This is a genomic window from Salinicola sp. MIT1003, assembly GCF_001858555.1.
GTDB classification, from domain to species: Bacteria; Pseudomonadota; Gammaproteobacteria; order Pseudomonadales; family Halomonadaceae; genus Salinicola; species Salinicola salarius.
Map to the genome: position 1 here is coordinate 115,343 of NZ_MCAP01000059.1, position 56,603 is coordinate 171,945.

A 56,603-nucleotide genomic window follows, 5' to 3' on the forward strand; every position below is an offset into this window, starting at 1 on the left:
GCCACAGCGCTTTCTCCACGCCGCTGGAGCTGATGACCTTCATCGGCCGCCTGCGCGAGCTGTCCGGCGGCAAGCCCATCGGCTTCAAGCTGGCCATCGGCCATCCCTGGGAGTGGTTCGCCATGGTCAAGGCCATGCGCGAGACCGGCCAGCGCCCCGACTTCATCGTCGTCGACGGTGGAGAAGGCGGAACGGGAGCCGCACCGCTGGAGTTCATCAACCGTCTGGGCGTGCCGCTGACCGAAGCGCTGATGCTGGTGCACAACACCCTGGTCGGCGCTGGATTGCGCGAAGAGATCAAGATCGGCGCCGCCGGCAAGATCACTTCCGGATTCAACATTGCCCGGACCCTGGCGCTGGGTGCCGATTGGTGCAACGCCGCACGCGGCTTCATGTTCTCGCTGGGCTGCATCCAGGCACTCAACTGCCACTCCGACAAGTGCCCCAGCGGCGTGGCGACCCAGGATCCCAAGCGCAGCCGCCACCTGGATGTCGCCGACAAATCCGAGCGGGTCTACAACTTTCACCACAACACACTCAAGGGCTTGGCCGAGATGCTCGCCGCCGCGGGCCTGCAACATCCCGCGGAACTGGGGCCTGAGCATATCATTCGGCGCGTGTCCGCCGACGAGATCCAGTCCTACGACAAGCTGTTCACTTTCCTGAAACCGGACGAACTGCTCGAAGGCAACAGCGAGCACACCGTCTTCCGGAACTACTGGGAAGAGGCGCGCTCGGACTCCTTCCTGCCGCCCGCTCAACTGGCCGAATTGCGGCTGACCAAGCTGCGCTGATCGCCGACGTCAGCTCTCGGCTTCGCCAAGGCCGGCGCTGGGTGCCGCCCAGCACCGGTCACTGGTCACTGGCAAGTGAAGGCTCGCCACCGGCCCGCCTTACGCCAGGGTTCGTCAACAGACCTGACACGAGCAAACCCTTGCAAGCGTTATCATCGTGCGCCGCGTGAATCCCGTAGACTTGCAAGCGCCGCAGCGGCCCTCGCGATCTGTATAATGCGCCGTCGACGAATCCCATAATCTCGATGCAGGAGCCAGCCGCTCTATGGCCAATTACGCCTGGACAATTTCGATGCTCGCGATGACCATCGCTTTCATCACCTTCTTCACTTTCAGCGCCACCCGGCGTCGCGTGCTGTTGGTGACCGCACTGACATCGGCCGTCATCGCCGTGATCATGGCACTGGTAGCGGGCCTGATGCAGTAAGGGACACGGCGGTCCACGTCGGTCAGCACCCCCGGTCGCGGCAGGATCGCGTCACCGTCTCACGGACCAGAGGGCGCAGAGCCGGCTAGTGAACGGTCGCCGGCGCTTCTTCGGCGGCATCTTCTTCATCACCTTCCCACAGATGGGTTCGAGTGATCGCATGGTCGAGCATCTCGCGGGCCACGTCGAAGCGACTGCGCCGCAACAGCTCGACGGCCTCTTCGGAGAAGCGGATCGAGACGAGCGGCTCACCCGTTGCCTCTGCCGGTCGCAGCACCACTTCTCCGTTGGCAAGTTCGACGATTTCCAGAATCGCGATATCGGACACGGCTCACCTCTCTTGTCACTCTCTTTCATGGAGTGACGACTCGAATAAAAGAACGGGACCAATAAAAAACGACCAGAGCCTGGGCCCCGGTCGTTGATGTCTGGATTCAGGCTAACACGTCTACCCCGAGCCAGTCACCACTCGCTGCTACCTTCACGCAGTGCCGGCAGCAGCGTCTTGAATTCACGGTGGCACCAGCGCAGCGTATCGCCCAGCGATGGGGCGCCGGCACTGGCAATCAGCCCTGCCCGTGCATCGCGGCGGGCCACGCCGTCGGCGCCGTGCAGCGCCTGCAATCGCGCCAGCAGCGTCCCCAGCCAGCTTTCAGGATCACGGGACAAGGCCCGTAGCCGTTCGAGCTCGGCCACATTGACATTCGTCGCCCGCAGCCACGCCCGCCAACCGTCGTGGGGCAGATCGGTATGCTCGGTGACTTCTCGCAGCACGGAATCCAGCGCCAGTTCCAACTGGCCCAGCGCGGCCTCCTCCAGCGCCATGCGGCGCGCCGTCGCGTGCTCGTCGTTGCCCGGCTCGACCGCCAGCAACAATTCAGCCTGATAGAGCAGCTGATTGGTACGGGCCACCGAAGTCATTTGCGCTTGTCCTCCACCTGCCAGCGGCCATCTTCGTAGACGGCCCGCCAGCCGGTTGCCTTGCCCTCTTCATCGGTCATGACGAACTGGCTCTTGGTCTTGCGCGAGAAGCGGATCTGAGCCGGCCGACCGTCAGGATCCTCGCTCGGCGCTTCAAGCAGAAAATGGTACTTCTCGGGCAGAGCGTCGGCGTGCGCCTTCAGCTCCTTGACCAGCGGCGGACGGGTTTCCCGGTTCTTGGGAAACTGGCTGGCCGCCAGGAACAGACCGCTGGCACCGTCGCGCAGCACGTAGTGATCGTCGACCTTCTGACAGGCCAGCTCCGGCATCGGAATCGGATCCATCTTGGGTGGTGCGACTTCGCCGCTCTTCAACAGCTTGCGGGTGTTGCCGCAGCCCTCGTTGGTACAGGCGAAATACTTGCCGAAGCGGCCGCTCTTGAGCTGCATTTCGGAGCCGCACTTGTCACATTCGATCACGGGACCATCGTAGCCCTTGATCCGGAAACGCCCCTGCTCGATTTCGTAGTAGCCGTCGTCATCGTTGCTGATGTAGAGCTTGCGACCCTCATCGATCAGGTAACTGTCCATCGCCGTGCCGGTGTTCGGGTTACGACGCTTGGCGCGCAACGCTTCCGTCTCGGCGGCCTCGTCGGCATCCGCGGGTACCGCTTCCTCTCCCGGAATCAAATCGATGGTCGTCTTGCAGCGCTCCTTCGGCGGCAGGTTGTAGCCGGAACAGCCCAGGAACACGCCGGTCGACGCGATGCGAATCTGCATCGGGCGGCCACAGGTCGGGCACGCGATGTCGGTCTCGATGGGCTCGTTGGGTCGCATGCCATCCTCGCCTTCGGCACGCTCCAGCTTCTGCTTGAAATCGGCATAGAAGGCATCGAGCAGCTTCTGCCACTGCTCATGGCCCTCGGCGACCTCGTCGAGCCGATCCTCCATGCGGGCAGTGAAGCCATAGTCCAGCAGGTCATTGAACGATTCCACCAGGCGATCGGTCACGATCTCGCCGAGCTTTTCCGCGTAGAAACGCCGGTTGTCCAGCTTGGCGTAGCCGCGATCCTGAATGGTGGAGATGATCGCCGCATAGGTCGATGGGCGCCCGATTCCCCGCTTTTCCAGTTCCTTGACCAGGCTTGCCTCGGTGTAGCGCGCCGGCGGCTTGGTGAAATGCTGCTGCGGGTCGATCTGTTCGACCTGGAGCGTCGCGCCTTCGCCGATATCGGGTAGTTGCGCCTGCTCGTCCTTCTTGGCCAGCGGCTTCATCACACGGGTATAACCGTCGAACTTGAGCACCCGGCCACGGGCCTTGAGCTCGAAACCGGCCGTTTCGATGGTCAGCGTGGTAGCGAGATATTCCGCCGGCACCATCTGGCAGGCGACGAACTGGCGCCAGATCAGCTCGTACAGCCGCTGGGCGTCGCGCTCGACGGGCAGATCGTCGGCCCGCTGCTTGACGTTGGAAGGGCGAATGGCCTCGTGCGCTTCCTGAGCGTTCTGCTTGCTCGAGTAGCGATTTGGCGCTTCCGGCAGGTAGCGGTCACCGAACTCCGACTGAATGTAATCGCGCACGCCTTCGACTGCATCCTGGGACAGGTTGGTGGAGTCGGTACGCATGTAGGTGATGTAACCGCCCTCGTAGAGCCGCTGGGCCAGCGTCATCGTCTTCTTGACGGAGTAACCCAGTCGACCGCTGGCGGCCTGCTGCAGCGTCGAGGTAATGAACGGCGCATTGGGCTTGGAGCTGGTCGGCCTGGTTTCGCGGCTGGTCACGTCCAGCGTGTCCTGCCGCAACGGCGCGATGCGATCGAGGGTCTCTTTCTCGGAAGTCGGGCGGAAAGTCTCGCCATTCTCGCGGACCACCTCGAAGCGGATCGGCTCGCCGTCGGCGGTGACGAGATCGGCGTGGACGTCCCAGAATTCTTCCGGGTTGAATGCCCGGATAGCGCGCTCACGATCGACGATCAGCCGTACGGCCACCGACTGCACACGGCCGGCGGAGAGGCCACGAGCCACCTTGCTCCACAGCAAAGGCGAGACCATGAAGCCGACCACGCGATCCAGAAAGCGGCGGCTCTGCTGCGCCTCGACTCGGGCGATATTGAGCGTGCCGGGCTGCTTGAAGGCTTCCTGGATGGCATTCTTGGTGATTTCGTTGAACACCACGCGCTTGTAGCGCGAGTCGTCGCCGCCGATGGTCTCCTTCAAGTGCCAGGCGATCGCCTCTCCCTCACGGTCCAGATCGGTCGCGAGATAGATGGTATCGCTCTTGTCGGCCAGCCTCTTGAGCTCCTCGACCACCTTCTCCTTGCCCGGCAGGATCTCGTAATGGGCCCGCCAGCCATGTTCGGGGTCGATACCCATGCGCCGAACCAGTTGATCCCACTGCTTCTGCTTCTTGTACTCTGCCTTCTCTTCCGGCGACATCTTGCGGGTGATCGCCGCCTGCTTCGCGCGCTCCTTGGGATCGCTGGCCTGCTTGGAAGAACCGCTGGTCGGCAGATCACGAATATGCCCGACACTCGATTTCACCACGAAATCGTTGCCGAGATACTTGTTGATGGTCTTGGCCTTGGCCGGCGACTCGACGATAACCAGTGACTTGCCCATAGCGCTCCTGCTTCTTTATATATAGCGGCGGTCCCAGCCGATGGCGTGCTCGATGGCAGGGAGTGGGGCCGACCGGAAAATCCGCCTACCCTACCCTAGCCTTTCCCATGGCGCCAGCCGTAGCTTGACTTTGACCAACATTGACGGTGCGATGTCAATGGCCATTCACAATGGGGCTGACAGGATGAATTCCAAGTCGCGCCGTCGCGTCGTCTCGGGTTTGTGGGACTTTTCGTCCATGTCGCGCCCGGCGCTTGCGCGCTACACTCGAATCCGTAACGTCATCGTCGCGAAAGGCCTCTAGGCTGAAACGGCAACAGCCCTCGGACGCTGGTGGCGATCCATTCGCCATCCGACTCCGAGGCAGACGTTCGGTTGAAACGTCAGCCATCCCGGCAGCCGGTGTATGTGGCTCTATCTAGCGGGGATGACAAGCAATGACAGGCAGCAACAGCGCTTCGGACAAGACGGGCTCCTTGTTGTAAAATAACCACATGTCATCGTCGCGACTCGAACCATGACTTTTCAGCGCGGCGGGACGACTCATTCAGTTGCCAGGAGAATTTCCATGCAGCACGCGTTTCACGGTCCGATTCGCCGCACCAAGATCGTCGCCACCCTGGGTCCCGCTACGGATCGCGAGGGAGTATTGGATGCCATTATCGAAGCCGGGGTCGACGTCGTTCGCTTGAACTTCTCCCACGGAAATCCGGAAGACCACCGCCGCCGACTCAAGGCCGTTCGCGAGGCAGCGGATCGTCACGGCCGCGCGGTGGCTGCACTGGGCGACCTCCAGGGTCCCAAGATCCGTATCGCCCGCTTTGCCGCCGAAGGTGGCGTCAAGCTCGAAAAGGGCCAGCCTTTCGTGCTGGACGTATCGCTGGATCGCGATGCCGGCGACAGCGAACGCGTCGGCTGCGATTACAAGGAGCTGGCCGACGACCTCGAGGCCGGCGACACCCTGTTGCTGGACGACGGTCGCCTGGTGCTCGAAGTGGACCGCATCGAAGGCCCGCAGATTTTCACCACGGTCAAGGTCGGCGGCAAGCTGACCAACAACAAGGGCATCAACAAGCAGGGCGGCGGCCTCTCCGCTGCGGCGCTGACCGAGAAGGACAAGGAAGACCTCAAGACCGCGATCGACATCGGTGTCGATTATCTCGCCGTATCGTTCCCGCGCAGTGGGGCCGACATGCAGTATGCGCGCGAGCTGCTGGGCGAAGCGGGCCAGGAGATCGGTCTGGTCGCCAAAATCGAACGCGCCGAAGCCGTTGCCGACCCGGAAACGCTGGACGACATCATCCGTGCCTCGGAAGCGGTGATGGTCGCCCGCGGCGATCTCGGCGTCGAGATCGGCGACGCCCAGTTGATCGGCGTGCAGAAGCGGATCATCGCCCGCGCCCGCACGCTCAACAAGGTCGTCATCACCGCTACTCAGATGATGGAATCGATGATCGAGTCGCCGCTGCCGACCCGCGCGGAAGTCTTCGACGTCGCCAACGCGGTTCTGGATGGCACCGATGCCGTGATGCTCTCGGCGGAAACCGCCGCCGGCGACTTCCCGGTCGAGACCATTCGCGCCATGAACCGGCTGTGTCTGGGCGCGGAGCGCGAGCGGGCGGCTCAGCAGTCCCAGCACCGCATCCACGAAGGCTTCAGCCGGATCGACGAGACGCTGGCGCTGTCTGCCATGTATGCGGCCAACCACCTTTCCGGCGTGGTCGCCATCGCCTGCTTGACCGCGTCGGGCTACACGCCGCTGATCGCCTCGCGCATCCGCTCCGGTCTGCCGATCGTCGCGCTGGCCGAGACACCGCTGGTCCAGCGTCGCATGGCGCTCTATCGCGGCGTCGTCTCGCTGGTCTTCGACAGCTCCCGCTTCCCGCTGACCGAGATCAACAGCGGCGCGATCAAGGAGCTGGTCAGCCTCGGGCTCGCCAGCAAGGGCGACCTCGTCATCCTGACCCGCGGCGATCACATGAATGCTCATGGCGGCACCAACACCATGAAGATCATCCAGGTCGAAGAGTGATCGAGAGCGCTCTTTTCACGGGATAAAAAAACGCGGAGCCATGGCTCCGCGTTTTTGATTGCCTTCATCGGGAAGACAGCCCGGCCCTCACTCGATTTCGATCAGGACCTCGCCCGGTGTCACGCGGTCGCCCTTGGCCACATGGACCGCCTTGACCGTGCCGCTGACCCGCGCCTGCACTTCCGTCTCCATCTTCATGGCTTCGGTAATCAAGACGGCCTGTCCTTCCTTGACGCTGTCACCTTCAGCGACCAGCACATCGACAATGTTGCCCGGCATCGACGTGGTAACGTGCCCAGGCGAGCTGGCCTTGGCGCGCCCCCCGCTATTGCCTTCCTGCACGAACTCGTCCTTGGCCTCGAACACGACCTCTTCGGGCATGCCATCGAGCGTCAGATAGACACGGCGCTTGCTGCCACTGCTACTGCCGACACCGGTGATCTGCACTTCGTAGGACTCACCGTGAACGTCGATGACGAACTCGGTAGGCACCCCTTCGGAAACCGGCCGTCCGGCACCGCCGACGGCTTCCGCTGACGGAATCGATTCGGGCGTCAACGTGCCGTCACGCCGCCCCTGCAGATATTCCCGCCCCAGATCGGGGAACATGGCAAAGGTGAGCACATCCTCTTCGCTGGCGGCGAGATCGCCGATATCCTGCTTCAGCCTGGCCATCTCCGGCTTGAGCTGGTCGGCGGGACGGCCCTCGTCGACCAGTTCGTTGCCGATCGCCTTGCGCCGCACCTCGGGATTCACCTCGGCCGGCGGCTGACCGTAGCCACCCAGCAGGTAGCGCTTCACCTCGTTGGTGATCGACTTGTAACGCTCGCCGGTCAACACGTTCATGGCGGCCTGGGTCCCGACGATCTGCGACGTCGGCGTTACCAGCGGCGGATACCCCAGATCGGCACGAACCTTCGGAATTTCATCGAAGACATCCTGAATCCGGCCCAGCGCATTCTGCTCCTTCATCTGATTGGCCAGGTTGGACATCATGCCCCCCGGCACCTGCCAGATCTGTACGCTCACATCCTCGCGCGTGTATTCGCTTTCGAAAGCCGCGTATTTCTTGCGCACTTCCCGGAAGTAGTCGCCGACCTCCTTCAGCGCGACCAGATCCAGGCCGGTGTCATAGGGCGTCTGCTGGAACGCCGCCACCATCGCTTCGGTGGAGGGATGGCTGGTACCGCCGGCGAAGGCAGAAATACAGGTATCGATATGGCGACAGCCTGCTTCGACGGCCTTCATCTGGCTCAGGGAAGCGAGCCCGGACGTCGCGTGGGCATGGAGATGGATCGGCACGTCGACCGCCTCGGACAGTGCTGCCACCAGCTCGCCGGTGGCGTATGGGGTCAGCAGACCGGCCATGTCCTTGATGGCGATCGAATCGGCGCCCATGTCGACCAGCCGCTTGGCCTGCTCGACATACATGTCCCGAGTGTGAACGGGGCTGACGGTATAACAGATAGTGCCCTGGGCATGCTTGCCGCTGGCCTTGACCGCCTTCATGGCGGTCTCCAGATTGCGCAGGTCGTTCAGCGCATCGAAGACCCGAAAGATGTCGATGCCGTTATCGGCCGAGCGCGCCACGAAACGCTCCACCACGTCATCCGCGTAGTGGCGATACCCAAGCAGGTTCTGCCCCCGCAGCAGCATCTGTAGCGGCGTGTTGGGAAGCGCTTCGCGCAACGACTGCAGGCGTTCCCAGGGATCCTCCTTGAGAAAACGCACGCAGGCGTCGAACGTGGCGCCGCCCCAGACTTCGAGTGAATGGAACCCGGTCGCGTCGAGTTTGGCGCAGATTGGCAGCATGTCTTCGGTTCGCATGCGCGTGGCAATCAATGACTGATGCCCATCACGCAGGACGACGTCGCTGATCTTGACGGATGACGAGTCGGCGTTGTTCATCTTTTTCTCCTGATTCTGATCCATTCGGCGCGTTCAAAGTCCGGCGTGAGCCGCGATGGCCGCCGCAATCGCCAACGCCACCTCTTCAGGGTTGCGCTTGACGGAGTAGTTGAGCAGTTCGGGATGGGCGGGAACGAACCCGGTGTCGAAGTGCCCAGCCCGGAAATCGGGATGGCGCAGAATTTCCTGGTAATAGAATGCGGTGGTCTTCACCCCTTGCAGACGCATGTCGTTCAGCGCCCGAATACCACGATTGAGGGTCTCTTCCCAGGTCATTCCCCAGACGATCAACTTCAGGCACATCGAATCGAAGTACGGCGGAATGGTATAGCCGGTATAGATCGCGGTGTCCGTGCGGACGCCGGGGCCGCCGGGCGCGTAGTAACGGGTGATGCGACCGAAGCTGGGCAGGAAGTCGTTCTTGGGGTCCTCGGCGTTGATCCGGAACTGGATGGCATAGCCCTGGTGGCGGATATCCTCCTGGCGATAGGCCAGCCGGTCGCCTGCGGCAATGCGCAACTGTTCACGGACGATATCGACGCCGGTGATCGCCTCAGTGATGGTGTGCTCGACCTGAACCCGGGTATTCATCTCCATGAAGAAGACTTCGTTGTCCTTGACCAGGAACTCCACGGTACCGGCATTCTGGTAGCCGACTGCCTGGGCGGCGCGCACTGCCATCTTGCCCACGTAGCTGCGCTGTTCCGGCGTCAGTTGGGGGCTGGGCGCGATTTCGATCAGCTTCTGGTTGCGGCGCTGGATCGAGCAGTCGCGCTCGAACAGATGGATGACCCCACCGTGGCTATCCGCCAGTACCTGGACTTCGATGTGCAGCGGATCGACGACGCACTTCTCCATGAACACTTCCGCGCTACCGAAGGCTTTGGTCGCTTCGGAAATCACGCGATCCCAGGCCTGCCGGAGCTGTTCGGCCGTGTCGCAGCGGCGAATGCCACGGCCACCGCCGCCGGATGTCGCCTTGAGCATGATCGGGTAGCCAATCTCTTCGGCAACCGTCAGCGCTTCATCGAGATTGGCGAGATTACCGTCGGAACCCGGCGTCACCGGCACGCCTGCCTCACGCATCGCCGTTCGCGCGGCGGTCTTGTCGCCCATCCTGGCGATCACTTCGGCACTCGGGCCGACGAACGCGATACCCGCCTGGCTGCAGATCCTGGCAAATTCGGCACTTTCGGATAAGAAGCCGTAGCCGGGATGAATGGCATCACAGCCGGTTTCCCGCGCCAGGTTGACGATCCGCCGCGGATCCAGATAGCCCGCCAGCGGTTCGTCACCGACGAAATAGGCTTCGTCCGCTCCTTTGACATGCAGGGAGAAACGGTCGGGTTCGGTATAGATCGCAACCGAACGGATGCCCATCTCGGCGCAGGCTCGTACAATACGCACGGCAATCTCGCCGCGGTTGGCGATAAGCAGCTTTTTAAACACCGTTTGCCCTCCCGGTTTGTGCGTGGCGACGCTTTGTTATCGTCTCCCTACGCTAGCGATCCGGGTACCAATAGAAAAATTGATATTTTTTTGCCAACCTATAAGCTAAACGTTATACCTGACCGTGAGAGCATCCTGAATGTCGCGTCCCAACCTGCTCAATCGTCTGACATTCCGTCAGCTCCAGGTCTTCCAGGCCGTTCATCGTCAGCAATCCTATTCACGCGCTGCCGAACAGCTGGGCCTGACGCAACCTGCCGTCAGCGCTCAGATCCGACAGCTCGAGCAGGCGCTGAGCCAGCCACTGTTCAAGTACGCCGGTAAGACACTTCATATACTGCCCGCCGCCGATGCGCTGGCCGCGTCCGTGCAGTCGATCTTCGGTCAGGTTTCGAGTCTGCAGATGGAGCTGTCGGAGCTGGCCGGCACGATCCGGGGCGAACTCAACCTTGCAGCCGTCTCGACCGCGCAATACGTCGTGCCGCACATTCTGGCGCGCTTCAGAGCCCGCTATCCGGAAGTCCAGATTCGACTACGCGTCTGCAACCGGGCACAGGCCCTCGAGCGGCTGGCGGAGAGACGAGATGACCTGGTCATCATGGGTATGGTGCCGGACGACCCCAACCTGGTATTCATGCCCATTCTGGACAACGAATTGATACCGGTGGTCTGGCCGGGCCACCCGCTGGTCACGGCCGAGCGGGCGACGCTCGAGGATTTCGCGCGGCACTATCTGCTGATGAGGGAGCCGGGCTCCGGCGCGCGGACGGCATTCGAGGATTTTGCGGCAAGGGAGCGCATCTCCCTGCACCACACCATCGAGCTCGGCACCAATGAAGCCATCAAGCAGGGGGTCATGGCGCACTTGGGTGTGGCCGTGCTCCCACGCCTGGCCGTACAGCTGGAGCTGGCTTCCGGACTGCTGGCGAGCCCGCGCATTCCCGGCTTCCCTCTGAAACGCTCATGGTGCACGGTCTATCCCAAGGATCGCTACCCGACGCCAGTCACGGAGCTTTTTCTAAGCTTCGTGCGGGAACTGCTGCCGGAATTGAATGCACACTTCCGGGCCCCGATGACACCGATCGAGACGCCGACGCTGCTGTGTCTTCCTGCTGATGAGGTTTAAAAAGGACGTCAGCGCTCAGGCCCGATCACGCTGATTCGCCTGGACACGCAGGATATGCAGCTGGATCAGCTCCTCGGCCTGAGCGGCGAGAAGCTTCAATCGCTGCATATCGGTTTCCTCGAAAGCCCGGGGAAGCATGCCGATCAGACATAGCGTGCCCACACAGGCTTCCGGTTCCACGAACAGCGGATAGCCAGCATAGAAGCGAATGAAAGGGTCTCCCGTCACCAGCGGGTTGTCCGAAAAACGTGCATCCCGCAAGGCATTATTGACCACCATTGGCTGGCCGTCGGCCACGACGTGACCACAGAAAGAAATCCGCCTTGGCGTCTCGCAGACCTTCAAGCCCTGGTGCGACTTGAACCACTGACGCTCTTCGTCGATCAGCGTGATCATCGACATGGGAACGTCGAAAATCTGGGTCGCCAATTCCGTCAAACGATCGAACCCCTTGTCGGATTCCGAATCGAGCAGTTGTAGATCCCGCAAGACGGTTAGACGCTCGGCTTCGTTATGGGGCATATCCGGTGCAATCATAGAGCGGACTCTTACTCCTCAGGTTCGAGAAATCATCAACGCCGCACAGCCAACGTGGTTCCGGACAGAAAAGCCGCGAGATAATCCTTCAAAGATAGTTCTTCGACGATAATTCTCCGAAGCGTAACGACCGCCTGGCGCGGCGCACGGGAATCCTGCCCGGATGATCCGTGGTACGTACGTGACGAACGGTCATTGAATACGCCTGAAAGACCTCCTTGGATGCATACCTGTTGCCCATGACCCAAACGGTTCGTCATATCGCATTCCGGCATGAAAACAATACCAGCCAGGGGCAGAACGGGACCAGGCAGGGACGGAACGGGATCAGGCTGAGACAGAACGGGCCTGCCGATCTTATCGGCAGGCCCGTTAACGTCTTCCTGACGAGGCACGCTTACTTCACCTCTACCCCGTGTGCCTGCTTGTCGGCATGATAGGACGAACGCACCAGCGGCCCCGAGGCGACATGCTTGAATCCCATCGCCTTGCCCTGCTCGGCAAACCAGTCGAATGTCTGGGGGTGCACCCAGCGATCGACAGGCAAGTGATTGCGCGAAGGCTGCATGTACTGACCCAGGGTCAGCATGTCGACATCATGAGCGCGCAAATCGCGCATGACCTCGATCACCTGCTCGTCGGTTTCACCGACCCCGAGCATCAACCCTGATTTGGTCATGACTTCTGGACGGCGCGCCTTGTACCCTTTAAGCAAGTCCAGCGACCACTGATAATCGGCACCCGGGCGGACCTTGCGATAGAGCGACGGCACCGTCTCCAGGTTGTGGTTGAAGACATCCGGCGCTTCGCCTTCCAGAATGTCCAGCGCCACCTGCATGCGTCCGCGGAAATCCGGAACCAGCACTTCGATCTCGATGTTCGGGCTGTCGCGACGGATCTCGCGAATGCAGTTGGCGAAATGCTGCGCCCCGCCATCACGCAGGTCATCGCGATCCACGGACGTCACCACGACGTAATTGAGCCGCATCTCGGCAATGGCTTCCGCCAGCTCGCGAGGCTCGTTCTCGTTGAGCGCATTGGGTCGTCCATGCGCGACATCGCAGAAGGGGCAACGGCGGGTACAGATATCGCCCATGATCATGAAGGTCGCCGTCCCGCCACTGAAACACTCGCCCAGATTAGGGCAGGAGGCTTCTTCACAGACGGTGTGCAGTCCGTGCTTGCGCAGGGTCTGCTTGATATGGGTGACCTGAGGAGAAACCGGCATTCTGACGCGCAGCCAGTCCGGTTTCTTCGGCAACGTTTCGGTCGGAATGACCTTGACGGGAATCCGAGAGACCTTCTCGGCACCGCGCAGTTTGACACCGCGCTCGGCGCGTGCCGGCTTCTTGGTCTCGGGCGTTGGCATGACGGTCGTCTCGGTCATAGATCCCTTCCTGATAGGTCGTGGAACATCGGCAGCTAAGCAATCGCTGCCGGTTCAAAAACTTGTGGCCACCCGGATCGAGCGTCGAGTGGCGCGGACAGTCGGCGTGCAAAGCAGTCTGCCAATCTTTCGGCTTCGCTGATCGATGACACCGGCTCGGTCACGTGGTCACGCAATTGGGTCATCTTCAATCCCGCATAGCCGCACGGGTTGATTCGGGCGAACGGTGACAGGTCCATGTCGACGTTGAGCGCGACGCCATGGAAACTGCAGCCCCGCCGAATTCGCAGACCCAGCGATGCGATCTTGTCGTCGGCGACATAGACCCCGGGGGCGTCCGGTCGCGCACGTGCATCGACGCCATGGTGCGCCAGCAGATCGATGACGGCGTTCTCGAGCAGCGTCACCAGCTCCCGTACGCCAAGCCCTCGCCGACGCACATCGAGCAAAGGATAGAGCACGACCTGCCCCGGCCCATGGTAGGTCACCTGGCCACCGCGATCGCTCGCGACGACCGGTATGTCTCCCGGCATCAACAGGTGCTCGGGCTTGCCGGCCCGCCCCTGGGTGAAGACGGGGTCATGCTCGACCAGCCACAACTGATCCGGCGCCGAGGCATCGCGCGTATCGGTAAAACGCGACATCGCCTGCCACACCGGCAGATAAGGCTGATGCCCGAGTCGGTAGAGTTGCAACGTGGACATTGGCGTCACAGCACCATGTGTACGCGTCCGGTCGCCTTCAGATCCTGAAACAGCGCATCCAGCTGCGCTTCTCCGGTGGCATGAATGACCACTCGAACCGATTGAAAGCGACCGTTGCGACTGTCGGAAAGCTTGATGGATGCCGGATCGAACCCGGGAGCATGCCGTTCGATCACCTCGCTGATGGCCGCAACGAAATCTTCGGCGGCATCACCGACTACCCGGATCGGGTAGTCGCACGGAAATTCGACCTTGGGCCGAGGCAGGTCAACATCATTGGGTGTCTGGGTCATGGCGCTATGGTTATCTGAGTCATGGCATTAGGCGCTGAAAGTCATTTCCGACCATTCTACTCAACAACAGCCCGAGCACCAACCGATGCCGGCGAAGCGCGGAAACCGCTGACAGGATCCGCTACTTCGTTTCGAACCTTCGTCATCTTTCGGCACTGCCCCTGGCCGGGCATCGAATCTCGCCAGCGCCCGACCGACAGCGAAAGAGCTGCCTTAATCGAACAGCCCGGTCACGAACAGCACGATGGAGTCCCATACACGCTTGAAGATGCTGCCCTCTTCGACCCCTTCCAGTGCCACCAGCGGCTGCTGGCCCAGCACCTCGTCACCCGACTTGATTTCCAGGGTACCGACCTGCTGTCCGGCCTGAATCGGCGCACGCAGCGTCTCCGGCAGATTGAGGCGTGCGGTCAGGTTGTCGGCGCTCCCCCGCGGCACGGTCATGCTGACCTCGTTCTGCACGCCGAGACGAACGGTATCACTGGCGCCGCCCCAGATACGCGCCTCGTTGAGTACGGAGCCAGCGTCATAGAGCTTGCGAGTCTGGAAGAAGCGGAAGCCGTAGTTGAGCAGGCGCTGAGTTTCTGCCGCCCGGGCTTCATCGGAGTTGGTGCCCATCACCACAGCGATCAGACGGGTATCCTGCTTTTTGGCAGAGGCGACCAGGCAGTAGCCGGCAGCTTCGGTATGGCCCGTCTTCAAGCCATCGACGTCCGGATCGCGCCACAACAGACGATTGCGGTTCGGCTGGCGAATGTCATTCCAGGTAAAGTACTTCTCGGAGTAGACCTGATAGTGATCCGGGAAATCCGTGATGATATGGCGCGCGAGGATGGCCAGGTCATGAGCGGACGAGTAGTGGTCGTCGTGAGGCAGCCCTGTCGGATTCATGAAGTGGCTGTTTTGCATTCCCAGGCGCTGAGCCTGCTGATTCATCAGGTCAGCGAACGCCGATTCACTGCCGGCCACGTATTCTGCCAGCGCCACGCTGGCATCGTTGCCGGACTGCACCACCACGCCGCGAAGCAGGTTCTCGACGCTGACCTGCGTGCCCTCCTGGATGAACATGCGTGAACCGCCCGTGCGCCACGCATTTTCACTGACGCTGACCATGTCGGTGTCGGAGATGCTGCCACCGTCGATTTCCTGCTCGACGATGTAGGCCGTCATCATCTTGGTCAGACTGGCGGGCGGCAGCCGCTGATCGCCGTTGTGATTCACCAGCAGCTGGCCGGTGGAAGCATCCATCAGCACCCAGGAAGACGCGGCCAGATCAGGCGGCGAGGGTATCAACTGCTCCGGTTCCGGGTTGGATGTCGACATCTGGCTATCGGGAGTGGGTTGCTGGGCGCCGGCCGGAGACGACAGCAGCCCCAGACACAATGACGCTGAGATGACCAGGCGTGATACAGACGAAGTGAACAACGCTTTCATGACAATCGGGTTCTCACTGGACGAGGGTTACTGAGTGGGCGCTACCAGGAACGTCTGGCCATAGCCGGCGTCCTGCAGAGTAGCCCTGATGGATTCGAGCGATGCCAGGTCATGAATGGGGCCGACCTGGACACGATAGAGAGGAGACGCATTGTCGATGCGAACCGGCCGCGACAGCAAGCCCTGCAGCCGGCTCTTCAACGCTTCCGCACCGGCTCGTGAACCGAGCGCGGCAACCTGCACGAAGCGCTGCCCTGCCGCCGACGATCCCTCGGAAGCGGAGATGGGCGCAGCGCTTGCAGAAGATAGCGTGGACGAAGACGGAGATTCCTCGGCGTTCGCCGCCGCCAGAACGGGATCGATGCTTGCCTGGTAATTCGCGCCAGAGCTCGCACCGTCGGCCTGCGAAGCGACAGGCCGGGGGGATACCCCCGACATCGATGGCTGACGCGATACCGAACGGGACGCGACCGCGCTCTGACCGGCCTGCGAGCGGTCACCCGCCGATTCACCATGCGTACGTGCCCAGACCACGGGGTCTATCGCCTCGACCTTCACCCGCCCCGTCCCGCCTTTCAGAATACCCAGGCGTGCAGCCGCCGCGTAGGAAAGATCGATCAGCCGGTCGCTGTGAAACGGGCCACGATCGTTCACCCGCACGATGACCTTGCGACCGTTATCGAGATTGGTGACACGCGCGTAAGTCGGCAACGGCAAAGAGCGATGCGCCGCCGACATCTGGTACATGTCGTAGGTCTCGCCATTGGCCGTGTCGTACCCCTGAAACTTGACGCCGTACCAGGAAGCGAGCCCTTCGGCCTCGTAACCGGCAGGGTCGTCGAGCACATGGTAGGTCTTGCCCCATACCGTATAGGTCGAGCGGTTACCGCTCCTGGAACGGGGTTCCACGCGCGGCACCGCATCCGGCACGTTGGCGACGTCTTTCGGCGTATCCGGGTAGGCATCCTGATCCATGGCGTAACGACCGCCCCCGCCCTGGAAGCCGCCGCCACCGGCACATCCCGCCAATAGCGCCAGCAGCAACAGTGCCAGGGAGAAGCGCCATCTCACGGCACACCGAATCATGCCCCGTCACCTTGCGCGTCCTCGGACATGGCAGTCTGAATGCGCTGCGCCAGCGTCGCGACCGCCATCGCATAGAGATGGCTGTGGTTGTAGCGGGTGATGACGTAGAAATTGTCGAGACCCAGCACATAGCGAATGTGCCCGTCGGCAAAATCCAGGGCCAACGGCACGACCTCGTCACTTGGCTGCAAGCTCCCCGCCGTCGGCTCGATACCGACCTGCTGCAACGCCGAAATCGATGTATCCGGCGGCTCGGTACGATTGAAGGTGATGGAAGACGGCAACACATCGGGGCCATCGGCCTCGACCAGCACCGCTTGATGCCGCTGCCAACCATGCTCGCTGAAGTAATTGGCGATACTGCCGATGGCGTCCACCGGGTTGTTCCACAGATCCTTCAGCCCATCGAAATCGAAATCGACCGCGTACGCCTGATAGCTGGTCGGAATGAACTGCGGATAGCCCATGGCACCGGCGTAGGAGCCATGAAGCGTGGCGGGATCGACATCCTGACCTAGCGTGATATCGAGAAACGCCTCGAGCTCACCGCGAAAGAAGGCACCTCGGGAAGGATGGTGAAAGGCCAGCGTGGAGAGAGAATCCAGCACACGATGCGTGCCCTTGTGTTGGCCGTACTGGGTCTCGACACCCAGGATCGCCACCACGATCTCCGGCGGCACGCCGTAGACTTTCTCGGCCCGCGCCAACGCTTCATGATACTTCTCGAGAAAGGCAACGCCCTGTCGAATACGTTCAGGCTGGATGAAGATGTCGCGGTACTCGTCCCAGCGCAAGCGTCTTTCCGCCGCGTGATCCATCGCCTCCAGTACCTGCGGACGATACTGCGCCGCCTGCATCGCGGCTTCCAGCTCGTGACTCGGCAAGCCCTTCCGCGATAGGGCTTCCACCATCTCCTGCACTTCGGGATGGGTGGTCGGGTCGAAATTCTCCTCGGCCTGCGCCGCCGCGCTTGCCAAACCCCAGAGTCCCACCAGCAACAGACTGATGCTGAACCGACGATCTCGTCTCCAACGCAGCGGCATGCGCGACTAGCTCCCTGCTTGCGGCTCTTCCGGCGTCAGTGTGTCAACAGGCGCCGGTGCGTGTGAATCGACATGAGAATACCGAACCCGGCCATCAAGGTCACGCTGGAGGTCCCGCCATAGCTGACCAGCGGCAATGGCACGCCGACCACCGGCAGAATGCCCGTGACCATGCCGATATTCACGAAAACGTAGATGAAAAAGGTCAATACGATACTACCGGCCAGCAAGCGGCCGTAGGTGTCCTGCGCATGATTGGCCATGACCAGCCCGCGCGAGACCAGCAACAGATACAGCACCAGAATGGTACACATGCCGATCAGGCCGAACTCCTCTCCCAGCACGGCGACGATGAAGTCGGTATGGCGCTCCGGCAAGAACTCTAGCTGGGACTGCGTACCCAGCCCCCAGCCCTTGCCTTCCAGCCCGCCGCTGCCGATCGCGGTCTTGGACTGGATGATGTTCCACCCGGCACCGAGAGGGTCGCTTTCCGGATTGAGAAAGGTCAACACTCGCTGACGCTGGTAATCGTGCATGTTGATCCACAGCAGCGGCGCCGCCGCCCCCGCCATGGCCACCAGCGTCAGAATGAATTTCCACGACAGCCCCGTCAGCAGAATCACGAACACTGCCGCGCAGGTCACCAGCAATGACGTGCCAAGGTCAGGCTGACGGGCGATCAGCAGCACCGGCACCCCGATGATCACCGCGCAGACGATCAGATCGCGCCAGGTGGGCGGCAGGGGGCGGCGATGAAAATAGGCCGCCAGCATCATCGGCATGGCGATCTTCATCACCTCCGAAGGCTGGAATCGCAACGGACCGATCTCCAGCCAGCGCTGGGCACCCATGCCGATGTCCCCCATGATCTCGACGGCGATCAGCATCAAGAGGCCGCCACCGTAGGCCAGCGGTGTCCATCGGAACAGCGTGCCGGGCGAGAACTGCGCGATGATCACCGCGCCCAGCAAGGCCACACCCATGCGCGACGCCTGCGCCATCGTCGTCGAGGCCGACATGCCGCTGGCGCTGTAGAGCACCACCAGTCCGAACGAGATCAGCAGCAGCAGGATCGACAATAGCCACGGGTCGAGATGCATGCGCAGCCACAACGAGCGCTTGCGCCCGACTCGGGCTTGATGGGCTCTCGGTGCCACGCGTTGGAAATCAATCGCCATCGATACTCTCGATTTCTTCGTTGACGGTGGTACCCGGCGGATCCTCGAGCTTCCCGTCGGGCAACAGCCAGGCATCGGTAAGCTCGCGACCGAGGCCGGATACGCCGCCGCCAGCATTCTCGACGATGACGGCAACCGCGATCTGAGGGTCGTCTACGGGCGCAAAACCGATGAACAGCGCGTGATCACGGAGGCGTTCGGCCAGTTCGTCGGCGTCGTACTTCTCGTTCTGCCCCAACGAAAAGACCTGAGCAGTGCCGGTCTTCGCTGCCATCTCGTACTGCAGGCCAGCGCCAGCCTTGCGGGCGGTCCCTTCGGAGCCGTTCATCACCGCTTCCATGCCTTTGAAGACATCCTGCCACCAGCGCGCCTGATCGATCTGTACATCCGGCTTGGTATCCGCGAATGGCGGCTCGACGATCTCGTCGCCGATGCGCTTGGCCAGATGCGGCCGCACCCAATGTCCCCGATTGGCCAGTGTCGCGGTGGCAGCCGCCAACTGGAGTGGCGTCGCCATGAAATATCCTTGACCGATGCCGGCAGAAAGCGTTTCTCCCGGATACCACACCTGGTTGTACTTCTCGCGCTTCCATTCGCGTGACGGCATCAGGCCCGGCGACGCTCCCTGGACATCCAGCGACGTGACCTCGCCAAAGCCGAACTGGTGCATGAACGCCGAGAGACGGTCGATGCCCAGCCGGTACGCCATGGTATAGAAGTAGGTGTTGTTGGAGACTTCCAGCGCTCGCTCGAGATCGACACGACCGTGCCCCCACCGCAGCCAGTTGTGGTAGCGCCGGCTATCATTGGGCAACTGGAAATAGCCAGGGTCATAGATGACGTCGTTGGGCTTGACCACCCCATCCTGCAAGGCGCCCAGCGCCTCGAACGGCTTGACGGTCGAACCCGGCGGATACTGCCCGCGTACCGCACGGTTATACAGCGGCAGGTCCAGATTTTCCTGCAAGGCGCGATAATCCTTGTAGGAGATCCCGGTCACGAACTTGTTGATGTCGAAGCCCGGTGCCGAAACCATCGCCAGGATGTCGCCCGTCTTGGGCTGAATGGCCACGATGGCACCGCGTCGTCCGCCCAGCAGATCATAGGCCATGTGCTGCAGACGGCTGTCGATGGTCAGCGTGATGTCCTTGCCCGGCTCTGCCGGATTTCGGTCCAGTTCACGCAGGACCCGGCCACGCGCGTTGGTCTCGACCTTGCGCAGGCCGGCCTTGCCATGAAGCTGATCCTCGTAGGTGTACTCGACCCCCGTCTTGCCGATGAAATGAGTACCCGCATAGTTGCCGGGATCCAGATCGGCCAGCTCATCGGCGTTGATCCGCCCGACGTAACCGAGCACGTGAGACATCACGATCGGATCAGGGTAATAGCGCATCAACTGGGCCTCGACCTCGACACCGCTAAGCAGATAGCGGTTCACGGCCAGGCGGGCAATCTGATCCTCGGTGAGATCGCTGATCAACAGCGCAGGCTGATAGGGTCGCTGGCGCTGACGGGAACGCTCCCGAAAGGTCTCGACCTCGTCCTCGGGCAGCCCCAGGATATCCACCAGACGCTGTAACGTGGTATCGAGATCATCGACACGTTCGCGCACGATGGTGAGGTTGTAGGTCGGGCGGTTTTCCGCCAGCAGCTTGCCGTTTCGGTCGTAAATCAGGCCACGACGCGGCGGTAACGGCTCCACTCGCATGCGATTGTTGTCGGAGCGCGTGATGAAGACGTCATGCTCGATGACCTGCAAATAGACCAGACGCGAAACGAGCGCGCCTGCCATCAGCAGAATGATCAGGGCAGCGACCAGCGAGCGATTGCGAAAGACACGAACTTCCTGTTCGTGGTTCTTGACGTTTTCCCGACGTTTACGCATGACAGAAGCAGCGATTCAGGGCAGGGATCGGCTCCGAGCCGTCACGGCGTCCGGCGGCGTCGCTTTCGGTGGCGTCAAATGGAAACAAGCGACTGACTCTCTGACTCAACGGTGATACGGATGTCCTGCGAGCAATGTCCAGGCGCGATAGAGCTGTTCCGCCAGCACCACCCGCACCAGGGGGTGCGGCAGCGTCAGTGCCGACAGCGACCAGGATTGCCGAGCGCGGGCGACGACGCGCGGATCGAGACCGTCGGGACCTCCGACCAACAGCGCGACGTCCTGCCCTTCCAGCCGCCAGGAGTCCAGCTCTGCGGCCAGTTGCTCGGTCGTCCAGGACGCCCCTTCGACCTCGAGCGCCACGATACGTTCCTGATCGCGCAACTTTTCCAGCATCCGATCACCTTCGGCCTGGATCGCCCGCGTCACGTCGGCATTCTTGCCGCGGGCACCGGGCGGGATCTCGACGATCTCGAAGGGCATCTCGCGCGGCAACCGCTTGCGATACTCATCGACCCCGGCCTCGACCCACGCCGGCATGCGCGAGCCGACGGCCAGCAACCGGATCTTCACCCGCGAAGCTCTTGACCGCGAAGCTCTTGACGATCCGCGGCACGCTTCGAATCCGTGGGCAGGTCGGCCCAGAGACGCTCGAGATCATAGAGTTGACGGGTCTCCGGCATCATCACATGAGCGACAACGTCGCCCAGATCCACCAGCACCCATTCACCGCTCTGCTGCCCTTCTACGCCCAGCGGTCGAAGGCCGGCCTCCTTCGCCTTTTCGATCACGTTATCCGCCAGTGCGGAGACATGACGCGACGATGTGCCGCTCGCGACCACCATGACATCAGTGACACTGGTCAATTCGGCTACATCCAGCTCGACGACGTCACGCGCTTTCAACTCTTCGAGCGCATCCACCACCAATGATTTAAGCGTATCTGTCTGCATAGCTCCTCGTCATATAGCCCCTTGAAAAAGGGCAATCGCGTCTCCCGGAAATCCGGAAGACGCGCATTTTACTCGGATAACCCGTCAGCGCCAGTCCCCGACTCGCGATAGAGCCCGTGGGTTTCGATATAGCGCTCGACGGATTCGGGAATCAGATATCGCACGCTGAGCCCTTGCTGCAAGCGCCGACGCACTTCGGTCGCCGCGATCGCCATGCGGCTGGGCAAGCGCAGGCGCAACAAGTGGCCGGCAGGCGCCGTCATCAGCGATTCGACCGTAGCGACCTCACGACCTTCGATCAATGAAGCCAGTGCCGGCTTCAGCGGTTCCTCGTGGTCGGGACGATCGATCACCACGATGTGGGCGAGCGACAGCAAGCGCTCGTACTGATGCCAGTCGGGAAGCCCCAGAAAGGCATCGTGACCGACGGCCATGACAAGCCGCGCCTGTTCTCCCCACGCTTCGCGCAATGACGCCAGGGTGTCGACGGAGTAGGAATGACCTGAACGACGCACCTCACGGTCGTCCGCCACCAGGCCGGGCGTGTCACCGATACCGGCCTTCAGCATGGCCAGCCGGTGCTCGGCGGAAATACCGGGTGCCGTGCGATGAGGCGGAACGTGGACCGGAATCATGTGCACCGCATCTAGCGCCAGCGCCTCTCCCAGCTCCACGGCACTACGCAGATGTCCTATATGGACAGGGTCGAAGGTGCCGCCGAGCATGGCGATACGCGCAATGGACGAATGCCGCGCGTCAGTTTGTCGCACGTCAGTTCCGGACATGACCGTCGCCAAAGACCACGTATTTTCGGGTCGTCAGGCCTTCGAGGCCAACCGGGCCGCGGGCATGCAGCTTGTTGGTCGAAATGCCGATCTCGGCGCCCAGGCCATATTCGAAGCCATCGGCAAAACGTGTCGAGGCATTGACGATGACCGAACTGGAATCCACCTCGGCCAGAAACCGTCTGGCGAGGGTCAGGTTTTCCGTCACGATCGCGTCGGTGTGCTGCGAACCATAGGTGTTGACGTGTTCGACCGCCTGGTCGAAACCGTCGACGATGCGAATCGCCAGAATCGGTGCCAGATACTCCGTCGACCAGTCCGCCTCCGAGGCGGCGACGGCGTCGTCGATCCATTCCCGGGTGCGCGGACAGCCACGCATCTCGACGTGCTTGTCGCGATAGATCGCTGCCAGCTCGGGCAGCACCCGCGCCGCGATATCGGCATGCACCAGCAGGGTTTCCATGGTATTGCAGGGAGAGTAGCGCTGGGTCTTGGCGTTGTCGGCGATCGCCACCGCCTTGTCGACATCCGCAGCCGCATCGATATAGACGTGGCAGATCCCATCGAGATGCTTGATGACAGGCACCGTGGCCTCGTCGGCGACGCGCGTGATCAACGACTTGCCGCCCCGCGGAATGATGACGTCCACGAACTGCGGCATGGTGATCAATGCCCCTACCGCGGCACGATCGGTGGTTGCCACGATCTGCACGGCCGCTGCCGGCAGCCCGGCGTCCTCGAGCCCCAGACGAATGCACTCCGCGATCGCCGCATTGCTGGACGCCGCCTCCGAGCCGCCACGAAGAATGCAGGCGTTCCCGGACTTCAGACAGAGGCTCGCCGCCTCGACGGTCACATTGGGACGCGACTCGTAGATGATACCGATCACGCCCAGGGGAACACGCATCTGGCCGACCTGAATGCCGCTGGGGCGATAGCTCAGGCCATCGATCTGGCCGACGGGATCGGCAAGCGCCGCCACCTGACGAACACCGGCGATCATGGCATCGACTCGCTCGGGGGTCAGCGCCAGGCGATCCAGCAGGGCGTCACTCAGCCCGTTGTCGCGCCCGCGCTGCAAATCCTCCCGGTTGGCCGCCGCCAGGGCCGGCCGCGCCGCTTCCAGCCGAGCCACGATGGCCTCCAGCGCGCGGTTCTTGGAACCGCTGTCGACCCGGCGCAGCGCGGCACTGGCGCTACGCGCCCGCTGCCCCAGATCCTGCATGTACTGAACGATATCCTCGACCCGAGAGGCCGCAGTCTGCTGCATGGTGTACTATTCCATCTCGTTGGTAGCCCGCAACGAGCGCCGTTCGTCGTCGAAATCCGCAACGGCCCGGTAGGCTAGAAAACTTGGCGTCAATGATACGATAGCGCTTTGCCCGTTATCGTCGATCACGCTATACGCTCAGTCCCGGCACATGCGATAGTGAGACACGAATCGAGCACGCCATTCGCAATCGGTCCAATATAAGCCACCATGCAAAGCAAGTACAAAAGCCTCGGCTTCAAAACGCTTCTGGCGCTTATCTTGGTGCTTGCTCTGTTGACGGGCTGGCTGGCCGAAGGCGCGATGAGGGCAACTGCCTGGACCAGCGCCGTCGTCTTCGCTTTCCTGCTGGCTCGTCCTGCACGTCTCACGCCGTGGTTTCCCATCGCGATTCTCCTGCTCGCCGTCGGCCTGCTCCTGGTCGGTCGCGCCCATACGAATATCTGGCTCTGGGTTCTGCCCTTGTGCCTGTTGGGGCTGGCGGGTCGAGCCGGAATCGTGGTGAATGTGGCGGCCTACCTGTCGTGCGTGACCTACATCGGCTGGACGCAGACCCTCCCAACCGCTGTCGTTGCCGCGACTTCCCTGGCTATCGTCTGGCTGCTGTCCCTGGAGCGACAGCAGCGGACGCCGCCGCCGGTGAAGCCCGATTGGCTGCTCCCGCCGGCTCAGCTGGATACCGACATTCAACGCGAACTCAAGCGAGCCAAGCGAGAAGCCTTGCATGGCGAGGTGGTAGTTTTCGGCTGCGCCCGCTCGACGAGTGCCGACATGAAACAGCTCTGCCGATACCTTCAGGAGCAACTGGCACTCTATGAACGTGCCTATCGGCTCAATGACTATGGGGTTGCCGTGATTCTCGTGGCGCCCAGCGCCGAAGCCGCCCATCAGCGCCGACGATATCTGGGCTGTGCTGTCGTGCCTCATCGGGAGGTCTCCTCGACCCCACTGAGGGAAATTGGCGATCGCTTCGCTCGTCATACCGGCAAGCCGGCGAAGCATGCTTCGGAGATGCAACCTTGGCATTGAGTCGATACAAGCTGATCGCTCAGCTACTTACGCTGTTGCTGCTGGTGGGGCTCGCGCTGTGGGAACACCTGATGCGCCACTACGACTTGATATTGCCGCCTACGCTGTTAGCGATCGCGTTGCTGGTCTCTCTGCCGCTGCAATGGCTGGGGCGCTTGCGACCGACGGTGGTCGATCATCTACTTCTGACTGGCGGGCTGATTCTGTGTGCGGTGGAAGCCCCGAGTAGCGACACCCCCATGCTGTGGCTGGGACTGTCGATAATCCTCGGCTTTCTGTTGTTGACGCTCCTCCCGGCGCTCCTGCTGGCGCTCTGTCTCGTCCCGGCGATGCTCACTCTGCTCGGCGACGAACACATCACGGCGCTCAACCTGATACTGGGCTGGTGGCTGGCGCTCGTTGCGGCTACCTTGCTCGTTCTGCTGAATCACCCATCCCGTGCTCAGCGCTTCACATTGAGGCCTTGGCGACGCGACAAGCGACTTCCTATCGCCTGTATTCGAGCAAACCTGAAAATAGAAATCGCCAGGGCGTCTGCGCTCGACCAGCCATTGAGCGTACTGGTCGTGTACATTCCCCAGCTGGATCAAGCCGGAGATCAATTCGGTGGCCACTTGCGCGAGGTGCTTTCGTCCAATTTCAGCCACGCGGTTTCCGACAATAGCCGCCAGAGCGACCTGCTCGGCGAATATAATGCCAACGTTTTCTGGCTCATTCTGCCCAACACGGCTGAACCTGGAGCCATTGCCGCTGCCAAAAGGCTCTCGGACGTAGTGACGATGGTCGCCCATCCAGAAATCGGCCCGCTGGAAACCTACAGCCGGGTATGCACCCTTCAGGCGCAGGAAAGCGTGGAGCAATTCTCGAAACGTCTCGAAGCCGCCGCCAACAAACTGCTGGAACCTCACGCGTGAACTTCACACACTGGCTCTATACGCTTGCGCCTCAGCCGGAACTGCTGTTGGCTATCATTTTCACGGTGGCGCTGATCGAGTCCCTGGCCGTTGTCGGCATCGTGGTTCCTGGCGTCGTGCTGTTGAGTGCAGCCGCCTCGATCGCCGGTCATAACGACACCTCCCTGCCACTGGTGCTGGCAGCCGGCACCCTCGGGGCTTTTGCCGGCGACAACCTCAGCTTCTGGCTGGGCCGCAAGCAACGCAGCCGGATCCCTCACTGGTGGCCACTGAAGCAACATCCCGAGTGGCTGAGCCGAGGCAATGAGTTCTTCCAGCGGTATGGCACCCTATCGGTCATCGTCGGTCGCTTCGTCGGCCCCGTGCGCCCGTTCATCCCCATGGTCGCGGGCATGCTGTCGATGCCATCGAAGCGCTTCGCTGTCGTCAATATCATTTCTGCCCTGGCGTGGGCGCCGGTCTATCTCTTGCCCGGCTTTCTGCTGGGACGCTCGTGGGAAGAGCTGATGGAGTTGCCTGCAGGAGCCGAGCGCTGGCTGCTGACGCTATCCCTGTCGCTACTGGCATTGGCGCTGCTGTTTTCCTGGATCCGCTATCAACTGAGCGGGGACGGCCGCGTGCATCGCTGGCTGGAAAATCGCATGACTCGCAGCCCCGTACTGGCCAAGGGATGGAACCAGCTTTGCTCGCCTGCGCCGGCGAACGAATTCCCCCTGGCGTCATTGTCGTTGCTGCTGACCAGCCTGATTGCCCTGATTGGCTGGACCACATGGGTGCTGATGCATGACGGCCCGTTGCCGATGGATGAGCAGATCCACTCCCTCGCCAACCTGCTTCAGCGGAGCTGGCTGGTGGGAACCAGCCAAACACTCGCCGAGATCGGCGATGCGATGGGCATCAGCGTCCTGATGGCGCCGTGGCTGCTGTGGCTTCTCTATGCAAAGCGCTTCGCGGCGCTACTGCACATCGCCGGCGCCCTGATACTGGTCGCGGTCAGCAACACGGTCTTCAAGGATCTGGCGGGGCGGGCGCGGCCGGACACCCCCGATTACCTGACCGGCTCGATGTCCTATCCCAGCGCCCATACGTCGACGATCGTCGTCGTGGTGGGTTTGACGGCAGCGTTTGCCGCCCAGGTGATGCCCCAGCGCTACCGCGGATACGCCTACTGGATGGGCATCATCGTCTGCATGCCCATGGCGCTGTCCCGGCTGGTGATCGGCGTTCACTGGGCCAGCGACCTGATCGGCGGTGCCCTGCTCGGGCTGGTGGTCTGCGCCGTGACCCGCATCAGCTACCAGCATTTTCAGCGCCCCGACCGAGACATGCCGCCCTGGGTGTGGCTCTGCCTCGCCTCCCTGATACTGGAGACGGCACGCGTCGTCTTCTTCTCGCCCGTATGATGCCGCTGTAGAACGGCTGCAAAAGAACGATACCCAGAACCCGTTCACGATCTCGCGAGCCAGATCAAACCAGGCGAAAACGGCTCAGGAAACGGAATTACATCGGGGTAAATAAGTATTCCGATGTCGTTCGACTCGCTTTGCTCACCCTACGGGCCAGCCTCCGGCTGTTGTCTCCGCCGAGCTCCGACCCAACAACGTGCGGCCGACACGCAGCAGATTGTGAACAGGCGCTCAGTCACCCCAGCGCGGCATCAATGTCTGAGCGATACCCAGCTGGTTGAGTATCCGCGCCACGATGAAATCGATCATCGCTTCGATGCTGTCCGGACGGTGATAGAACCCCGGCGCCGCCGGCAGCATGACGGCGCCCATATGGGTCAGCTTGAGCATGTTGTCGAGATGCACCGCCGAGAGCGGTGTCTCCCGAGGCACGAGAATCAGCTGCCGACGCTCCTTGAGCGCGACATCGGCGGCCCGTTCGATGAGGTTGTTGCTCGCCCCGCAGGCTACCGCCGAGAGCGTGCCGGTCGAGCATGGGCAGATCACCAGCGCCCGCCAGTTGCCGGAGCCGGAAGCGACCGGCGCCATCCAGTCTTCCCGCCCGAAACAGCGAACCTGCCCCTCGCCAGCGCCGAATCGCTCGGTCAACGACTGGGCCAGCCGATCCGGCTGCGCCGGCAGATCGATATCGGTCTCGACCGCGACGACGCGATGCGCCGCTTTCGAAATCATCACGTAAACCTCGTGCCCGGCCCCCACCAGACACTCGATCAGACGCAGCCCATATTGCACGCCGGAAGCGCCGGTCAACGCCACGGCGACTGGCGCTGCGTACGTCGCGGCTTCATCGCGCCTCATGACGAGCCTCCAGTGCCTGAAGCAGCTTGCCGTGAATCCCGCCGAATCCGCCATTGGACATGACCACGATTCGATCGCCCGAGGCTGCCGCCTCCACGACCTCGCCGACGAGCGCGCCGAGGTCGCTGGATACCCGGCTAGCCGCGTGTCCGGCGACAACCTCGTCCAGCGACCAGTCCAGCCCCGGTGGCTGATACCACCAGACCCGGTCGGCTATCGACGTACTGTCGGCCAGGCGCGATTTCATCGTGCCCTGGCGCATGGTGTTGGAGCGCGGCTCGATGATTGCCAGCAACCGGCCACCGTGGCGGTCCTGGTGCAGCCCTTCGAGGGTCAGCGCAATCGCGGTGGGATGATGCGCGAAGTCGTCGAGCACCTGAATCCCGGCCACCTCCCCGCGGACCTCCTGGCGTCGCTTGGGCGCCGCGAAAGTGGATAGCGCTCGGCAACCGTCGGCCAGCGAAACCCCGAGCCGATGAGCGGCCGCCAGCGCGGCCACGCCATTGGCGGCATTGTGGCGGCCACTCATCGCCCAATGAACCACCTGCTGCTCGCCACCGGCCGTCACCGTAAAGACACGGCTATCCTCCGGGTCGAGCGCAAAACGCCAATCGCTGCCGTCACGTTGACCGAAGCGCTGTACCGGCGACCAGCAGCCCTGCGCCAGAACCCGCTCCAGTGCCGGCTCGTCGTCGGCGACCAACAGGCCGCCGTTACCCGGCACGGTTCGAACAAAATGGTGAAACTGGCGCTCGATAGCCGCTAGATCAGCGAAGATATCCGCGTGATCGAATTCCAGGTTGTTGAGAATCGCGACATCCGGGCGGTAGTGGACGAACTTCGAACGTTTGTCGAAGAACGCGGTGTCGTATTCGTCCGCTTCCACCACGAACGGCGCACCGGCCTTGCCAAGACGAGACGAGCATCCGAAATTGCGCAATACACCGCCGATCAGAAACCCGGGTTCGAAACCCGCGGCTTCCAGTATCCAGGCCAGCATGCTCGCCGTGGTGGTCTTGCCGTGCGTCCCCGCTACTGCCAAAACCTGCCGCCCCGGCAATACGTGTTCCGCCAGCCACTGCGGCCCGGAAGTATAGGGGAGCTTGGCGTTCAGCAAGGCTTCGATTTCCGGATTCCCCCGGGAGAGCGCATTGCCGACGATGACCAGATCGGGAGCCGGCTTGAGATTCTCGGGACGATAACCCTCCATCAACTCGATGCCGATCTCCTCGAGCTGAAGGCTCATCGGGGGATAGACGTTGGCATCCGAGCCGGTCACGCGATATCCCAGCATCTTTGCCAGACGCGCGAGACTGCCCATGAACGTGCCACAGACCCCCACTACATGAACGTGCATACCACTCTCCCTTGCATGAGCCGGCGAGCCTAGCATGGCCTCGCGAGCCGGGCCACCGGCCCGCTCGCCGTGGAACCCGCCCCCCCTGCCATTGAGCGAAAAATGGCCTCGAGAGCCGCTTGGAGACGCTCCATGATCCTTGATGTCTTCCGGAAACGTATCGAAACACCGCTGCCAGATACCCCGCTCATCGTGGCAACAGTGACAGGCGTTAGCGGCTAACTCATTCCGCAGTCGCAGAAAAATGACCGAGGCAGCTACGGGCTTCTCGTGTTAACAGGCATTCGCCTTTCGGCTATGCTGGGCCGGCATCCGTGACTCGCGATATCGCAACATCCTCGACAAGAGGCATCACGCCGTTGACCGCCGGGCTTCATCACTTGGTGGCCGAAGACAGGCTGTCTCTACCGCGCAGCGTCAAGGAAGTCAGCACCGGTAGAAGATCCGCGCACGCCGGGCCAACGACGTGAGCCAGCATAACCGAATACCAGGAGATGAGAGCCGACATGGCCAAGCATAATGCCTTTTACGCCCAGTCCGGTGGCGTCACCGCCGTCATCAACGCCAGCGCCTGCGGCGTGATCGAGGCCTGCCGCCGCCACCCGGACCGCATCGGTCACCTTTATGCCGGGCATAACGGCATCATCGGCGCGCTCATGGAAGACTTGATCGATACCAATCAGGAGAGCGACGAATCCGTCTCGGCGCTCCGCCATACACCGGGAGGCGCTTTTGGCTCCTGCCGATACAAGCTCAAGTCGATCGAGACGCACCGCGCCGAATACGAACGCCTGATCGAAGTGTTCAAGGCTCACGACATCCGCTACTTCTTCTACAATGGCGGCGGCGACAGCGCCGATACCTGCCTCAAGGTCTCTCAACTCTCGGAGACGATGGGTTACCCCCTGACGGCCATCCATGTGCCCAAGACCGTCGACAACGATCTGCCCATCACCGATAACTCACCCGGTTTCGGCAGTGTCGCCAAGTACGTCGCCACCTCGACACGAGAAGCGGCGCTCGACATCGAATCGATGTGCTCCACCTCGACCAAGGTGTTCATTCTCGAAGTCATGGGTCGTCATGCCGGCTGGATCGCTGCCGCTGGCGCGCTGGCTGGCGAGTCGCCCGAACAGGCACCGCATGTGATCATCTTTCCCGAGATCGCCTTCGATCGGGCCACGGTCATGGCGCGTATCGACGAGGCCGTCAAACGTCACGGCTTCTGCGTGATCGTGGTCTCCGAAGGCGCGCAATATGCCGACGGCACCTTCCTTGCCGATGCCGGCAGCACCGATGCCTTCGGCCATAAGCAGCTGGGCGGAGTCGCGCCGATGCTGGCCTCCATGGTCAAGGAAGATCTCGGCCATAAATACCACTGGGCAGTGGCCGACTACCTGCAGCGCGCCGCACGCCACATCGCCTCCAGGACCGATGTCGATCAGGCCTATGCCGTGGGCGAAGCCGCCGTCGAACTCGCCCTGGCGGGGCAGAATTCGATGATGCCGGCAATCAAGCGCGTTTCGGACACGCCATACGAATGGAAGATCGAGGCGGCGCCGCTGTCGGAGATCGCCAACCACGAGAAGTTCATGCCGCGCGACTACATCAGCGAAGACGGTCTCTATATCAGCGAAGCCGGGCGACGCTATCTCGCCCCGCTGATTCTGGGCGAGGACTTCCCCCCGTTCGAGAACGGCCTGCCCAAGGTGGCCAAATTGAAGAAGGCCAAGGTCGAGCGCAAGCTGGCGACGTTCGAGCTGTAATACGCCACGACCGATATCGTCGGCACCGTGATCACGGTGCCGACGAATGTACCGCTCCTTCCCTCGTACCAACCCTTCTCGGCCGCTCCCCCGAATATTCGGCTGCCTTTCCTCGGCTTTTCGCCAGACGGCTGTCTGCCGTATCGAGGCCTGTCGCCATTCGACAACACCTCGTTACCAAAATGAAAACAGTGTTCAACAACGCCTGACACAGGCGTTTGGCGAGTGCTTCGAGACTATACTGAGCCCATCTGGAGAACTCGTCCGGACGCGTCGATTCTCAAGGCGGATGCCGACCGGCAATCGACAGGGACACCAAAAGAGAAGTGGCAGCCACCGTCGGATACTCACGCCTCGTCGCGATATCCACGGTGAGTACGAAGAAGGAGCAAGGTCATGAAGAAGCCGATCATCATTGGCAGCATCATAGCGGCACTGGGCATCGCTGGTGGTGTCGCTGTCGGGGCCTATCAATCCTCCGAAAGCGGCCCGAGATATGCCGACATCGTCAGTGTGGACCCGATCGTGCAGACTTCCAGCACACCCCGTGAGGTCTGCGAGAACGTCACGGTCACGCACCAGCGCCCGGTGAAAGACGAAAATCGCATCGCCGGCACGGCCATTGGCGCCATCGTCGGCGGGGTCGTGGGCAATCAGTTCGGCGGCGGTAGCGGCAAGAAGATCATGACGGCAGCAGGTGCCGTCGGCGGCGGACTGGCGGGTAATCAGGTCCAGCAGCAGATGCAGCAGGGCGACACCTACCAGACGACCGAACAGCGCTGCAGCACCGTCAACGACAGCAAACAGGAGACCGTCGGTTACGATGTCCGGTACCGCTATGACGGCGAAGTTCATGAAGCCAAGCTGGACGACAAGCCCGAGGGCGAGCGTGTCCTGATGCGCGACGGCAAGCCGCAGTGGGAGGAAAATCCTCAATCTTCCTGACCTTCACGCCTTTTTCTGCTTTCCTCTACAAGACGGATCGCCCCGGGCGTCGCTCCGGGGCTCGCATTCAAAGTCACTCGATGGCTTCCCCTCTCCCACGGCGTCGGCAACAGCCCGCTGAAGAGAGTGCATGGCTCTGCTGATGACTGCCTTCGTCCCTTATCCCTACATCCCTGCGCTAGCGATGGGTCAGCTTCCTGGGACGTCCCTGAGGCCCGACCGGCTTGCTCAGCGCAATTTCAATGGCACGCTCCCGCTCGATGCCTCTATCCATCAGCTTCTTGACCCGCGTCTTCAAGGTTCCCAAGGGCATCCCGATGGCCTGAGCTCGGTGAGCCAACGTCCCGGTCCTGGGAGCATTCTTCGCTTGATGGTGGACAGCCTGCCAATCTCGCGCAGTCAATTTCATTGTCATTCCATAGAGCACTCCCAAATATCGAACGAGAGATCCAATTGATTCGGCGTCGCTCTAATTAAACTTAATAATAAAGTTAATTGGAATTCAGCTTGCGCCTTTCTCGACCCATTTCAATTAACCTGCGTCAAAAGCTGATGCATGTACTCTTCTCGGATGACAGGGCCGATTGATGCCGCGCGCGATACACGACGAGAGAAACGGAGAGATCGCGAAAAGATTCGGGGGGAAGCTACTATATCGGCCTGCCATCAGAGGGCAGCCTTCGCGTTGCCAATAAAAAGACGCCCGACACACTTCATCACTTTACGCTGAAGTATGCCAGGCCAAAAGATCGCAGGATCGCGACCATGAACTCTTTAGGCCAAAATCAGGCCAAAACGCGCATATCGGGCGCGTTTCCAAACGATTCCTTTCTCGCCGAACTGACACTTTTGCACATAGAAAATCAATATCTAGTAGCAAAGGGCTTCAGCGACCTACAATAGCTACTAGACTATCAGGATATCGAGATCGAGAGGAAGAGGAATTTTCATCTACTTTAGTGTTGTTGAATATAATATCCAGCAGCGCCTTAATTCATTCAGATCTCTGTCGATCAAACTCCCCGCGGTTATAATTTCTCCCCCGGCTGCGAATCCAGCGCAGAACCAACAAGACACCCAATCGCTCGAAGCCGGTGAAGTGAAGCGGCGAGTTGGCCACTCTGCTCTGGCAGGTTTGCAGGCTGGCCTCCAGCGACGACCCATGAAGAAAAGCAGTCGATAGGACCCACTGTGCAACGTTTTCTTGCTCCCCGATATCAACCCTACTTTCAGCAGAACCAAATCGATGATTTCGACGCGCTCTGGTCACTCGATCTCGATCCCGTCGATGCCCCCAACCTGGAAAGAGGTGGCCATTCGGAAGTCAGCCGAGTCACTCTCGAGGCACAGGACTTGCCGCCACGAACCTTTTTCGTCAAACGCCAAACCAACCATCTGGGTCGCAGCCTCCAGCGCCCCCTCGGCGAACCCACCTTCGCGCGTGAGGCACGCAACGTCGCGACGTTTCACCGGCTGAATATTCCCGCTCTGGAAACCGCCTATTTCGAAGAGCGAAAGAACGTCAGACACTGGCAGGCTATCCTGATCACGCCCGAGCTCGAAGGGTATGCCGACATGATCGATATCCACTCAGGGTGGTCCGACACGCCCGAACCAACCCGAGGGCGCATTATCGACAGTTGCGGCGAGCTGCTTCGTACACTGCATAACCGCCGCTGGCGCCATGGCAGCCTTTATGCCAAGCACGTCTTTCTACGTGCCGACGACGCGGCTCCTCATGGCTTCGATGCCAGGTTCATCGACCTGGAGAAATCCCGGCCGTTGCTGATGGCCGGGAAAGAGAAGCGCCGTGACCTGCAAATTTTCGCTCGCCGACTGACGCAATGGCGGTCTGAAGAGTGGCGCAGGCTACTGAGCGTCTATCTGGAACAACCGATGGAGAGCCGCAAGGTGGGTCGGTGGATGCGGGCCTTGAAACTATCCGAGGCCTGACTGTCCCAACCTGCCTATCCGACACCCGACATGAGCACTCGGGTTTATTATCCTGAAGCGGTATCGCTCACCGTCCTGCGCATACCGCACAGGCCGGATCTCTCGGCAACGCGAAGCGACGCCACTCGCCGCTCAAGGCATCGAACGTCGACAGCCCGCGAAGGGGCTGTCCGGCGCCGCTGATCAGCTTCACTGCTTCCAGGGCCTGAAAGCTGCCGATGATCCCGACCAGCGGGGACACCACGCCACTTTCCGCACAGGTTAGCGCCTCGTCGTCACCCTGCTCCCCATAGAGGCAGGCATAGCACGGCGACGACGGCTCGCGCGTATCAAAGACCGCCAGTTGCCCCGAGAAGCGTATGGCCGCACCGCTCACCAGCGGGGTCCGGGTTTCGACACAGGCGCGATTGATCGCGAAGCGGCTGGAAAAGCGGTCGGTACAATCGAGCACCACATCGGCGGCTCCGGTTTCAGCAATCAACTCCTCGTCGACGAGCCGAGCGCTCAAGGCTCGCACATCACAGGTCGCGTTCATTTTTCTTGCCGCGTCGGCCGCCGAGCAGGCCTTGGATCGCCCCAGAGACGCCTCGGTATGAGCGATCTGGCGCTGCAGATTCGATAGTTCCACGACATCGTCATCGGCGATGCTCAGACGCCCGACGCCCGCGCCCGCCAGATACAGCGCAGCGGGAGAGCCGAGGCCGCCAGCGCCGATGATCAGCACGCGGGAACTCAGCAACCGCTCCTGCCCCGCGATATCGATCTCGTCCAGCATGATATGACGGCTATAGCGCAACAGTGCTTCGTCGTTCATGATCTTTGCATGACCTTTCTCCATGATCTGGCCCGAAGCGCAGCGGCTGCCGGTGGCAGCGGATCGCCTCCAGCGCGTTACTTGCCGTCCAGGTCGAGATCGGGAATCGGCAACGCCACCGCCTCCTTCACCTCTTCCATCACGACGTAGCTCTTGGACTCCTTGACCCCGGGGAGCGTCAGCACGACATCGCCCAGCAGTTGCCGATAGGCCGACATCTCGGGAATCCGGCATTTGAGGATGTAATCGAACTGCCCAGAGACCAGATGACACTCCTGAATCTGCGGCAGCTTCGCCACCGCCTTGCGGAACTCGTCGAAGACGGTCGGCGATTGGGTATTCAAACTAATTTCGACGAACACCAGCAGGTTGGCGCGCAGTGCCTGCGGATCGAGTATGGCCTTGTAGCCACGAATGATGCCCGCCCGCTCGAGGCGCTTGACGCGTTCGAGGCAGGGCGTCGTCGACAGACCGACCTGCGATGCCAGATCGACGTAGGAAATTCGTGCATTTTCCTGCAGGCAACGCAGGATATTGAGATCGATTCGATCGAGTGATCGAGATTTGGCTTTCATTGCTGTAATTGTTCCAAGCCGATGAATAGAAGTGGTCCACGCGTGAGGTAACGCCAGGGTGACGATGATTCGCCCCCGATGAGCGATGGCTGGTATCGGATGGATGTCACGCCCCGGCCTACCCCTGTATCGCGGGGCGATATTACTATCACAGTGTCGGCGCGAATCACCAGCGCGCCCGGCAACCCGCGTTCAACGCTCCGGCCGCTGGAGAGTGGTTCCATGCCCCAGACCACTCATCCCTACCGCCCGCCGATTGCTCATTCCCACCGCCCGCCGGTAACGCGCTCGTGGCCTGCGAGATCGCGCCGCGAGTCGACATCGCGGAATCCTCGACGCAACAGCACCTCCCGCACCAGACCCGCTTGCGCATGACCGTGTTCCATCCATAACCAACCGCCCGGCTGCAGATGATCCGGCGCGCGCGCAGCCAGCCATTCGAGATCCGACATCCCGGAAGCCTCGGCCACCAGTGCCGAACGCGGCTCGAAACGCACATCGTCACGCAGCAGGTGCGGATCGTCGTCGGCAATATAAGGCGGATTGGAGACGATGAGGTCGAAGCGATGCCCGGCCAGCGCCGAGAACCAGTCGCTTTCGAGGAAGCAAGCGTTGGCGATCACCAGCCGCCGGGCATTGGCTTGTGCCAGGGTCACGGCGTCAGGGGCAAGATCGACGCCAGTAACCCGCCAGCCCGGGCGTTCGCTGGCAAAGGCCAGCGCGATGGCGCCGGTACCGGTGCCCAGATCGAGCAGCTCGCCAGTGGGTGGCGTGGCAAACTCGAGCGCGACTTCGACCAGGCGTTCGGTATCCGGCCGCGGAATCAAGGTCGCCGGCGAGGTCTCGAGGCAAAGCCCCCAGAACTCCCGCGAGCCGACCAGGTACGCTACCGGCAGCCCTTCGACGCGCCGGGCGACCAGTTGCTGGAAGGCCTCGTGCTGGGCTGCCGTCAACTCCCGATCGCCCCAGGTATAGAGCCAGGTCCGGTTCGTCTCGCAGACATTGGCCAGCAGCACTTCCGCATCGAGCCGCGCCGTCGGCGACATGACGAGGCGCCCTGCCGCCTCGCGCAGGGCGTCATCGATCGTCATCACTCCCCCTGCAATGCCGCCAGCTGATCGGCCTGGTACTCATTGACCAGAGGCCCGATGACCTCGTCGAGATCGCCGGCGACGACCTCGCCCAGCTTGTAGATCGTCAGATTGATGCGGTGGTCGGTGAGGCGGCCCTGCGGGAAATTGTAGGTGCGGATTCGCTCGCTGCGATCACCCGACCCTACCAGGGAACGGCGCGTATCGGCCTGTTGCTGACGCTGGGAGTCCACCGCCGCCTGCTTCAGCCGCGCCGCCAGCAGCGACATCGCCTTGGCACGGTTCTTGTGCTGGCTGCGCTCTTCCTGACATTCGACCACCAGCCCGGTCGGCAGGTGCGTGATACGGATCGCCGAGTCCGTGGTGTTGACATGCTGGCCGCCGGCACCGCTGGAGCGGAACGTGTCGACGCGAAGATCGTTGGTGTTGATATCGATGTCGCCGACTTCATCCGCTTCGGGCATCACCGCGACCGTGCAGGCCGAGGTATGGATCCGCCCCTGCGATTCCGTTGCCGGGACGCGCTGCACCCGGTGCGCGCCGGATTCGAACTTCAACGACGCGTAGACGTTATCGCCCTTGACCCGAGCGATGATCTCCTTGTACCCGCCTTGTTCGCCATGGTTGGCGCTGACCACCTCGACCTTCCAGCCGCGCCGCTCGGCGTAGCGGGAATACATGCGAAACAGGTCGCCGGCGAACAGTGCCGCCTCGTCACCACCGGTACCGGCACGGACCTCCAGGAAGACGTTGCTGTCGTCGTCCGGATCCTTGGGCACCAGCAAGCGCTTGACCTCCTCCTCGAGCTCCTCGAGCCGGGCTCTGGAAGAACGCCATTCCTCCTCGGCCAGCTCGCGCATTTCGGGGTCGCTGTCCTGTCGCATCTGGTCGGCGGCCTCGATATCGCCCTCGGTGCGGCGGTAGACGAGCCAGGACTCGACCAGCGGTTCGAGCTCGGCGTATTCGCGGGAGTAATCGCGGAAACGCGGTTGATCGGCGATCACCTCGGGCTCGGAGAGCAGCGCTGACAGCTCCTCGAAGCGCTCCTGAAAGGCGTCGAGTCGTTCGCGCAAAGACGCTTTCATGCCCAGTCCTGTATTTTCATACCGAGTCCTGTGTCGTGGCGGGCCCTTCGATGAGCAAGTTGTCGGCCGCCTGAATGATATCGTGACGTGATTGACCCGACGCTTCGCGCAAGCGCAGCGTGGGGCCGTGCATCAATTTATTGGCCAACTGGTGCGACAGACGCTTGATCACCGTCTCCGGATCTTCGCCCCGCGCCAGTTGCGCCAGCGCCTCGGCTTCGGAATCGCGCCGCAGCGCCTCGCCATGCTGGCGATAGCGGCGAATCAGATCCCCCGCCCCGCGCACTCGGCGTTCATGCAGCCAGCGATCGACCCCGCTTTCGATCAGCGCTTCGGCCTGGCGTGCCGCGACCTCGCGATGACGCCGATTCTCGGCGATCACCTGCTGCAGATCGTCGACGCTATAGAGGAAGACATCGTCGAGATCGCCCACTTCAGGCTCGATGTCCCGCGGCACCGCGATATCGACCATGAAGATGGGCCGGTGGCGGCGTACCTTGAGCGCACGTTCGACCATGCCCTTGCCGAGGATCGGCAACTCGCTGGCCGTGGAGGCGATGACGATGTCCGCCTGCTCCAGCGCCTGCGGAATGGCATTGAGCTCGATCGCTCGCGCATCGCAGGTTTCGGCCAGCGCCTGGGCCCGCGCCAGCGTGCGGTTGGCGACCGTCAGCCCCATGATGCCAGCCTCGCGCAAGTGACGTGCGACCAGCTCGACCGTCTCGCCGGCCCCGATCAGCAATGCCCGGGCACGACTGAAATCGTCGAAGATACGGCTGGCGAGACTGACGGCGGCATAAGCAACCGAGACCGGATTTTCCCCGATCGCGGTTTCGCTGCGGACCTGCTTGGCGACCGAAAAGGTCTGCTGGAAGAGACGCTCCAGCTCGCTACCCAGCCCTGCGTGCTGGCGCGCGATCTGGTAGGCATCCTTGAGCTGACCGAGAATCTGCGGTTCCCCCAGCACCATGGAATCCAGACCCGCCGCCACACGCATCAGATGCCTGGCGGCCTCCCCCTCATGGTAGTGGTAGGCACAGTTCAACAGCTCCTGCGCGGGCATGCCGTGAAACGCCCCCAGCCATTCGAGCAACTGGCGCTCGCCATTGGCGACGGTGATGCAGTAGAGCTCGGTCCGGTTACAGGTGGAGAGCACCGCCGCCTCTCGCACGTCGGGCAAGGCCCGCAGCTGCGTCAGCGCGGACTCGAGTTGTGCCGGCGAGAAGGCGACACGCTCGCGCATGTCGACCGCAGCCGTTCTATGGTTGATACCCAGAGCTAGCAGCGTCATGAAATCACGGTCATTTGTCTTGCGTGGATCCGGCGTCTGCGCTCGCGGATGTCCTCGAAGCAAAGCGCGGCATACCGGAATGAAGCGCGGGGCATGTCAGGTTGCCGGCCGCTTCACCCATTCTCGCGGTCGACCGGAAGCGGAGACGGCGAGACGAACCCGGTCGGCAATATCCACCTCATTGTGGTCCGCCCGGCCGGGCGGCGCCATTTTAGCACAGCCGAAAGACGCTTAGCAGGCAATGAAACACGCCGACCGACATGCCTCGGCGATTGACCCCCGGCGGCCAGCCGTTATGCTGGAGCCATTGATCGATCTCGAGGACGGCATGCCCAAAAGTCTGTTCTACGCCGCCAGTTGCGCGGTTCTGCTGGCTGGCTGCCAAAACATGTCGGCCGACACGGCATCGGCGCCCGCCGATGATCCTTTGACATCGGCGCCGCCGATCACCCGCGGGTTCGACGCCCAGGGCCTGTCCCAGGTGCTGTTGTCCGAGATGGCCGGGCAGCGAGGTGACTTTCACCGCGCCGCCGACGGCTATCTGGAGGCCGCCGAACGCTACCGTTCCGCCGAACTCGCCGAGCGCGCCACGCTGGCCGCGCGATATACCGATGACAAGAGCCTGCTGACCTCCGCAGCGGCTCGCTGGCAACAGCTGGCGCCGCAGGACTCGGCGCCGCAGAAGCTGCTTTCCGGCATCGCCGTGGATCGGGGCGACTGGCCTGCGGCACTACGTCACAGGCTGGAGCTCGCCCGTTCAGGAGAAGAGGCACAGCTTCTCGAGCTCGCCGACCTGATGGTGGAATCCCAGGCAGACCTGCCACCGCTGATCGCCCAGTTGCGCGACTTCACCGCCGCCCAGCCCGACCATGCCGATGCCCAGATGGCAACGGCACGGCTCGAAGCGGCCAACGGTCAGTTCGATGAAGCCCGACAGCGGCTGACGAACCTGGCTCGCCGCCACGCCGACCTGCCGATGCTCTGGCTCACCCGGTCGCAGATCGCGCTCGAGGCCGGCGACTACGATCAGGCCGTCTTCTCGGCGCAGCGCGGGCGAGAGCTGGCCCCCGATGACAGCCGGTTTTTGCTGGCGCTGGCACAGGCGGAAATCGCCAATGGCGACATCGCCGCTGCCGAGCCCCGAATCGACCAGTTGCTGGCGCGCCACGACGATACGCCGACGCTGCGTATCGGTCTCGCCCAGCTCTATCTCGACGCTGGCGCGCTTGAGCCCGCCCGAAGGCTGCTGCTGCCACTGCTCGATCGCGACGATACGCCGCCGGCGACCTACCTGGTGCTGGGCAGCATTGCCGAGTCGCAGGGAGAAATCGACAACGCGCTGCTCTATTACCGGCAGGTGCCGACCGGGCCCGGCTTCCTCGACTCCCGCGCGCTCGCCACCCAGATGCTGACGGCCGGCGACCGCACCGAAGATGCCCGGACATTCCTGCGCGTCGAGATTCTGCGTCATCCCGCCCAGCGCGCGGCGCTGACCCAGATCGGCGTGCAGGCGCTGGACAACGCCGGCCAGAGCGCTGCCGCGGATACGCTGCTCGCCGAGTCCCTCGAGCAGGCACCGGACGACACCGACCTGCTCTACACCCGGGCCATGCGCGAATTCGAACGTGGCAATGTCGAAGCGATGATGGCGCAGTTGCGCGACATCATCGCCAGAGAACCCGACAATGCCGCCGCTCTCAACGCGCTGGGCTATACCCTGGCGACGACGGCGGACCATTACGACGAAGCGCTGGAACTCATCGAGCGAGCCCACGCCCTCGAGCCGCAGAGCCCCGCCATTCTCGATAGCCTGGGCTGGGTTCATTTCAAGCGCGGGGAGACGCAAAAGGCGCTCGGGTATCTGCGTCGTGCCTACGCCGGCCAGCCGGATCAGGAAGTCGCCGCGCATCTGGCCGAAGCGCTGGTCGTTCTCGATCAGACGACCGAGGCGCGGACACTGGTGGAATCGGCACTCGCCGGCAGCGAAATTCACCCGGATATCGACGACCTGCTGCTGCGTTATCCGCAGCTGGCGCCCTGACCCGGCAGCCGGATACCTCAATTCATTCGCATTCGACAGGAAACATTCGATGCCACACTCCCTTTCGGCCAGTGAACGGCGACAGACCGTTTCGATTCCGTTCAAGCCGTGGTGGCAGGCGCTCGGCACCCTCGTTCTGGTGGCCTGGCTTGCCGGTTGCGCCGGACAGGCACCCGCACCGGACGTGCCGCGCCAGCCCGACGACTGGCAGCGGCAACAGGACGATCTGGCCGCGCTCGACACCTGGACGGTAGCCGGCAAGGTCGGCCTGCGAACCCCGGAAGAGAGCCGCAGCGCCAATCTGGACTGGTCCCAGTCGCCCGGCCAATACCGCATGCTGATCAGCGGCCCGTTCGGCGCCGGACGCAGCGTGCTCGAAGGCCGCCAAGGCGCGGTGACGCTGACCACCAGCGACGGCCGCTTCGAGGCATCGTCGCCGGAAGCCCTGATGCAGCAGCAACTGGGCTGGTCGCTACCGATCTCGGCACTCGACTACTGGGTGCGCGGCCTTCCGGCGCCCGGCCGCTCCCACCAGCAGAGCGACGACGAACTCGGCTTTCCCAAGACCCTGAGCCAGGACGGCTGGAATATCCGCTACCGCGACTGGACCTACGCCGATTCGCTATGGCTGCCGAGCCGCCTGATCATGACCTACGACGACATCCGCGCCACGCTGGTCGTCAACCAGTGGCAGCCGCAGGCTGGATCCGAACGTCCCTCCGACGGGTCTGAACGACCCGCTGAAGAGACACCGGACGCGACCCGATGACACCATTGACGCTGCCCGCGCCGGCCAAGCTCAATCGCCTGTTGCGCATTACCGGTCGTCGGCCGGATGGCTATCACACGCTGCAGACGCTGTTCCAGATTCTCGATCGCGGCGACACGCTGCGATTCCACTCACGGGCCGACAGCGACGACATCACGCTCTCCCCCGCGCTGGCCAATGTTGCCGAAGCGGACAATCTCGTCGTTCGGGCAGCGCGGCTTCTTCAGCGCGAAACCGGCTGTCGCCAGGGCGCGGCGATCACGCTGGAGAAGCGCCTGCCGATGGGCGGCGGGCTGGGCGGTGGCAGCTCCAACGCCGCCACCACGCTGCTGGCGCTCGACCATCTCTGGGGGCTCGATCTCGGTCTCGAGCGACTGGCGACGCTGGGGCTGGAACTGGGCGCCGATGTACCGGTGTTCGTACGCGGCCATAGCGCCTGGGCGGAAGGGGTCGGCGAACGTCTCGTCCCCGTCGAGCTGGCGCCTTCCTGGTTCGTCGTCATCCATCCGGGCGTGGAAATCTCCACGGCGGCGATTTTCGGCCACCCTGGTTTGACACGTAATAGCACGGTCATTAGTATGCGTCGCGCACTCGACGGGGCCGCCCCTGACGCAGTGTGGCGCAACGATTGCGAGAGCATCGTGCGAGCGCTTCACCCCGAGGTAGACCGCGCGCTGAACTGGCTCGGCCAGTATGGCAAGGCGGCACTGACAGGGACAGGCGCCTGCGTCTTCTGTCCGCTGGACGGCGAAACGCAGGCCGAACGGGTACTGCGACAGGTCCCGGACGAATGGCAGGCATTCAAGGCCCGTGGCAGCGACGTTTCTCCGTTGCACCAGGCTCTGGAAACTGCCAAGGGTCTGGACAGGACTCGAGCGTGATCCGCCATGCCATCCGCTGAAAAGACCGCTTTCGACCCAGCGGTTTTTGCCAGATTTTTCAGACGGCTCGCGGCTTCATGACTGGTTTTTCGTCCACACCTAGCCAATGGTTTGTGCTTTTGCGCATAATAGGCGCGACCAATGATTGCTGGGGTATCGCCAAGTGGTAAGGCACTGGTTTCTGGTACCAGCATTCCCAGGTTCGAATCCTGGTACCCCAGCCACTTCCTGACTTTCGACAAGCCTGCATACGGAAACCGGGTCGCGATGGCCACTCAGCCCACACGATTTCCCCCACCGGCGTTGCGGTTGCTTCTCCTGCCGTCTCGACGTACGACTTCGATGCCAGAGCGCATCGTCGACGGGCAAGCGTGGCATTTCAAAATCCCGCCCATCGCCTCGCCTTCCCTATGCAGCCTCGTCATCCGTCCTGAAACCGAAACGAATGTCCTCTACCGACCTTCAACTGCTCTCAAAGGTGGCCGCGCGTGTCTAAATTGATGGTTTTTACCGGTAACGCCAACGTCGGACTTGCTTCGAAGGTAGCCGAGAGTCTGGATAACCGACTGGGTCACGCGACGGTCGGACAGTTCAGCGATGGCGAAATCGCCGTCGAAATCAACGAAAACGTACGCGGTAAAGACGTCTTCATCCTGCAGTCGACCTGCGCGCCGACCAACGACAACCTCATGGAGCTGATCCTGATGGTCGATGCGCTGCGTCGCGCCTCGGCCACCCGCATCACGGCCGTCGTGCCCTACTTCGGCTATGCGCGCCAGGATCGCCGCGTGCGTTCGGCCCGCGTGCCGATCTCGGCCAAGGTCGTCGCCGACATGATGGTCAAGGCCGGTGTCGATCGCGTCATGACCATGGATCTGCACGCCGACCAGATCCAGGGTTTCTTCGACGTGCCGGTGGACAACGTCTACGGCTCTCCGATCCTGCTCGACGACATCGAGCGTCAGAACTACGACGACCTGGTCGTGGTCTCTCCCGATGTCGGCGGCGTGGTCCGTGCCCGCGCCATCGCCAAACAGCTCAACGTCGACCTGGCGATCATCGACAAGCGTCGCCCGCAGGCCAACCAGGCCCAGGTGATGCACATCATCGGCGACATCCAGGATCGCACCTGCGTGGTGGTCGACGACATGGTCGATACCGCCGGCACCCTCTGCAAGGCCGCCGAGGCATTGAAGGATCGTGGCGCTCGTCGAGTGGTCGCTTATGCCACGCATCCGATCCTGTCCGGGCCCGCCGTGGACAATATTAGCGGTTCAGTGCTTGACGAACTCGTCGTTGCCGATACCATACCGCTCTCCGAACCTGCACGTCGTAGCGGCAAGATCCGTCAGTTGACGGTCGCCGGCCTGATCGCCGAGGCCATTCGTCGTGTCAGTAACGAAGAATCCGTCAGCGCGATGTTCCACTGATCGCCATCGGAATGGCCCGATCACGGTCGTTCCGAACCGACAGGGAACCCCGCGCGGATACGTGGGCCACTGCCATGAGGGCAGTGGCCCTACTGGAAACGGCATCGTCTGGTCGCGGGCGATGCCGATTTCCATTACTTGACCATTAGAGGTGACAATCAATGTCCCATTACACCCTGACCGCCAATGTTCGCAAGGAGCTGGGGAAAGGTGCGAGCCGCCGCCTGCGCCGCAAGAACGAACAGGTCGCTGCCATCATCTACGGTGGCTCTGCCGAGCCGCAGCCGATCACCATCGACAAGCCGGCCTTCTACAAGGCGATCGAAGAAGAAGCGTTCTTCTCCTCGATCATCGACATCAATGTCGACGGCAAGAGCGAGCAGGTCGTCATCCGTGATCTGCAGCGCCACCCGTACAAGGCGCTGGTCACTCACGCTGACTTCATGCGCGTCGATGCGACCCACGAGCTGACCCTGAACGTTCCGCTGCACTTCCTCAACGAAGAAACGTGCAAAGGCGTCAAGGACGAAGGTGGCGTGCTGCACGTTCTGAACAACGACGTTCAGATCAGCTGTCTGCCGTCCAAGCTGCCGGAATACATCGAAGTCGACGTGGCCAACCTGGGCCTCGGCGAAACCATCCACCTGTCCGACATCAAACTGCCGGAAGGTGTGACTCTGGTCGAGCTGACCCATGGTGAAGAGCACGACGCCGGCGTCGTCAGCGTCACGCACCCGACCGTCGCCAGTGACGACGAAGTCGCCGGTGAAGGCGTCGACGAAGAAGGCGAACCGAAAGGCGACGCGTAATCCTGCGTCAGAGATCGGACAACAGGCAGTCGGCATGACAGTGAAAGCGATCATCGGTCTCGGTAATCCGGGGCCGGAATACGAAGACACCCGTCACAATGCCGGTGCCTGGCTGGTCGAACAGCTCGCTCGGGACGCAGCGGAAACGCTGCGTCCCGAACGCAAGTTTCTGGGTCTTCATGCCAGGATCCGCCTGGGCGGGCACGATCTTCATCTGCTCAACCCCACCACTTTCATGAATCGCAGCGGTGCCTCGGTGGCTGCGCTGTGCCAGTTCTTCAAGATCGCGCCGGACGAACTCCTCGTCGCTCACGACGAACTCGACATCGCGCCCGGCTGCGCCCGCTACAAGACGGGTGGCGGACACGGCGGCCACAACGGCCTGCGCGATATCATCAGTGCCCTGGGCAACAGCAACGGTTTCCACCGTTTGCGTATCGGCATCGGCCACCCCGGCAGTGCCAAGCTCGTCACCAACTATGTCCTCGGTCGTCCCGGCAAGGCCGAACGCCAGGCCATCGACGATTCGCTTGATGAAACCATCGCCACCCTGCCTGACGTACTCGCCGGAGATTGGGCCAAGGCGATGAATCGTCTGCATAGTTTCAAACCCGCCTGATTCGCTCGTAGCTCGTAGCTCGTAGCTCGTAGCTCGTAGCTCGTAGCTCGTAGCTCGTAGCTCGTAGCTCGTAGCTCGTAGCTCGGCAAGAGTCTGGCCCCCGCCGACCGCGTCCCGTAGAATGCCCGCCATTCACTTTTTCGTGCTTATTCGTTCGCGTCTGCCATGATCGAATCGAATTCAGGATCACATCGTTTCAGGGATACACCATGGGTTTCAATTGCGGCATCGTCGGCCTGCCCAACGTTGGCAAGTCGACCCTCTTCAATGCATTGACTCGCTCCGGCATCGACGCCGAGAATTTCCCGTTCTGCACCATCGAACCCAATACCGGTATCGTGCCGATGCCCGACCCGCGTCTCGACAAGCTCGCCGAGATCGTCAAGCCGGAAAAGGTGGTGCCGACCACGATGGAGTTCGTCGATATCGCCGGCCTGGTCGAAGGCGCCTCCAAGGGTGAAGGCCTGGGCAACCAGTTCCTCGCCAACATCCGCGAAACCGACGCCATCGCCCACGTGGTTCGCTGCTTCGACGACGACAACGTCATCCACGTCGCCAACCAGGTCGACCCCACCGCCGATATCGAGACCATCAATCTCGAGCTGGCCCTGGCCGACCTCGACGCCGTCGAACGCTCGATCCAGCGCCTGACCCGTGTGGTCAAGGGCGGTGACAAGGAGGCGATCGCCACCAAGGCCATTCTGGATCGTATCCAGCCGCACCTGGCCGAAGGCCAGCCGCTGCGCAGCTTCGGTCTCGACGCCGAGGAACAACAGCAGTTGCGCAGCTTCGGCTTCCTCACGCTCAAGCCGACGATGTACATCGCCAACGTCAACGAGGACGGGTTCGACAACAACCCTCACCTCGATGTCGTGCGCGAGATCGCCGCCAGGGAGAATGCGGTGGTCGTGCCGGTCTGCAATAAGCTGGAAGCGGAGATCGCTGAGCTCGAGGACGAAGAACGCGCCATGTTCCTCGAAGAAATGGGCATGGAAGAACCCGGCCTCGATCGCGTCATTCGTGCCGGCTACGGCCTGCTGGGGCTGCAGACCTATTTCACCGCCGGGGTGAAGGAAGTCCGAGCCTGGACCGTCAAGGTCGGCGCGACCGCACCGCAGGCGGCCGGCGTGATTCACACCGACTTCGAGAAGGGCTTTATTCGCGCCGAAGTGGTCAGCTACGAGGACTTCGTCGCCCTGGGTGGCGAGAACGGCGCCAAGGAGGCCGGCAAGTGGCGTCTCGAAGGCAAGGCTTACGTCGTGAAGGATGGCGACGTCATGCACTTCCGCTTCAATGTCTGACGCACCGGCCCGAAAAACCGATTCCGATGTCGGAAAGCGTTGACGTTTCATCAAGTTATGGTAGTATTCGCAACCGTTGTCAGGCGACTCTGGTTACTTCGACACGGTTGCCTCGAAGGCTACGTAGCTCAGCTGGTTAGAGCACATCACTCATAATGATGGGGTCCCCTGTTCGAATCAGGGCGTAGCCACCAGATATCACGAAAAAGCCCGCCGCTCTCATGATCGGCGGGCTTTTTCGTATCGGCTTTACGCCGGCTTTCCTTATTGCCGCCTGGTCGGCAGGCTGTCGATTCCCGCAGCCTGCCGCCCGATTCAGACAGCGCGACGGCGACTCTCCTCGATGTAGGCTTCACGCAGCTTTCGCGCTACCTCGCCGGGGCGGCCACCGGCGACCGGCACATCGTCGATCGCGATGACCGGCGTGACGAACGACGACGCCGAGGTGACGAAGCACTCCCTGGCCCCCTGCGCCTCCTCGACGCTGAACGGCCGCTCCTCGACGCGCAACGACAGCGCCTGGGCGAGCTCCAGAACGACGGTCCGGGTAATACCGGGGAGGATGGCGTGGGAGAGTTCCCGCGTCACCAGCGTCCCGTCATGGGTCAACATCCACGCGTTGTTCGATGCTCCTTCGGTCACCAGACCGTCCTCGACCATCCAGGCATCGTCGGCACCGGCCGCCGTCGCCGCCATCTTGGCCATCGCGGGATAGAGCAGCTGCACCGTCTTGATGTCCCGCCGCGCCCAGCGCCAGTCGGGCTGCGTCGCGACACGAATGCCCTCGCGGCCACTGCGGCTGTCGACGAGAGACTTGGCCTGGGTGAACAGCACCAGCGTCGGCGGCGTATCGGCGCCGGGATAGTGGAAGTCCCGGTCGCCGGCGCTACCTCGCGTCAGCTGCAGATAGACCATGCCCTCCTCGAGCGCGTTGCGACGGGTCAATTCGCGATGGATCGTCAGCAGCGCATCATCGTCCCACGGCAACCCCATCTCGAGTTCGCCCGCCGAACGCTTCAACCGCCGCATATGGCCGGGAAAATCGATCAGCTTGCCCTCGAGCACCGAACAAACCTCGTAGACACCGTCGGCAAACAGGAAGCCGCGATCGAAGACCGATACCTTGGCGTCCTGTTCCGCGACGTAGTCGCCATTCACGTAGACCGTGCGCTGTGTCATCTCATGCCGTCTCTATGTCTGTCATCATGTCCATCTTCCTGTGCCTCACGCTCAGATCCATTGCTACTAGCATCGCACCGGCGCAGCCCTGGCTCAGGATAGCGCTCGCTCAACCCCACAATGCCGATGTCGCCGGATGGATGCCATCGGCATCGAAACGCATGCCGTGCTCGCGATCCCGTGCCAGCAGCAACGGGCCATCGAGATCGACGACCGCCGCCCCTTGTGCCACCAGTAGCGCTGGCGCCATCGACAGCGATGACCCCACCATGCAGCCGACCATGATATCGAAACCCAGCGTCAACGCTTCCTGTTTGAGCGCCAAGGCTTCCGTCAGGCCGCCGGTCTTGTCGAGCTTGATATTGATCATGTCGTAGCGCCCCATCAGTGACGCCAGCGAACTCCGGTCGTGGCAAGCCTCGTCGGCGCAGACCGGCAGCGGACGCTCGATCTCCGCCAGCGGCGCATCCTGGCCCGCCGGCAGCGGCTGCTCGACCATGCTGATTCCCAGCGACACCAGCGTCGGCGCCAGACGTTCGTAGGCGTCGCGGTCCCAGCCCTCGTTGGCGTCGACGATGATCCGTGCCTCGGGCGCGCCCTCGCGAACGGCCTCGAGGCGCTCGATATCCCCTTCGCCGCCCAGTTTCAGCTTGAGCAGCGGCCGAGCGGCGTGGCGCCGGGCCTTCTCGCGCATGGCATCGGGTGACTCCAGCGACAGCGTGAAAGCGGTGATCACGGCCCTGGGCGCGTCAATCCCGGCGAGCTCCCACACCGGCTTGCCGGCGGACTTGGCTTCCAGATCCCAGAACGCGCAGTCGAGCGCATTGCGTGCCGCACCGGCCGGCAGTCGCGACTGCAGTTCGAGACGATCCATGCCCTGCGCCAGCGCATCGCGCATCGACTCGATCTGGGCGATGACGCTATCGACCGACTCGCCGTAGTGTGCATAGGGTACGCATTCACCGCGGCCGGCATGAGCGCCGTCGCTCAGCGTCACGACCACGACTCGCGCCTCGCTGCGCGAACCGCGGGAGATGGTGAAGACTTCGGCGAGCGGAAATACCTGCGCCTCGACGCTCAGCTTCAGCATGCCAGCACCGCCTCGGCCAGCCGATCCGCGCCCTGCCGGTAGGGATCGACACACGGCAATCCCAGCCGCGCCTCGAGCGCCTCCAGATAGCGGTCCGCCTCGTCGACCGGCATACCGGAGGTATTGACCGAGACACCGACGACCTGGCACGCCGGGTTCACTACCTGCGCCAGCGGCAGCGCCGTATCGCGCAGCTGTTCCAGCGTCGGCAGCGAATAGTGCGGCAACCCTCGCATATGGGTCCGCGTCGGCTCATGGCACAGGATCAGCGCATCCGGCTGGCCGCCGTGAATCAACGCCATGGTGACACCGGAATAGGAGGGGTGGAACAGACTGCCCTGCCCTTCGATGATGTCCCAATGATCGTCGTCGTTATCCGGCGTCAGCCATTCGATGGAACCGGCCATGAAATCGGCGATGACGGCATCCAGCGGCACGCCTTCGCCAGTGATCAGAATGCCGGTCTGGCCGGTGGCGCGGAAGCTCGACTTGGCGCCGCGCTCGCGCAGGGCGATGTCCAGCGCCAGTGCGGTGTACATCTTGCCGATGGAACAGTCGGTCCCGACCGCCAGGCAGCGCTTGCCACGGCGCTTCTTGCCGTCGCCGATCGGATACTGAACCTGCGGCACGCGCACGTCGATCAGGCGCCCGCCGTGCTTCTCGGCCGCCTCCACCAGCTCCGGCTCGTCACGCAGCAGATTGTGCAGGCCGGAAGCGATATCCATGCCGGCGGCCAGCGCCTCATTGAGCACCGCAATCCAACTGCGGGAAATCACCCCGCCGCGATTGGCCGCGCCGATCACCAGCGTCCTGGCGCCTTGCGCCACGGCTTCCTCGATATCGAGATCCGGTAGTTTCATGTCCGCCTGGCAGCCCGGTAACCGGTACTGTCCCAGCGCATACTCTGGACGCCAGTCACGGATGCCCTGGGCGACCTTGGCGGACAGCGGATCGGGCACGTCGCCCAGGAACAGCAAATAGGGAGTCTTGAGCATGTCATCACTACTCGTTCAATGTGGAAAGAGCCGACCCGCAAGCGGTCGGCACCGAACGTCATCCTGCACCGCCATCAGCCAGTTTGACTGACGCGACTCAACCGGTCATCAGATCGGCTCGATCGAAGAACACCTTCAACGCCCGGATCAGGTACGCCGGGTCACGACTGCCTGCCGTTTCGCGAATCGAGTGCATGCCGAATTGCGGTACGCCCACGTCGATGGTCGGCACGCCCAGCTCGGTGGCGGTGATCGGGCCGATGGTGCTGCCGCAGCCCATGTCCGCGCGGGTCACGAACTGCTGCACCGGCACGTCGGCTTCACGACAGATATCCTGGAACAGTGCCGCCGTGGCGCTGTTGGTGGCGTAACGCTGGCTGGCGTTGACCTTGATCACCGGCCCGGCGTTGAGTAACGGCCCATGATTGGCGTCGTGCTTGTCGGCGAAGTTGGGGTGCACGGCGTGGGCGTTGTCGCAGGAGATCATCAGGGAGCGCTGGATCAACCGCACGAAGCCTTCGTCGCCCGGCTCGCCGAGCGCGGCATTCACGCGACGCAGCACGTCGGCCAGAAACGGCCCCTGGGCGCCACAGGCACTGGCACTGCCGACTTCCTCGTGATCGTTGGCGACGAACAGTGCGCCCTGCTGGCCATCGGCAGCCAACAGCGCTTCGACACCGATGAAGCAGGAGAGCAGGTTGTCGAGCCGAGCGCTGGCGATCATTTCCCCGTTGATGCCGACCCGCGCCGGCGGCTGGACGTCGTAGAAGCCCAGCTCGAAGTCGACGATGTCCGCCACCTCGATGGCGTGCTCGCGCTCGATCCACTGCTTGAGCAGGTGATCGAAATCCGGGGCATCGCCGCCCTGCATCAGCAGCGGTGCCATCTGCGTCTGCGCATTCAGGGCACGACCGTTGTTGGCTTCGCGATCCATATGGATCGCCAGGCTGGGGATGATCGCTATCGGATCGCCCACATTGAGCAAAACTCCTTGCAGACGGCCATCGGTTCGGCGAACGTGAACCCGACCGGCGATTCCCAGGTCGCGATCGAACCACGGCGACAGCAACGCACCGCCATAGACCTGGACACCCAACTGCAACCAGCCCTTGTTGACGATCGCCGGTTGCGGTTTGAGCCGCAGCGCCGGGCTGTCCGTATGCGCGCCGACCATGCGCATCGACTCGAGCGGCGAAGCCGGCAACTGGAACGCGATCAAGGCACTATCGTTACGCGTCACGTAATATTTGTCGCCTCGTGTTAACTTCCAGCTGTCAGTTTCCTTGAGAGGCCGATATCCTGCCGCCTCCAGTCGTGTCACGAGGTTGGCGGTGGCGTGCCAGGAAGAGGGCGAGCGCTGGAGGAAATCGAGCAAGCGATCTTCGAGAGCCTTGTCGGCGGCGTGTTCTGACATGGGTTTCCTCGGATGTCGGTCTGTAGTCACGCGGACTGACTGCTACAATAGGTCCCGGACCTGAAAAAGATTCATGGATCCGGTGGTCTTCTAGGGAATAGAGAGTGTACAGGAAACCGGGAGTGCTTCATTGATGACCCTGACTGTCGCCGCTCGGTACGCGGCCATGTGTTTGCTATTGCTGGCATGGAGCGTCACGGCGCTAGCCGGTCCCACCCCAACGGACGATCAGCGTCAGGCGGCAAGCGAGGTCGCCGAGTCACTGCAATATGGCCACTACGCCGACGTCGATCTCGACGACGATTGGTCGAAGCGAGCCTTTCAACGTCTGCTGGACGTGCTGGACGATCAGCGCGCTTATCTGCTGCAACGAGACGTCGACAATTTCAGCGACCTGGAAACGTCACTCGATGATGCCGTCAAGTCCGGTGCTCTGGACCGCGTCTATGCATTTTATTCACACTATCAGGATCGTGTGGAAGCCCGGCTCCAGTGGCTGGTAGACAAGGTCGATCAAGGCATCGACTACGACTACACCAGCAACGAGCGTCTGGCGCTCGACCGGGAAGACTCTCCCTGGGCGGGCAGCGAGGGGGCGCTCGACGAACTCTGGAACAAGCGGCTGGAGAATGCCGCCCTGACGCTCTCCTTGAGCGACCAGTCGCCGAAGGAGATCCAGAAGACGCTCCACGATCGCTACGCCAATCAGCTCAATCGCGTCCGCCAGACCAATGCCGAAGACGTGCTCGTGCTGTTGATGGCGGCGGTCACCGGCACGGTCGACCCGCATACCGAGTACTTTTCCCCCCAGCAGAGCGAATCCTTCGACATCCAGATGCGTCTTTCGCTGGAAGGAATCGGCGCGCTGCTGCAGAGCGACGGCGAGTACGTCAAGGTATCGAGCCTGGTGCCCGGCGGGCCTGCCGACAAGAGCGGCGCGCTGCAGCCGGCGGACCGTATCGTTGCCGTGGGCCAGGACGAAGACGGCGACATGGTCAACGTGGTCGGCATGCGTCTCGATGAAGTCGTCGACCTGATCCGCGGCCCGAAAGGCTCGACGGTGCGGCTCGACATCATCCCGGCCAAGGCCGTCGACGTGACCCGCACGCATACCATCCGGATCACGCGGGATACCGTCAAGCTCGAGGATCAGGCCGCCCACAGCCGGGTGGAAGAGATCCAGCGTGACGGTACGACGCACAAGATCGGCATCATCACCGTGCCGGCGTTCTATGTCGACTTCGATGCCTGGCAGGCGGGCGAGTCCGACTACCGCAGCACCACCCGGGACGTGGCCAAGGAGATCGACAAGCTCAAGGCGCAGAACGTCGAAGGCATCGTGCTCGATCTGCGCAATGACGGTGGCGGCGCGCTCCAGGAAGCCAACTCCATGATCGGCCTGTTCATCGACCGGGGCCCCACCGTCCAGGTCCGCGATGCCGGCGGACGCATCAATCTCTACGGCGATACCGATGCCGGGGTGGCCTACGAAGGTCCGCTGGCGGTGCTGGTCAACCGGCTTTCCGCTTCCGCCTCGGAAATCTTCGCCGGCGCGATCCAGGACTACGGTCGCGGCCTGGTGGTCGGCAGCCGCACGTTCGGCAAGGGCACCGTCCAGACGCTGACCGACCTGAGCCACGGTCAGATCAAGCTGACCCGCGCCAAGTTCTACCGCATTTCCGGCGAAAGCACGCAGCACCGCGGTGTCGAGCCGGACATCCTGTTCCCGAGCCTGATCGACCCCGACGAGATCGGCGAAAGCGCCCTCGACAACGCCCTCCCCTGGGATCGCGTCCGCCCGGTGCAGTACCGTCTTTACGGCGAGCCGTGGCGTTATCTGGAAGCGCTGCAGGATCGCCACGAGCAGCGCATCGCCAACGACCCGGACTTCGTCTACCTGGAGAAGCAGGCTCAGTTGAGCAAGCGGCTGCGCGATCAGCAGACCAGCATCAGCCTCAACAAGGAGCAGCGTCAGCGTGAAATGGACGCCCAGGAGACCGAGCAGCTGGCGCTCGAGAACCAGCGGCGCAGGGCGCTGGGTATGGAACCGCTCGATCACTGGACCGATGCCCGCGAACAGGACGAGACGTCAGGCAACGACCAGGCCGGCGATGACGATCAGGCCGGCAATGACGATCAGAGCAGTGACAGCGGCGAGGAAGAGGCCGACGACGCCAACCCGACCGATCGCGCCGAACTGCAGGAGACGTCCCAGATCCTGCTGGATTACGTGCAATTGAAGTCCAACGGGTGATCGGCGGCGTTCCGGCCACGGCCCACCGTCACCGGGTCGTGAACCCGTAGCTACCGGCGCTCGATCTCCAGCTTGACCGAAGCCTCGCGAAGATATTCGCGGGGCTTTTTTGATCGTCCTGGTTCGCTCGGTCGGGCAGATCATCGTATCGCTGGCTCGAATTTCGCGCGCGGATATTCAGAAAATCGCCAGCCGGTCGTTGTACGTTTAAAAGACCCGAGAGAGCGATGCCATGATTGCGATACTGATCCGGGCCGTGGCCCTCGTCTGGCTGGGGCTGGCCGGGCTTGCCCAGGCCGACACGACTCATGACGACACGATTCAGGCCGACGCGAGTCATGTCGGCAATGACCAGACGGCTCGTCACGCCACCACAACAAACCCATGTCCACCGGGCGCGACTCAGGCGCAGCAGCAAGACGCGCTCACCGCACTGACCCGGCAGCTCGGAGCATGGGACGAGGCGTATTATCAGCGTGGCAAGCGGCTCGTGGATGACGGCGTCTACGACGAAGCCAAACGCCGCTGGCAACGCTGGCGAGCCTGTCTCAACCCCCTCGATCTCAAACCCCTCGGTCTCGATTCGGTCGCCGAGCCATCCCGCCAGCCTACGCCCGCTTCTCCGCGGGATGAGCTCGAGCACCCCTTCGCCCAGACCGGACTCGACAAGCTGCCCGATCGCCAGGCCGTCGGCGAATGGCTCGCCAGACAGTCGGACCAGACGCTATGGATCCAGCCCAAGGTGGATGGCGTCGCCGTGACGCTCGTGTACCGGAACGGCCAGCTCGAGACCGCCATCAGTCGCGGCAACGGAGAAAAGGGCCAGGACTGGACGCGTCAGGCCAGGCAGATCGAGAGCCTTCCCCAGCATCTGCCGACCGACGAACCGGTCACCTTGCAGGGGGAGCTCTACCTGCGTCTCCCCGATCATGTGCAGGCCCGGGATGGCGGCGTCTCCGCGCGCTCCGAGGTGGCCGGGCTACTGAACCGACAAGCGCTGTCCGCGGAGGCGGCTCGCGACATCGGCTTCTTTGCCTGGGCCTGGCCGGATGGCCCTGCCAGCGGCGAACGTCGGCTCCAGCGACTGACAGATCTCGGCTTTGGCAACACGGCCAGATACACCCGAACGGTCTCGCAGCTATCGGAAATCGTGCGGTGGCGCGACCGCTGGTATCACGCCCCGCTGCCGTTCGCCTCCGATGGTGTGGTCATCAAGCGCAGCAGCCGGCCTCCCGGGTCGCGCTGGCAGGCAGAGCCGCCGAGCTGGACCATCGCCTGGAAATACCCGGCAGCGCAGACGCTGGCCGTGGTCGAAGCGATCGATGTTTCGGTCGGCCGCACCGGACGACTGACGCCCGTCGCCCGGCTCGATCCCGTCCTGCTCGACGACCGGGAAGTCAGTTCGGTGAGCCTGGGATCGCTGACGCATTGGCAGGAACTGGACGTTCGCCCCGGCGATCAGGTATCGCTCTCCCTCGCTGGCGCGACCATTCCCCAGATCGAACGCGTGATCATCCCCGCAACGCCGCGCCAGGCGCTGACGCTTCCCGATGCCGAACGCTACGATGCGCTCTCCTGCCTGGCATTGACGCCCGGCTGTCGCGAACAGTTTCTGGCCCGCCTGGCGTGGCTCGGCAGCGAGGATGGCCTGGACATGAGCGGCATCGGCCCTGCCAGCTGGGCTGCGCTGGTCGATGCCGGCCTGGTCGATGGCCTGCTGGATTGGCGGCAGTTGAATATCGCACAGCTGCAAACGCTGCCTGGCGTCGGGGAAGCCCGCGCCCGGCAGTGGCTCGGTGCCTTCCATGCCGCCGAAAGGAGGGATCGGACGCGATGGCTCATCGCCCTCGGCCTGCCGTCGATACCGGATGAAGTGCGTCGAGCCGCCTTGGCAGCGCCACTCGCTGCTTTGCGAGATCGTTCGGAACAGGGCTGGCAGACGTACGCCGGCATCGGCGCCACTCGCAGTACGCAACTGGTAGCGTTCTTCCACGATCCGACCATCGGCGCCCTGCTGGCCTCCCTGCCGCCGTCTTCATCAGTCTCGCCGTCAACCCCGTCGTCAGCGCCATCGTCAACCTCGCCGTCAACTTCTCCTGCCAGACGGCCTTGACTTGCCAGACGGCCTTGACTTGCCAGACGGCCTTGACTTGCCAGACGACCTTGACGGGCTGAGAAGCCTCATCTTTCCAATACGATGTAAACCACCGCCCGATTCACGAAAACGCGGCATGGCAGGCAAGCCAGGCCGCGCTACAGTCGAGACGTGCCTGCATCTTCCGGAGCCGGGCGGCGCCACCGGCACGCCGTCGGCAGTACGCCTCCGACCGGCGGGTCGACGCCACCAATGCCCGTGGTTCCTCTCCCGAATGCATCCTGAAGGCATATTCCCAACCACGATGTCGACGACGGCCGATTCCCGCGTCATCGCAGAGTCGCCAAAGCGTCCGATACAGACAGGGATCGACATGATGTTTCCGGCGAGGCGAGCCTTCCTGTTCCTTCAAGGGCCCCGCTCCCCGTTTTTCCATCAGCTCGGGCAGCGGCTCAGTGACGATGGCCACAAGGTCGTCAAGGTCAACTTCAGCACCGGCGACCAGGCCGGGTGGCATGGCAAGTCAACGGAGACCTTTCGAGATCCCTGGCCCATGCTGGGGGAATTCGTCACCGATCTATGGCGACGCCACGACATTACCGACCAGATCGCCTTCGACGACTGCCGCCCCGCCCACAAGGCGGTGATGCCCGCGGCACGCCGGCGCGGCATACGCAATCATGTCCTGGAGTCGGGCTACTTCCAGCCCTACTGGGTCACGCTGGAACGTGAAGGCGCCCATGGCCATTCGCTGCTGCCGAAGGACCCGGAGTGGTATCACAGCGTCGGCCCGACCCTCCCCCGGGCCTTGC

48 protein-coding genes, 2 tRNA genes and 1 pseudogene (1 of these 51 cut by a window edge) are annotated in these 56,603 nt (G+C 62.6%); 22 read left to right on the top strand and 29 right to left on the bottom strand.

Annotation, left to right across the window (positions count from 1 at the left end):
* Nucleotides 1–794 carry the end of an FMN-binding glutamate synthase family protein gene (locus BC443_RS17180; RefSeq protein WP_071233108.1) on the top strand. Its footprint begins 862 nt before the window's first position, so only the last 794 of its 1,656 coding nucleotides appear in the window; the start codon falls outside the window, past its left edge; its stop codon occupies nucleotides 792–794.
* Between the two features lie 265 nt (nucleotides 795–1,059).
* A complete protein-coding gene (locus BC443_RS18850; RefSeq protein ID WP_157957008.1) occupies nucleotides 1,060–1,221 on the top strand; it encodes a hypothetical protein in 162 nt (53 codons plus the stop codon).
* A gap of 85 nt (nucleotides 1,222–1,306) precedes the next feature.
* Here BC443_RS18850 and BC443_RS17185 read toward each other — a convergent pair whose 3' ends face one another.
* The 3 genes from BC443_RS17185 to topA all read right to left on the bottom strand — a co-directional run bounded on the left by BC443_RS17185 (nucleotide 1,307) and on the right by topA (nucleotide 4,760).
* Nucleotides 1,307–1,549 (bottom strand): hypothetical protein, encoded by a 243-nt coding sequence (locus BC443_RS17185; protein WP_071233109.1) that lies wholly within the window; start codon nucleotides 1,547–1,549, stop codon nucleotides 1,307–1,309.
* A 134-nt stretch (nucleotides 1,550–1,683) separates the two neighbouring features.
* A complete protein-coding gene (locus BC443_RS17190) occupies nucleotides 1,684–2,142 on the bottom strand; it encodes a DUF6586 family protein (protein ID WP_071233110.1) in 459 nt (152 codons plus the stop codon).
* Nucleotides 2,139–4,760 (bottom strand): type I DNA topoisomerase, encoded by a 2,622-nt coding sequence (gene topA / locus BC443_RS17195; RefSeq protein ID WP_071233111.1) that lies wholly within the window; start codon nucleotides 4,758–4,760, stop codon nucleotides 2,139–2,141. Before topA ends, BC443_RS17190 begins: the two co-directional genes overlap by 4 nt.
* Nucleotides 4,761–5,328: 568 nt before the next feature.
* On the opposite strand from topA, the gene pyk reads away from it, so the two are divergent.
* The gene (gene pyk / locus BC443_RS17200) at nucleotides 5,329–6,792 is read left to right on the top strand and encodes a pyruvate kinase (RefSeq protein WP_071233112.1); all 1,464 of its coding nucleotides are present in this window, start codon (nucleotides 5,329–5,331) and stop codon (nucleotides 6,790–6,792) included.
* An 87-nt stretch (nucleotides 6,793–6,879) separates the two neighbouring features.
* On the opposite strand, the gene oadA is transcribed toward pyk, so the two are convergent.
* Together oadA and BC443_RS17210 are read right to left on the bottom strand one after the other, a co-directional pair.
* Nucleotides 6,880–8,700: a sodium-extruding oxaloacetate decarboxylase subunit alpha gene (gene oadA, locus BC443_RS17205; RefSeq protein WP_071233113.1), complete on the bottom strand. Its 1,821-nt coding sequence runs from the start codon at nucleotides 8,698–8,700 to the stop codon at nucleotides 6,880–6,882.
* A gap of 33 nt (nucleotides 8,701–8,733) precedes the next feature.
* Nucleotides 8,734–10,149 (bottom strand): acetyl-CoA carboxylase biotin carboxylase subunit, encoded by a 1,416-nt coding sequence (locus BC443_RS17210; protein WP_071233114.1) that lies wholly within the window; start codon nucleotides 10,147–10,149, stop codon nucleotides 8,734–8,736.
* A 139-nt stretch (nucleotides 10,150–10,288) separates the two neighbouring features.
* Between BC443_RS17210 and BC443_RS17215 the strand changes: the two genes are divergently transcribed.
* Nucleotides 10,289–11,275, top strand: coding sequence for a LysR family transcriptional regulator (locus BC443_RS17215; RefSeq protein WP_071233115.1), 987 nt, complete (start codon nucleotides 10,289–10,291; stop codon nucleotides 11,273–11,275).
* A 15-nt stretch (nucleotides 11,276–11,290) separates the two neighbouring features.
* Here BC443_RS17215 and BC443_RS17220 read toward each other — a convergent pair whose 3' ends face one another.
* The 13 genes from BC443_RS17220 to BC443_RS17280 form a co-directional block, all read right to left on the bottom strand.
* Nucleotides 11,291–11,812 (bottom strand): GAF domain-containing protein, encoded by a 522-nt coding sequence (locus BC443_RS17220; RefSeq protein ID WP_071233116.1) that lies wholly within the window; start codon nucleotides 11,810–11,812, stop codon nucleotides 11,291–11,293.
* Between the two features lie 397 nt (nucleotides 11,813–12,209).
* Nucleotides 12,210–13,199, bottom strand: coding sequence for a lipoyl synthase (gene lipA, locus BC443_RS17225; protein ID WP_208625282.1), 990 nt, complete (start codon nucleotides 13,197–13,199; stop codon nucleotides 12,210–12,212).
* A gap of 35 nt (nucleotides 13,200–13,234) precedes the next feature.
* Entirely contained in the window at nucleotides 13,235–13,903 is a 669-nt protein-coding gene (lipB, locus tag BC443_RS17230; RefSeq protein ID WP_071233117.1) for a lipoyl(octanoyl) transferase LipB, read from the bottom strand.
* A gap of 5 nt (nucleotides 13,904–13,908) precedes the next feature.
* Complete coding sequence (locus BC443_RS17235) at nucleotides 13,909–14,196, bottom strand: DUF493 domain-containing protein (RefSeq protein WP_071233118.1); 288 nt, start codon at nucleotides 14,194–14,196, stop codon at nucleotides 13,909–13,911.
* Nucleotides 14,197–14,409: 213 nt separating this feature from the next.
* The gene (locus BC443_RS17240) at nucleotides 14,410–15,630 is read right to left on the bottom strand and encodes a D-alanyl-D-alanine carboxypeptidase family protein (protein ID WP_071233119.1); all 1,221 of its coding nucleotides are present in this window, start codon (nucleotides 15,628–15,630) and stop codon (nucleotides 14,410–14,412) included.
* A 27-nt stretch (nucleotides 15,631–15,657) separates the two neighbouring features.
* The gene (locus BC443_RS17245; RefSeq protein ID WP_071233120.1) at nucleotides 15,658–16,716 is read right to left on the bottom strand and encodes a septal ring lytic transglycosylase RlpA family protein; all 1,059 of its coding nucleotides are present in this window, start codon (nucleotides 16,714–16,716) and stop codon (nucleotides 15,658–15,660) included.
* Nucleotides 16,713–17,759, bottom strand: a complete 1,047-nt coding sequence (gene mltB / locus BC443_RS17250; protein WP_071233121.1) for a lytic murein transglycosylase B — start codon at nucleotides 17,757–17,759, stop codon at nucleotides 16,713–16,715. The genes BC443_RS17245 and mltB overlap by 4 nt, the downstream gene beginning before the upstream one ends.
* A 35-nt stretch (nucleotides 17,760–17,794) precedes the next feature.
* Complete coding sequence (gene rodA, locus BC443_RS17255; RefSeq protein ID WP_071233122.1) at nucleotides 17,795–18,937, bottom strand: rod shape-determining protein RodA; 1,143 nt, start codon at nucleotides 18,935–18,937, stop codon at nucleotides 17,795–17,797.
* Nucleotides 18,927–20,822 (bottom strand): penicillin-binding protein 2, encoded by a 1,896-nt coding sequence (gene mrdA / locus BC443_RS17260; RefSeq protein WP_071233123.1) that lies wholly within the window; start codon nucleotides 20,820–20,822, stop codon nucleotides 18,927–18,929. The genes rodA and mrdA overlap by 11 nt, the downstream gene beginning before the upstream one ends.
* Nucleotides 20,823–20,927: 105 nt before the next feature.
* Nucleotides 20,928–21,395, bottom strand: a complete 468-nt coding sequence (rlmH, locus tag BC443_RS17265; RefSeq protein ID WP_071233124.1) for a 23S rRNA (pseudouridine(1915)-N(3))-methyltransferase RlmH — start codon at nucleotides 21,393–21,395, stop codon at nucleotides 20,928–20,930.
* Nucleotides 21,392–21,775, bottom strand: a complete 384-nt coding sequence (gene rsfS, locus BC443_RS17270; RefSeq protein ID WP_071233125.1) for a ribosome silencing factor — start codon at nucleotides 21,773–21,775, stop codon at nucleotides 21,392–21,394. The genes rlmH and rsfS overlap by 4 nt, the downstream gene beginning before the upstream one ends.
* Nucleotides 21,776–21,843: 68 nt before the next feature.
* The gene (nadD, locus tag BC443_RS17275) at nucleotides 21,844–22,500 is read right to left on the bottom strand and encodes a nicotinate-nucleotide adenylyltransferase (protein WP_247643323.1); all 657 of its coding nucleotides are present in this window, start codon (nucleotides 22,498–22,500) and stop codon (nucleotides 21,844–21,846) included.
* A gap of 46 nt (nucleotides 22,501–22,546) precedes the next feature.
* Nucleotides 22,547–23,830, bottom strand: coding sequence for a glutamate-5-semialdehyde dehydrogenase (locus tag BC443_RS17280; RefSeq protein ID WP_071233127.1), 1,284 nt, complete (start codon nucleotides 23,828–23,830; stop codon nucleotides 22,547–22,549).
* Between the two features lie 261 nt (nucleotides 23,831–24,091).
* On the opposite strand from BC443_RS17280, the gene BC443_RS17285 reads away from it, so the two are divergent.
* From BC443_RS17285 to BC443_RS17295, 3 genes are read left to right on the top strand one after another with little or no spacing between them, the layout of a single operon-like run.
* Complete coding sequence (locus BC443_RS17285; RefSeq protein WP_139284365.1) at nucleotides 24,092–24,859, top strand: hypothetical protein; 768 nt, start codon at nucleotides 24,092–24,094, stop codon at nucleotides 24,857–24,859.
* A complete protein-coding gene (locus BC443_RS17290; RefSeq protein WP_071233129.1) occupies nucleotides 24,850–25,773 on the top strand; it encodes a diguanylate cyclase in 924 nt (307 codons plus the stop codon). The genes BC443_RS17285 and BC443_RS17290 overlap by 10 nt, the downstream gene beginning before the upstream one ends.
* A complete protein-coding gene (locus BC443_RS17295) occupies nucleotides 25,770–27,176 on the top strand; it encodes a bifunctional DedA family/phosphatase PAP2 family protein (protein WP_071233130.1) in 1,407 nt (468 codons plus the stop codon). Before BC443_RS17290 ends, BC443_RS17295 begins: the two co-directional genes overlap by 4 nt.
* Before the next feature lie 234 nt (nucleotides 27,177–27,410).
* On the opposite strand, the gene BC443_RS17300 is transcribed toward BC443_RS17295, so the two are convergent.
* The gene (locus BC443_RS17300) at nucleotides 27,411–28,037 is read right to left on the bottom strand and encodes a flavin prenyltransferase UbiX (RefSeq protein ID WP_071233131.1); all 627 of its coding nucleotides are present in this window, start codon (nucleotides 28,035–28,037) and stop codon (nucleotides 27,411–27,413) included.
* Nucleotides 28,024–29,394: a UDP-N-acetylmuramate:L-alanyl-gamma-D-glutamyl-meso-diaminopimelate ligase gene (gene mpl / locus BC443_RS17305; protein WP_071233132.1), complete on the bottom strand. Its 1,371-nt coding sequence runs from the start codon at nucleotides 29,392–29,394 to the stop codon at nucleotides 28,024–28,026. Before mpl ends, BC443_RS17300 begins: the two co-directional genes overlap by 14 nt.
* A 506-nt stretch (nucleotides 29,395–29,900) precedes the next feature.
* Here mpl and BC443_RS17310 point away from each other — a divergent pair.
* The 3 genes from BC443_RS17310 to BC443_RS17325 all read left to right on the top strand — a co-directional run bounded on the left by BC443_RS17310 (nucleotide 29,901) and on the right by BC443_RS17325 (nucleotide 34,058).
* Nucleotides 29,901–31,160 (top strand): 6-phosphofructokinase, encoded by a 1,260-nt coding sequence (locus BC443_RS17310; RefSeq protein ID WP_071233133.1) that lies wholly within the window; start codon nucleotides 29,901–29,903, stop codon nucleotides 31,158–31,160.
* Nucleotides 31,161–31,556: 396 nt separating this feature from the next.
* Entirely contained in the window at nucleotides 31,557–32,105 is a 549-nt protein-coding gene (locus tag BC443_RS17315) for a glycine zipper 2TM domain-containing protein (protein ID WP_071233134.1), read from the top strand.
* A gap of 1,191 nt (nucleotides 32,106–33,296) precedes the next feature.
* Nucleotides 33,297–34,058, top strand: a complete 762-nt coding sequence (locus tag BC443_RS17325) for a lipopolysaccharide kinase InaA family protein (protein WP_071233136.1) — start codon at nucleotides 33,297–33,299, stop codon at nucleotides 34,056–34,058.
* Nucleotides 34,059–34,125: 67 nt separating this feature from the next.
* On the opposite strand, the gene BC443_RS17330 is transcribed toward BC443_RS17325, so the two are convergent.
* From BC443_RS17330 to hemA, 5 genes are all read right to left on the bottom strand, one after another.
* On the bottom strand, nucleotides 34,126–34,872 hold the full coding sequence (locus BC443_RS17330) for a HesA/MoeB/ThiF family protein (protein WP_071233137.1): 747 nt from the start codon (nucleotides 34,870–34,872) through the stop codon (nucleotides 34,126–34,128).
* A 77-nt stretch (nucleotides 34,873–34,949) separates the two neighbouring features.
* Entirely contained in the window at nucleotides 34,950–35,447 is a 498-nt protein-coding gene (locus tag BC443_RS17335) for an Lrp/AsnC ligand binding domain-containing protein (RefSeq protein ID WP_071233138.1), read from the bottom strand.
* 260 nt (nucleotides 35,448–35,707) lie between these two features.
* Entirely contained in the window at nucleotides 35,708–36,538 is an 831-nt protein-coding gene (gene prmC, locus BC443_RS17340; RefSeq protein ID WP_071233139.1) for a peptide chain release factor N(5)-glutamine methyltransferase, read from the bottom strand.
* A complete protein-coding gene (prfA, locus tag BC443_RS17345; protein WP_071233140.1) occupies nucleotides 36,538–37,623 on the bottom strand; it encodes a peptide chain release factor 1 in 1,086 nt (361 codons plus the stop codon). The genes prmC and prfA overlap by 1 nt, the downstream gene beginning before the upstream one ends.
* Before the next feature lie 16 nt (nucleotides 37,624–37,639).
* Nucleotides 37,640–38,914, bottom strand: a complete 1,275-nt coding sequence (gene hemA, locus BC443_RS17350) for a glutamyl-tRNA reductase (RefSeq protein WP_071233141.1) — start codon at nucleotides 38,912–38,914, stop codon at nucleotides 37,640–37,642.
* A 328-nt stretch (nucleotides 38,915–39,242) separates the two neighbouring features.
* Here hemA and BC443_RS17355 point away from each other — a divergent pair, with 328 nt between their 5' ends.
* The 9 genes from BC443_RS17355 (at nucleotide 39,243) to BC443_RS17395 (ending at nucleotide 46,958) form a co-directional block, all read left to right on the top strand.
* Complete coding sequence (locus BC443_RS17355) at nucleotides 39,243–40,955, top strand: tetratricopeptide repeat protein (protein ID WP_071233165.1); 1,713 nt, start codon at nucleotides 39,243–39,245, stop codon at nucleotides 40,953–40,955.
* A 49-nt stretch (nucleotides 40,956–41,004) separates the two neighbouring features.
* Nucleotides 41,005–41,724, top strand: coding sequence for a lipoprotein insertase outer membrane protein LolB (gene lolB, locus BC443_RS17360; RefSeq protein WP_083387496.1), 720 nt, complete (start codon nucleotides 41,005–41,007; stop codon nucleotides 41,722–41,724).
* Nucleotides 41,721–42,605 carry a 4-(cytidine 5'-diphospho)-2-C-methyl-D-erythritol kinase gene (ispE, locus tag BC443_RS17365; RefSeq protein WP_071233142.1) on the top strand — a complete coding sequence of 295 codons (885 nt, stop codon included), beginning with the start codon at nucleotides 41,721–41,723 and terminating at the stop codon, nucleotides 42,603–42,605. Before lolB ends, ispE begins: the two co-directional genes overlap by 4 nt.
* Nucleotides 42,606–42,754: 149 nt before the next feature.
* Nucleotides 42,755–42,829: transfer RNA gene (locus BC443_RS17370), tRNA-Gln, on the top strand.
* A gap of 276 nt (nucleotides 42,830–43,105) precedes the next feature.
* A complete protein-coding gene (locus tag BC443_RS17375) occupies nucleotides 43,106–44,035 on the top strand; it encodes a ribose-phosphate pyrophosphokinase (protein WP_071233143.1) in 930 nt (309 codons plus the stop codon).
* Between the two features lie 161 nt (nucleotides 44,036–44,196).
* Complete coding sequence (locus BC443_RS17380; RefSeq protein ID WP_071233144.1) at nucleotides 44,197–44,844, top strand: 50S ribosomal protein L25/general stress protein Ctc; 648 nt, start codon at nucleotides 44,197–44,199, stop codon at nucleotides 44,842–44,844.
* A gap of 34 nt (nucleotides 44,845–44,878) precedes the next feature.
* Nucleotides 44,879–45,463 (top strand): aminoacyl-tRNA hydrolase, encoded by a 585-nt coding sequence (gene pth / locus BC443_RS17385; protein ID WP_071233145.1) that lies wholly within the window; start codon nucleotides 44,879–44,881, stop codon nucleotides 45,461–45,463.
* Between the two features lie 209 nt (nucleotides 45,464–45,672).
* Complete coding sequence (gene ychF, locus BC443_RS17390) at nucleotides 45,673–46,764, top strand: redox-regulated ATPase YchF (protein WP_071233146.1); 1,092 nt, start codon at nucleotides 45,673–45,675, stop codon at nucleotides 46,762–46,764.
* A 117-nt stretch (nucleotides 46,765–46,881) separates the two neighbouring features.
* Nucleotides 46,882–46,958 (top strand) — tRNA-Met (locus BC443_RS17395).
* Between the two features lie 121 nt (nucleotides 46,959–47,079).
* Here BC443_RS17395 and BC443_RS17400 read toward each other — a convergent pair.
* From BC443_RS17400 to BC443_RS17415, 4 genes are all read right to left on the bottom strand, one after another.
* Nucleotides 47,080–47,943, bottom strand: coding sequence for a D-amino-acid transaminase (locus BC443_RS17400; RefSeq protein WP_071233147.1), 864 nt, complete (start codon nucleotides 47,941–47,943; stop codon nucleotides 47,080–47,082).
* A 109-nt stretch (nucleotides 47,944–48,052) separates the two neighbouring features.
* On the bottom strand, nucleotides 48,053–49,033 hold the full coding sequence (gene dgcA / locus BC443_RS17405) for an N-acetyl-D-Glu racemase DgcA (RefSeq protein ID WP_210766299.1): 981 nt from the start codon (nucleotides 49,031–49,033) through the stop codon (nucleotides 48,053–48,055).
* A complete protein-coding gene (gene dgcN / locus BC443_RS17410) occupies nucleotides 49,027–50,028 on the bottom strand; it encodes an N-acetyltransferase DgcN (RefSeq protein WP_071233148.1) in 1,002 nt (333 codons plus the stop codon). The genes dgcA and dgcN overlap by 7 nt, the downstream gene beginning before the upstream one ends.
* 97 nt (nucleotides 50,029–50,125) lie before the next feature.
* Nucleotides 50,126–51,442, bottom strand: coding sequence for a M18 family aminopeptidase (locus tag BC443_RS17415; RefSeq protein ID WP_071233149.1), 1,317 nt, complete (start codon nucleotides 51,440–51,442; stop codon nucleotides 50,126–50,128).
* A 133-nt stretch (nucleotides 51,443–51,575) separates the two neighbouring features.
* Here BC443_RS17415 and BC443_RS17420 point away from each other — a divergent pair, with 133 nt between their 5' ends.
* From BC443_RS17420 to BC443_RS18855, 3 genes and pseudogenes are all read left to right on the top strand, one after another.
* On the top strand, nucleotides 51,576–53,696 hold the full coding sequence (locus BC443_RS17420; RefSeq protein ID WP_071233150.1) for a carboxy terminal-processing peptidase: 2,121 nt from the start codon (nucleotides 51,576–51,578) through the stop codon (nucleotides 53,694–53,696).
* A 232-nt stretch (nucleotides 53,697–53,928) separates the two neighbouring features.
* Complete coding sequence (gene ligB / locus BC443_RS17425) at nucleotides 53,929–55,809, top strand: NAD-dependent DNA ligase LigB (RefSeq protein WP_071233151.1); 1,881 nt, start codon at nucleotides 53,929–53,931, stop codon at nucleotides 55,807–55,809.
* A gap of 355 nt (nucleotides 55,810–56,164) precedes the next feature.
* Nucleotides 56,165–56,603, top strand: a pseudogene (locus BC443_RS18855) (capsule biosynthesis protein CapA); the annotation flags it as partial.

Bases quoted from the DNA above. Each gene is read 5' to 3' on its own strand.
- ychF (WP_071233146.1), top strand. From the start codon at position 45,673: ATGGGTTTCAATTGCGGCATCGTCGGCCTGCCCAACGTTGGCAAGTCG.
- prfA (WP_071233140.1), bottom strand. From the start codon at position 37,623: ATGAAAGCGTCTTTGCGCGAACGACTCGACGCCTTTCAGGAGCGCTTC.
- BC443_RS17315 (WP_071233134.1), top strand. From the start codon at position 31,557: ATGAAGAAGCCGATCATCATTGGCAGCATCATAGCGGCACTGGGCATC.
- BC443_RS17355 (WP_071233165.1), top strand. From the start codon at position 39,243: ATGCCCAAAAGTCTGTTCTACGCCGCCAGTTGCGCGGTTCTGCTGGCT.
- BC443_RS17310 (WP_071233133.1), top strand. From the start codon at position 29,901: ATGGCCAAGCATAATGCCTTTTACGCCCAGTCCGGTGGCGTCACCGCC.
- pth (WP_071233145.1), top strand. From the start codon at position 44,879: ATGACAGTGAAAGCGATCATCGGTCTCGGTAATCCGGGGCCGGAATAC.
- lipA (WP_208625282.1), bottom strand. From the start codon at position 13,199: ATGACCGAGACGACCGTCATGCCAACGCCCGAGACCAAGAAGCCGGCA.
- lipB (WP_071233117.1), bottom strand. From the start codon at position 13,903: ATGTCCACGTTGCAACTCTACCGACTCGGGCATCAGCCTTATCTGCCG.
- rodA (WP_071233122.1), bottom strand. From the start codon at position 18,937: ATGGCGATTGATTTCCAACGCGTGGCACCGAGAGCCCATCAAGCCCGA.
- BC443_RS17375 (WP_071233143.1), top strand. From the start codon at position 43,106: ATGGTTTTTACCGGTAACGCCAACGTCGGACTTGCTTCGAAGGTAGCC.
- BC443_RS18850 (WP_157957008.1), top strand. From the start codon at position 1,060: ATGGCCAATTACGCCTGGACAATTTCGATGCTCGCGATGACCATCGCT.
- BC443_RS17335 (WP_071233138.1), bottom strand. From the start codon at position 35,447: ATGAAAGCCAAATCTCGATCACTCGATCGAATCGATCTCAATATCCTG.
- BC443_RS17380 (WP_071233144.1), top strand. From the start codon at position 44,197: ATGTCCCATTACACCCTGACCGCCAATGTTCGCAAGGAGCTGGGGAAA.
- mltB (WP_071233121.1), bottom strand. From the start codon at position 17,759: ATGCCGCTGCGTTGGAGACGAGATCGTCGGTTCAGCATCAGTCTGTTG.
- BC443_RS17190 (WP_071233110.1), bottom strand. From the start codon at position 2,142: ATGACTTCGGTGGCCCGTACCAATCAGCTGCTCTATCAGGCTGAATTG.
- mpl (WP_071233132.1), bottom strand. From the start codon at position 29,394: ATGCACGTTCATGTAGTGGGGGTCTGTGGCACGTTCATGGGCAGTCTC.
- oadA (WP_071233113.1), bottom strand. From the start codon at position 8,700: ATGAACAACGCCGACTCGTCATCCGTCAAGATCAGCGACGTCGTCCTG.
- rsfS (WP_071233125.1), bottom strand. From the start codon at position 21,775: ATGCAGACAGATACGCTTAAATCATTGGTGGTGGATGCGCTCGAAGAG.
- BC443_RS17235 (WP_071233118.1), bottom strand. From the start codon at position 14,196: ATGACCCAGACACCCAATGATGTTGACCTGCCTCGGCCCAAGGTCGAA.
- lolB (WP_083387496.1), top strand. From the start codon at position 41,005: ATGCCACACTCCCTTTCGGCCAGTGAACGGCGACAGACCGTTTCGATT.
- mrdA (WP_071233123.1), bottom strand. From the start codon at position 20,822: ATGCGTAAACGTCGGGAAAACGTCAAGAACCACGAACAGGAAGTTCGT.
- topA (WP_071233111.1), bottom strand. From the start codon at position 4,760: ATGGGCAAGTCACTGGTTATCGTCGAGTCGCCGGCCAAGGCCAAGACC.
- BC443_RS17330 (WP_071233137.1), bottom strand. From the start codon at position 34,872: ATGAACGACGAAGCACTGTTGCGCTATAGCCGTCATATCATGCTGGAC.
- BC443_RS17280 (WP_071233127.1), bottom strand. From the start codon at position 23,830: ATGCAGCAGACTGCGGCCTCTCGGGTCGAGGATATCGTTCAGTACATG.
- BC443_RS17400 (WP_071233147.1), bottom strand. From the start codon at position 47,943: ATGACACAGCGCACGGTCTACGTGAATGGCGACTACGTCGCGGAACAG.
- BC443_RS17220 (WP_071233116.1), bottom strand. From the start codon at position 11,812: ATGATTGCACCGGATATGCCCCATAACGAAGCCGAGCGTCTAACCGTC.
- BC443_RS17415 (WP_071233149.1), bottom strand. From the start codon at position 51,442: ATGTCAGAACACGCCGCCGACAAGGCTCTCGAAGATCGCTTGCTCGAT.
- nadD (WP_247643323.1), bottom strand. From the start codon at position 22,500: ATGCTCGGCGGCACCTTCGACCCTGTCCATATAGGACATCTGCGTAGT.
- BC443_RS17245 (WP_071233120.1), bottom strand. From the start codon at position 16,716: ATGATTCGGTGTGCCGTGAGATGGCGCTTCTCCCTGGCACTGTTGCTG.
- ligB (WP_071233151.1), top strand. From the start codon at position 53,929: ATGATTGCGATACTGATCCGGGCCGTGGCCCTCGTCTGGCTGGGGCTG.
- hemA (WP_071233141.1), bottom strand. From the start codon at position 38,914: ATGACGCTGCTAGCTCTGGGTATCAACCATAGAACGGCTGCGGTCGAC.
- ispE (WP_071233142.1), top strand. From the start codon at position 41,721: ATGACACCATTGACGCTGCCCGCGCCGGCCAAGCTCAATCGCCTGTTG.
- pyk (WP_071233112.1), top strand. From the start codon at position 5,329: ATGCAGCACGCGTTTCACGGTCCGATTCGCCGCACCAAGATCGTCGCC.
- BC443_RS17240 (WP_071233119.1), bottom strand. From the start codon at position 15,630: ATGAAAGCGTTGTTCACTTCGTCTGTATCACGCCTGGTCATCTCAGCG.
- prmC (WP_071233139.1), bottom strand. From the start codon at position 36,538: ATGACGATCGATGACGCCCTGCGCGAGGCGGCAGGGCGCCTCGTCATG.
- BC443_RS17420 (WP_071233150.1), top strand. From the start codon at position 51,576: ATGACCCTGACTGTCGCCGCTCGGTACGCGGCCATGTGTTTGCTATTG.
- dgcN (WP_071233148.1), bottom strand. From the start codon at position 50,028: ATGCTCAAGACTCCCTATTTGCTGTTCCTGGGCGACGTGCCCGATCCG.
- BC443_RS17215 (WP_071233115.1), top strand. From the start codon at position 10,289: ATGTCGCGTCCCAACCTGCTCAATCGTCTGACATTCCGTCAGCTCCAG.
- BC443_RS17300 (WP_071233131.1), bottom strand. From the start codon at position 28,037: ATGAGGCGCGATGAAGCCGCGACGTACGCAGCGCCAGTCGCCGTGGCG.
- dgcA (WP_210766299.1), bottom strand. From the start codon at position 49,033: ATGCTGAAGCTGAGCGTCGAGGCGCAGGTATTTCCGCTCGCCGAAGTC.